The sequence below is a fragment of the Klebsiella sp. 64 genome, assembly GCF_018223915.1.
Classification (GTDB): Bacteria; Pseudomonadota; Gammaproteobacteria; order Enterobacterales; family Enterobacteriaceae; genus Klebsiella; species Klebsiella pneumoniae.
This window is the reverse complement of record NZ_JAGRQZ010000016.1, coordinates 56894-101356: the sequence shown is the minus strand read 5'-3', so window position 1 is coordinate 101356 and position 44463 is coordinate 56894. Positions and strand designations below refer to the sequence as shown.

Annotated in this window: 41 protein-coding genes (1 of these 41 running past the window's edge); 28 read left to right on the top strand and 13 right to left on the bottom strand. The window is 55.2% G+C overall.

The genetic code is table 11. The features are described 5' to 3' along the window. Positions 1 to 340: 340 nt before the first annotated feature. Complete coding sequence (locus tag KHQ23_RS12700) at positions 341 to 1042, top strand: FadR/GntR family transcriptional regulator (protein ID WP_002882540.1); 702 nt, start codon at positions 341 to 343, stop codon at positions 1040 to 1042. A 12-nt stretch (positions 1043 to 1054) separates the two neighbouring features. Continuing rightward, positions 1055 to 2452, top strand: a complete 1398-nt coding sequence (gene mdtD, locus KHQ23_RS12695; protein WP_002882539.1) for a multidrug transporter subunit MdtD — start codon at positions 1055 to 1057, stop codon at positions 2450 to 2452. Here mdtD and rbsR read toward each other — a convergent pair. From rbsR to kup, 7 genes are all read right to left on the bottom strand, one after another. Continuing rightward, positions 2449 to 3441: a ribose operon transcriptional repressor RbsR gene (gene rbsR / locus KHQ23_RS12690; RefSeq protein WP_004187944.1), complete on the bottom strand. Its 993-nt coding sequence runs from the start codon at positions 3439 to 3441 to the stop codon at positions 2449 to 2451. The genes mdtD and rbsR overlap by 4 nt on opposite strands. Positions 3442 to 3444: 3 nt before the next feature. After that, the gene (gene rbsK / locus KHQ23_RS12685; RefSeq protein WP_004173836.1) at positions 3445 to 4377 is read right to left on the bottom strand and encodes a ribokinase; all 933 of its coding nucleotides are present in this window, start codon (positions 4375 to 4377) and stop codon (positions 3445 to 3447) included. 100 nt (positions 4378 to 4477) lie between these two features. After that, the gene (gene rbsB, locus KHQ23_RS12680; RefSeq protein ID WP_002882536.1) at positions 4478 to 5368 is read right to left on the bottom strand and encodes a ribose ABC transporter substrate-binding protein RbsB; all 891 of its coding nucleotides are present in this window, start codon (positions 5366 to 5368) and stop codon (positions 4478 to 4480) included. Between the two features lie 27 nt (positions 5369 to 5395). Then, positions 5396 to 6361, bottom strand: a complete 966-nt coding sequence (gene rbsC, locus KHQ23_RS12675) for a ribose ABC transporter permease (protein WP_002882531.1) — start codon at positions 6359 to 6361, stop codon at positions 5396 to 5398. A gap of 5 nt (positions 6362 to 6366) precedes the next feature. Then, on the bottom strand, positions 6367 to 7872 hold the full coding sequence (gene rbsA, locus KHQ23_RS12670; protein ID WP_002882529.1) for a ribose ABC transporter ATP-binding protein RbsA: 1506 nt from the start codon (positions 7870 to 7872) through the stop codon (positions 6367 to 6369). 10 nt (positions 7873 to 7882) lie between these two features. Further along, complete coding sequence (rbsD, locus tag KHQ23_RS12665; protein WP_002882527.1) at positions 7883 to 8302, bottom strand: D-ribose pyranase; 420 nt, start codon at positions 8300 to 8302, stop codon at positions 7883 to 7885. Between the two features lie 185 nt (positions 8303 to 8487). After that, positions 8488 to 10356, bottom strand: coding sequence for a low affinity potassium transporter Kup (kup, locus tag KHQ23_RS12660; protein WP_002882520.1), 1869 nt, complete (start codon positions 10354 to 10356; stop codon positions 8488 to 8490). A 217-nt stretch (positions 10357 to 10573) separates the two neighbouring features. On the opposite strand from kup, the gene ravA reads away from it, so the two are divergent. Together ravA and viaA are read left to right on the top strand one after the other, a co-directional pair. Further along, a complete protein-coding gene (gene ravA / locus KHQ23_RS12655) occupies positions 10574 to 12073 on the top strand; it encodes an ATPase RavA (protein ID WP_004151555.1) in 1500 nt (499 codons plus the stop codon). Then, the gene (gene viaA / locus KHQ23_RS12650) at positions 12070 to 13518 is read left to right on the top strand and encodes an ATPase RavA stimulator ViaA (RefSeq protein WP_002882517.1); all 1449 of its coding nucleotides are present in this window, start codon (positions 12070 to 12072) and stop codon (positions 13516 to 13518) included. Before ravA ends, viaA begins: the two co-directional genes overlap by 4 nt. A gap of 3 nt (positions 13519 to 13521) precedes the next feature. Here the strand turns inward: viaA and asnA are convergent, their stop codons facing one another. Beyond that, positions 13522 to 14514 (bottom strand): aspartate--ammonia ligase, encoded by a 993-nt coding sequence (asnA, locus tag KHQ23_RS12645; RefSeq protein WP_002882514.1) that lies wholly within the window; start codon positions 14512 to 14514, stop codon positions 13522 to 13524. 151 nt (positions 14515 to 14665) lie between these two features. Here asnA and asnC point away from each other — a divergent pair, with 151 nt between their 5' ends. The 23 genes from asnC (at position 14666) to KHQ23_RS12530 (ending at position 39287) form a co-directional block, all read left to right on the top strand. Then, positions 14666 to 15124, top strand: coding sequence for a transcriptional regulator AsnC (gene asnC, locus KHQ23_RS12640; protein WP_002882510.1), 459 nt, complete (start codon positions 14666 to 14668; stop codon positions 15122 to 15124). A 99-nt stretch (positions 15125 to 15223) separates the two neighbouring features. Continuing rightward, the gene (mioC, locus tag KHQ23_RS12635) at positions 15224 to 15664 is read left to right on the top strand and encodes an FMN-binding protein MioC (RefSeq protein ID WP_004144988.1); all 441 of its coding nucleotides are present in this window, start codon (positions 15224 to 15226) and stop codon (positions 15662 to 15664) included. Between the two features lie 381 nt (positions 15665 to 16045). Then, positions 16046 to 17935 (top strand): tRNA uridine-5-carboxymethylaminomethyl(34) synthesis enzyme MnmG, encoded by a 1890-nt coding sequence (gene mnmG / locus KHQ23_RS12630; RefSeq protein WP_004144989.1) that lies wholly within the window; start codon positions 16046 to 16048, stop codon positions 17933 to 17935. A gap of 115 nt (positions 17936 to 18050) precedes the next feature. Further along, positions 18051 to 18674: a 16S rRNA (guanine(527)-N(7))-methyltransferase RsmG gene (gene rsmG / locus KHQ23_RS12625; protein ID WP_211776957.1), complete on the top strand. Its 624-nt coding sequence runs from the start codon at positions 18051 to 18053 to the stop codon at positions 18672 to 18674. Positions 18675 to 19290: 616 nt separating this feature from the next. Beyond that, the gene (gene atpI, locus KHQ23_RS12620; RefSeq protein WP_004144991.1) at positions 19291 to 19671 is read left to right on the top strand and encodes a F0F1 ATP synthase subunit I; all 381 of its coding nucleotides are present in this window, start codon (positions 19291 to 19293) and stop codon (positions 19669 to 19671) included. A 7-nt stretch (positions 19672 to 19678) separates the two neighbouring features. After that, positions 19679 to 20494 carry a F0F1 ATP synthase subunit A gene (atpB, locus tag KHQ23_RS12615; protein WP_004151552.1) on the top strand — a complete coding sequence of 272 codons (816 nt, stop codon included), beginning with the start codon at positions 19679 to 19681 and terminating at the stop codon, positions 20492 to 20494. A gap of 49 nt (positions 20495 to 20543) precedes the next feature. Next, positions 20544 to 20783, top strand: a complete 240-nt coding sequence (gene atpE / locus KHQ23_RS12610) for a F0F1 ATP synthase subunit C (protein WP_000429386.1) — start codon at positions 20544 to 20546, stop codon at positions 20781 to 20783. A 50-nt stretch (positions 20784 to 20833) separates the two neighbouring features. Further along, positions 20834 to 21304: a F0F1 ATP synthase subunit B gene (gene atpF, locus KHQ23_RS12605; protein WP_004107293.1), complete on the top strand. Its 471-nt coding sequence runs from the start codon at positions 20834 to 20836 to the stop codon at positions 21302 to 21304. 14 nt (positions 21305 to 21318) lie between these two features. Next, entirely contained in the window at positions 21319 to 21852 is a 534-nt protein-coding gene (gene atpH, locus KHQ23_RS12600; protein WP_004144994.1) for a F0F1 ATP synthase subunit delta, read from the top strand. 12 nt (positions 21853 to 21864) lie between these two features. Beyond that, positions 21865 to 23406, top strand: coding sequence for a F0F1 ATP synthase subunit alpha (atpA, locus tag KHQ23_RS12595; RefSeq protein ID WP_004144995.1), 1542 nt, complete (start codon positions 21865 to 21867; stop codon positions 23404 to 23406). 50 nt (positions 23407 to 23456) lie between these two features. Beyond that, entirely contained in the window at positions 23457 to 24320 is an 864-nt protein-coding gene (gene atpG, locus KHQ23_RS12590; RefSeq protein ID WP_004144996.1) for a F0F1 ATP synthase subunit gamma, read from the top strand. A gap of 26 nt (positions 24321 to 24346) precedes the next feature. Further along, positions 24347 to 25729 carry a F0F1 ATP synthase subunit beta gene (gene atpD / locus KHQ23_RS12585; protein ID WP_004144997.1) on the top strand — a complete coding sequence of 461 codons (1383 nt, stop codon included), beginning with the start codon at positions 24347 to 24349 and terminating at the stop codon, positions 25727 to 25729. Between the two features lie 20 nt (positions 25730 to 25749). Beyond that, the gene (locus KHQ23_RS12580; RefSeq protein ID WP_001251971.1) at positions 25750 to 26169 is read left to right on the top strand and encodes a F0F1 ATP synthase subunit epsilon; all 420 of its coding nucleotides are present in this window, start codon (positions 25750 to 25752) and stop codon (positions 26167 to 26169) included. Between the two features lie 696 nt (positions 26170 to 26865). Then, complete coding sequence (glmU, locus tag KHQ23_RS12575) at positions 26866 to 28236, top strand: bifunctional UDP-N-acetylglucosamine diphosphorylase/glucosamine-1-phosphate N-acetyltransferase GlmU (protein ID WP_004173839.1); 1371 nt, start codon at positions 26866 to 26868, stop codon at positions 28234 to 28236. A gap of 183 nt (positions 28237 to 28419) precedes the next feature. Then, the gene (glmS, locus tag KHQ23_RS12570; protein WP_032415838.1) at positions 28420 to 30249 is read left to right on the top strand and encodes a glutamine--fructose-6-phosphate transaminase (isomerizing); all 1830 of its coding nucleotides are present in this window, start codon (positions 28420 to 28422) and stop codon (positions 30247 to 30249) included. A 336-nt stretch (positions 30250 to 30585) separates the two neighbouring features. Further along, positions 30586 to 31626 carry a phosphate ABC transporter substrate-binding protein PstS gene (pstS, locus tag KHQ23_RS12565; RefSeq protein ID WP_004150308.1) on the top strand — a complete coding sequence of 347 codons (1041 nt, stop codon included), beginning with the start codon at positions 30586 to 30588 and terminating at the stop codon, positions 31624 to 31626. A 128-nt stretch (positions 31627 to 31754) separates the two neighbouring features. Continuing rightward, on the top strand, positions 31755 to 32714 hold the full coding sequence (gene pstC / locus KHQ23_RS12560) for a phosphate ABC transporter permease PstC (protein ID WP_004145004.1): 960 nt from the start codon (positions 31755 to 31757) through the stop codon (positions 32712 to 32714). Next, on the top strand, positions 32714 to 33604 hold the full coding sequence (gene pstA / locus KHQ23_RS12555; protein ID WP_004151547.1) for a phosphate ABC transporter permease PstA: 891 nt from the start codon (positions 32714 to 32716) through the stop codon (positions 33602 to 33604). The genes pstC and pstA overlap by 1 nt, the downstream gene beginning before the upstream one ends. Before the next feature lie 47 nt (positions 33605 to 33651). Then, a complete protein-coding gene (gene pstB / locus KHQ23_RS12550) occupies positions 33652 to 34425 on the top strand; it encodes a phosphate ABC transporter ATP-binding protein PstB (RefSeq protein WP_004145006.1) in 774 nt (257 codons plus the stop codon). Between the two features lie 50 nt (positions 34426 to 34475). Continuing rightward, entirely contained in the window at positions 34476 to 35201 is a 726-nt protein-coding gene (phoU, locus tag KHQ23_RS12545; protein WP_004145007.1) for a phosphate signaling complex protein PhoU, read from the top strand. Between the two features lie 477 nt (positions 35202 to 35678). Next, positions 35679 to 37313, top strand: coding sequence for a carbohydrate porin (locus KHQ23_RS12540; protein ID WP_004150305.1), 1635 nt, complete (start codon positions 35679 to 35681; stop codon positions 37311 to 37313). Between the two features lie 38 nt (positions 37314 to 37351). Further along, a complete protein-coding gene (locus KHQ23_RS12535; protein ID WP_004145104.1) occupies positions 37352 to 38518 on the top strand; it encodes an alpha/beta hydrolase-fold protein in 1167 nt (388 codons plus the stop codon). A gap of 49 nt (positions 38519 to 38567) precedes the next feature. Next, complete coding sequence (locus KHQ23_RS12530; protein ID WP_038992249.1) at positions 38568 to 39287, top strand: glucosamine-6-phosphate deaminase; 720 nt, start codon at positions 38568 to 38570, stop codon at positions 39285 to 39287. Between the two features lie 79 nt (positions 39288 to 39366). On the opposite strand, the gene yieH is transcribed toward KHQ23_RS12530, so the two are convergent. Next, complete coding sequence (gene yieH, locus KHQ23_RS12525) at positions 39367 to 40032, bottom strand: 6-phosphogluconate phosphatase (protein ID WP_004145102.1); 666 nt, start codon at positions 40030 to 40032, stop codon at positions 39367 to 39369. A 169-nt stretch (positions 40033 to 40201) separates the two neighbouring features. On the opposite strand from yieH, the gene KHQ23_RS12520 reads away from it, so the two are divergent. Then, positions 40202 to 41539 (top strand): NCS2 family permease, encoded by a 1338-nt coding sequence (locus KHQ23_RS12520; protein WP_004145100.1) that lies wholly within the window; start codon positions 40202 to 40204, stop codon positions 41537 to 41539. A 45-nt stretch (positions 41540 to 41584) separates the two neighbouring features. Here KHQ23_RS12520 and KHQ23_RS12515 read toward each other — a convergent pair whose 3' ends face one another. The 4 genes from KHQ23_RS12515 to KHQ23_RS12500 form a co-directional block, all read right to left on the bottom strand. After that, positions 41585 to 42151, bottom strand: a complete 567-nt coding sequence (locus tag KHQ23_RS12515) for an NADPH-dependent FMN reductase (protein WP_004151543.1) — start codon at positions 42149 to 42151, stop codon at positions 41585 to 41587. 36 nt (positions 42152 to 42187) lie between these two features. Next, positions 42188 to 42763 (bottom strand): 4'-phosphopantetheinyl transferase superfamily protein, encoded by a 576-nt coding sequence (locus KHQ23_RS12510; RefSeq protein ID WP_004145098.1) that lies wholly within the window; start codon positions 42761 to 42763, stop codon positions 42188 to 42190. A 309-nt stretch (positions 42764 to 43072) separates the two neighbouring features. Continuing rightward, positions 43073 to 44032: an HTH-type transcriptional regulator YidZ gene (gene yidZ, locus KHQ23_RS12505; RefSeq protein WP_004211197.1), complete on the bottom strand. Its 960-nt coding sequence runs from the start codon at positions 44030 to 44032 to the stop codon at positions 43073 to 43075. Further along, on the bottom strand, positions 44007 to 44463 hold the 3' portion of the coding sequence (locus tag KHQ23_RS12500; protein WP_211776958.1) for an MFS transporter. It continues 722 nt past the right edge of the window; 457 of the gene's 1179 nt are visible here — the last part of the coding sequence; the start codon falls outside the window, past its right edge; the stop codon is at positions 44007 to 44009. The genes yidZ and KHQ23_RS12500 overlap by 26 nt, the downstream gene beginning before the upstream one ends.

The following is a 44463-nucleotide window of genomic DNA, read 5'->3' as shown; positions in this document are numbered from 1 at the left end:
AAAGAGCAGTGCCGCTTCGTTTTCGCTGCGGCGCGGGGTGTGCATATTACGCTTTCCCGCTGCAGAGTCAAGCATTTATTTTTGCTTTTCTCTGCGAGGTTCTCACCGGAACCCCGCTGACCCGGCGGCTTGTTTGCCGTTGTTCCGTGTCAGTGGAGGCGCATTATAGGGAGTAATTCTGAGGTGACAAGGGGAAATGCAAAAAAAGTTTTCAACCGTCTCTTTTTTCAACAATGCGGCGAGGAATGTCGCAAAAAACCGCCGTTTTGCCGTTTTAACCGACGAAACGGGGCGCCTGGTGGCATACTGTTAGAGTAGAGGAAAGAAAGGAACGGCATTTATGTCTTTAAGCGCACAGCAACTGGCGGCACAAAAGAACATTTCCTGGGTACTGGCCGAAAAGCTCGCCCAAAAAATACTGACTGGCGAATATCAGCCGGAAAGCATTCTTCCCGGCGAAATGGAGTTGGGGGAGCAGTTCGGCGTAAGCCGTACCGCCGTCCGCGAAGCGGTGAAGACGCTTACTGCAAAAGGCATGCTGCTGCCCCGCCCTCGCATTGGCACCCGGGTGATGCCGCGCAGCAGCTGGAATTTCCTTGATAAGGAACTGCTCTCCTGGTGGCTAACAGAAGATAACTTCGAAGAGGTGGTAAGCCACTTTCTCGTCATGCGCAGCAGCCTGGAGCCACAGGCCTGCTTTCTCGCCGCCGCCAACGGCACCGCCGGGCAAAAAGCGCAGCTCAATACATTAATGGAAGAGATGATTGCTCTGAAACGCCATTTTCAGCGCGAACGCTGGATAGAAGTCGATATGGCCTGGCATGAACATATCTATGAAATGAGCGGTAATCCTTTCCTCAGCTCTTTCGCCTCGCTGTTTCATTCGGTCTACCACACCTACTTCACGTCGATTACGCAAAATGAAGTGGTGAAGCTCGATCTCCACCAGGCGATTGTCGATGCCATTCTTAACAGTGATGCGCCGGGGGCGTTGCTCGCCTGCCAGGCATTGTTGAACGCCCCACACCACGTAAATCAATAACAAGGATTTGGCATGAGCGGAAAAAAAGGGCGCAGCATGGCTGGCCTGCCGTGGATCGCGGCGATGGCCTTCTTTATGCAGGCGCTGGATGCCACCATTCTTAACACCGCCCTCCCGGCTATCGCCCACAGTCTTAATCGTTCTCCCTTAGCGATGCAGTCGGCCATTATCAGCTATACGCTGACGGTGGCGATGCTGATCCCGGTCAGCGGCTGGCTGGCCGATCGCTTCGGCACGCGCCGGGTCTTTATCATCGCCGTTAGCCTGTTCACCCTCGGTTCCCTCGCCTGCGCCCTCTCCAGTTCCTTAACGGAACTGGTCATTTTTCGCGTAATTCAGGGGATCGGTGGGGCGATGATGATGCCGGTGGCGAGGCTGGCCCTGCTGCGTGCCTACCCCCGCAGCGAACTGTTGCCGGTCCTGAACTTTGTCACCATGCCGGGATTGGTGGGGCCGATTCTGGGCCCGGTACTCGGCGGGGTATTTGTTACCTGGGCCAGCTGGCATTGGATTTTCCTGATAAACATTCCGATCGGCGTAATTGGCATTCTGTACGCCCGTAAATACATGCCAAATTTCACAACGCCGCGCCGACGCTTCGATATAGGCGGTTTTCTGTTATTTGGCTTAAGTCTGGTGTTATTTTCCAGCGGTATTGAACTGTTTGGGGAAAAAATCGTGGCGACATGGCAGGCGCTGGCCGTGATTGCCGTCAGTCTGTTACTGCTCGTGGCCTATGTGCGTCACGCGCGTCGCCATCCGACGCCGCTTATCTCGCTCTCTTTATTTAAGACCCATACGTTCTCGGTCGGCATTGCCGGCAACCTCGCCACGCGGTTAGGTACCGGCTGCGTACCGTTTCTGATGCCGCTGATGCTGCAGGTTGGTTTCGGCTATCCGGCCATTATCGCCGGCTGTATGATCGCCCCCACCGCTATCGGCTCGATTATTGCGAAATCCACCGTTACCCAGGTGCTGCGCTGGTTTGGCTATCGTAAGACCCTGGTGGGGATCACCGTGTTTATTGGCCTTATGATCGCCCAGTTCTCGCTGCAGTCGCCAGAGATGCCGCTGTGGATGCTTCTTCTGCCGCTGTTCGTGCTGGGGATGGCGATGTCCACGCAGTTTACCGCCATGAATACCATTACCCTGGCCGATCTGACCGATGATAATGCCAGCAGCGGCAACAGCCTGCTGGCCGTCACCCAGCAGCTTTCAATTAGTCTCGGGGTGGCCATCAGCGCTGCGGTGCTACGCTTCTATGAAGGTTTTGATAATGCAAGCACGGTACAGCAGTTTCACTACACCTTTATAACCATGGGCGTGATAACCATTATATCGGCGCTGATGTTTATGCTGTTAAGAGCGAAGGATGGCCGCAACCTGATTAGCGAGCGGCATAAGCGCTAAGCGGAACCGCGAACCACCAGCTCCGGCGTTAACTGAACGCGCTGCTGTTTTTGCTGCGGATCGGCCATGCGATGGATCAGTACGTCGATGGCCAGTTCCCCCAGCTCATCCTTTGGCTGGTGAATGGTGGTCAATGGCGGCGTCATATAACGTGCCAGCTCAATATCATCGTAGCCCACCAGCGCCATATCCTGCGGAATCTGCAGCCCGGCCTGGTATAACGCCTGATAAGCGCCAACCGCCATCGCATCGTTACCGACAAACACCGCCTGCGGACGCTGCGGCAACGCCAGCAGCTGCTGCATCGCGCTAAACCCGCCGCCAAACTCAAAATCACTGGTCACCACGTATCCTTCGGCAACCGGCAGGCCGCAGCGCGCCATCGCGGCATGATAGCCTTCAAGACGCAGGCGCGCCGGGGTTTTATCCAGCGGGCCGGCAATACAGGCAATGCGTGAATGCCCCTGGTCAATCAGATACTGGGTCGCCATATCGCCGCCGAGCAGCGAGTTATCCTGAATCAGATCGCTATCGCCATCAAAGGGGGCCCAGTCCATCATAACCGTCGGTACCGACGGATAGCGCTGCATGATTTCCGGGGAGGGCTGATGGGTCTCCGTGCACAGCAGGAGTAATCCATCAACGCGTTTTTGCATTAGCGTCTCCAGATTACGATTCATTCGCTGCTCATCACCTTCGGTATTGCAGAGCACGAGGCTATAACCCCGCTCAAAGCAGCTACGCTCCACGCCCCGCACCAGCTCCGAATAAAACGGATTGGTACTGGCGGTGATCAGCATGCCGATGGTACGGGTTTGATTGAGCTTGAGACTACGCGCCAGCGCAGAGGGGGCGTAGTTGAGGCTTTTGATCGCAGCGTCAACTTTGGCGGTAATCGCCTCGCTGACAAAACGGTCCTTATTGATGACGTGTGACACCGTCGATGTGGAAACGCCCGCGATGCGGGCCACATCTTTCATCGTAGCCAAGCATTACCCCTGTTGCGCTAAAAATTCATCGATCTCTGTGCGCCACGGCACGGACGGCTGAGCGCCTTTGCGGGTTACGGCGATCGCCGCTGCGGCATGCGCAAAGCGAATCGCCTCCGGCAGGGCGGTCCCTTCCAGCAGCGCGGTCACCAGCGCGCCGTTAAAGGTATCACCGGCCGCGATAGTATCAATGGCCTGTACGCGAAACCCTGGGATCCGGCGGCTTTCGCCTTCGGCACTGAGCCAGACGCCGCGGCTGCCGAGGGTGATCATCACCGTACCAATGCCTTTGGCATGCAGCACGTTGGCGGCTTTTGCCGCATCTTCGTCACTCTCAACGCGAATACCGGTCAGCTTTTCCGCTTCGGTTTCGTTAGGGGTAATAATATCCACCAGCGCCAGCAGTTCATCCGGTAGTTCACGCGCTGGCGCGGGGTTCAGCACCACGGTGGTGTGATGGTGATGGGCGATTTTCGCCGCCGCTATGACGCTCTCCAGCGGCGACTCCAGCTGCATCAACAACGCCTGTGCGCTGGCGATACGCTCTTTTTCCGCCTCAACCTGGGAGACGGAAAGCGCCGCATTGGCGCCGGCATGAATACCGATGACATTCTCACCTTCGGCGTTAACGAAAATTAACGCCACCCCGGTCGCTTCCCCGGCAACCGCGCGCACGGGCGCCACGTCGATTTTATCGCTCGCCAGCTGACGACGGATGCGTTCACCGATATCGTCATCGCCGGTGCAGGCGATAAACGCGATATCCGCTCCGCTGCGCCCGGCGGCCACCGCCTGGTTGGCCCCTTTTCCACCGAACGCCACCTGATAATGGTGGCCTGTGACGGTTTCGCCCGGCGTCGGGAAAGCGTCAAGGTTAAGAATGTGATCGGCATTGATACTGCCAAGGACGACAAGTTTGCCTGCAGTTTTCATCATTTCTGTTCCCGGGAAAGCGCGCCACCGGGATCCGGTGGCGCATGCCCTGCTTTTCTTTTTTTATATTGTCCCTCGGACCGTTGCCAGTCCGAATCGCATATTACTGCTTAACGACCAGCTTCAGCTCAACCGGGTAGTTAGCTTCCACTTTTTCGCCCTTCAGTACCTTATCAGCAGTCTCAACGCCTTTCGCGCCGATCTGCTCCGGCAACTGTGCGACGGTCGCCGCCAGTTTGCCACTGTTTACTGCTTTTTCGCCATCCGGAGTGCCGTCAAATCCAACCACCATCACATCGGACTTGCCTGCGGTCTGCAGCGCGCGCAGGGCGCCCAGCGCCATTTCATCATTTTGCGCGAACACTGCCTGGACGTCAGGATGTGCGGTCAGCAGGTTCTGCATCACGTTCAGGCCTTTGGTGCGGTCGAAATCGGCCGGCTGGCTGGCCAGGACGTTGAATTTGTGCGCCGCCACGGCCTGTTTAAAGCCTTCGCCACGCTCGCGCGCCGCAGAAGTTCCGGCAATGCCCTGCAGCTCAATGACTTTTGCACTTTCACCCACTTTTTTCGCGATGTAATCGCCAGCCATTTTCCCACCCTGCACGTTGTCAGAGGCGATATGGCTCACAACATCGCCTTTTGTCGCCTGACGGTCGAGAGTGATGACCGGGATTTTCGCCTGGTTCGCCATCTTCACGGCGTTGCCAACGGCATCAGAGTCGGTGGGGTTGATCAGCAGCAGCTTGGTGCCGCGCACCGTTAAATCCTGGACGTTCGCCAGCTCTTTCGCCGGGTTGTTCTGGGAATCCAGCACCACCAGGTTGTAGCCCAGCTTGTCAGCTTCTTTTTGCGCGCCGTCTTTCAGCGACACGAAGAACGGGTTGTTGAGGGTAGAGATAACCAGAGCGATGGTGTCTTTGGCCATCGCGTTCGCGCTAACGGTCGCACTTAGCGCAACAGCAGAGACCAGGGTCGCCAGTTTTTTCATATTCATAGTTAAGATGTCCTGTAGAGTTCTCAGTTACTGCTTTTTGTTATCTACCAGTACCGCCAGCAAAATCACCACCGCTTTAACGATCATCTGGTAATAGGAAGAAACGCCTAAAAGATTAAGACCATTATTCAGGAAGCCAAGGATCAGCGCACCAATCAGCGTGCCGACAATGCGTCCTTTGCCACCAGCGAGGCTGGTGCCGCCGAGCACCACCGCCGCAATGGCGTCCAGCTCATAGCCCGTCCCCGCCGTCGGCTGCGCGGAGGAGAGACGCGCCACTTCGATGATCCCGGCCAGCGAAGCCAGCATTCCGCACAAGGCGTAAACGATAATTTTAACTTTATTGACGCTAATCCCGGACAGACGCGTCGCCGCTTCATTACCGCCCAGGGCATAAATATAACGGCCCAGGCGAGTATGGTGCAGCATGTACCAGGCCGCCAGGAAGACAATCGCCATGATCCATACCGGCGTCGGGATCCCCAGCGGACGCCCGATGCCAAACCAGCCGAACAGATCGGCATTATCGCTAAAGCCGGTATTGATCGGGCTGCCGTTGGTGTACACCATGGTTACGCCGCGCAGCAGCAGCATCATCACCAGGGTGGCGATGAAGGCCTGCACGCGGCCTCTCGCTACAATCACCCCGGTGACTGCGCCGATCGCCGCACCTAATGCGAGGGCAGCCGCGACCGCCACCAGCGCATTAACCTCAATGCCAACGATCGACGCTGCCACCGCACCGGTGAGCGCCAGCAGGGAGCCGACGGACAGATCGATCCCCGAGGTCAGTATGACCAGCGTCATCCCTACCGCCATAATGGCGTTAACGGAGGTTTGCTGCAGAATATTGAACAGGTTATTGACGGTAAAAAAGTTGGGGCTCATGGTCGATACCACCGCGATCAGCACCAGCAGGGCAATCAGCGATTTTTGCTCCATCAGCCACGCTTTTGTGAAATAGCGGCGACCAGAAACAGCCTGGGTTGTCATCTTTCTTACTCCTGATTCACACGGTTAAGCTTGCCCACAGCGGCAGCCATCAATACTTCCTGGGTGGCCTGCTCGCGTGTGAATTCACCGCCGAGATGCCCTTCATGCATCACTATGATGCGATCGCTCATGCCCAACACTTCCGGCATCTCGGAGGAGACCAGAATGATGCTCAGGCCGTCGGCTTTGAACTGGTTGATGAGCTGGTAGATCTCTTTCTTCGCCCCGACGTCGACGCCGCGGGTCGGTTCATCGAGGATCAGCACCTTCGGCCGGGTCATCAGCCCGCGGGCGATGGCGACCTTTTGCTGGTTGCCGCCGGAGAGCAGGCCGATCGCCTGCTCCATGGACGGCGTTTTCACGTTAAACAGGCGGATGAAATCACTCACCGCCTGCTGTTCATCTTTATGCTTAAGACTACCGCCCGCCCGGCTGAAATAGCGCAGCGCCGTCAGGGACATGTTTTCTTTTACCGACATCCCGAGAACCAGACCATCGCGCTTACGGTCTTCGGAGATATAGACAATGCCGTTCGCCAGACCATCCTGCGGCGAACGGGTCACCACTTCGCGGCCATCGAGCGTCACGGAACCGCTGCTGCGCGGCAGCGCGCCGTACAGCACTTTCATCAGTTCGGTCCGCCCGGCGCCCATCAGCCCGGCAACGCCGAGGATCTCCCCCTGGCGCAGGGTAAAGGTCACGTTATCCACCCCCGGGCCGCAGAGGTTGTCGACCTTCAGGCGCACCGCGCCGGGCGCCTTATCGAGGTGGGGATATTGGTCTTCCAGCTTACGGCCGACCATCATCTCGATAAGTCGGTCCTCATCCAGCGACGAGACCTCGCGCTCGGCGATAAACTGCCCGTCACGAAAGACCGTCACGTCGTCGCAAATCTCGAAGATCTCTTTCATACGGTGGGAGATATAGACGATACCGCGCCCCTGCGACTTCAGTTCGCGGATGACGCGGAACAGCGATTCGGTTTCGGTATCGGTCAGCGCATCGGTCGGTTCATCCATAATGATGACTTTCGATTCGAAGCTCAGCACTTTGGCGATCTCCACCATTTGCTGATCGCCAATCGATAGATCGCCCACCAGTTTCTGGCTGGTAAAGCGGAGATTCAGCTTTGCCAACAGCTTGTCGGCTTCGGCATACATCTGCTTCCAGTCGATTTTGCCAAAACGGTTAACGAACTCGCGGCCAAGGAAGATGTTCTCGGCGATCGTCAACTGAGGGATCAGGTTCAGTTCCTGATGGATAATGCCGATCCCGGCTTCCTGGGAGGATTTTGGGCCGTTAAAGGTCGTCTCTTTGCCTAACCACAGCAAAGAGCCGGCATCACGGGTGTAGATCCCGGTCAACACCTTCATCATAGTGGACTTGCCGGCGCCATTTTCCCCTACCAGCGCCATCACCCGGCCGGCATAGACATTCAGCGCCGCGCCGGAGAGCGCCTTGACGCCAGGGAACGCTTTGTCGATCCCTTTCAGTTGCAATAAGGCTTCCATGACGGCGACCTCAGAACGTGACGCCGGCACAGAGAATGATATTCGCAAACGGGGAACACTCCCCGCTGCGAATTACCGCCTGACTGTCTGCGGTTTGTTTTTTGAACTGCTCATGGCTGGTGTAACGAATTTCAATGGTATTTCCCTGGTGCTGCTGCAGCTGCTCGAGGTGAGTGAGCAACGTCGCGTGGAGCTGCGGATTATGGGTTTTAATCTCTTCCGCGATGACAGCCGCTTCAACCTGCATTTCCGTCGTCACCACTTCCAGCACCTGCATAAATGAAGGTACGCCCTGAGTCAGCGCCATATCAATGCGCGTGCTGCTGCGGGGAACCGGTAATCCGGCATCGCAGACCACCAGCGTATCGGTGTGGCCCAGGCGGGAAATGACCGCGGAAATATCAGCGTTAAGTACGGTGCCTTTTTTCATTTTTTCTCTTTTGCTCCACTAGCGAAACGTTTCGCTAAAATAATTATTATCAATGTGTGAGCAGAAAACCATCACCAGAAGAGAGAAATGTGATCGCCATCGAAACGTTTCGCGAGGCAGCGACAGGACATAACAACCGGAGTGAGAAACAAAAAGCCCTTCGCAATGGAAGGGCTTTTTTGACATCAGATTTCGACCTGGGTACCGAGCTCGATAACCCGGTTTGGCGGGATCTCAAACTGATCCGGCGCCCGCAGGGCGTTACGCTGCAGCAGCAGATAAAGCTTGCCGCGCAGGCGCAGATACCATGGCCGTTTGCCGATAATCAGCGACTCATGCGACATAAAGAACGAGGTCTCCATCATCCGGCAGCTGAGTCCTTCCAGGCCACAGCGGTGGAACACCTCTTCAACGTTAGGCGTTTCCCGCCAGCCGTAGCTGGCCACCACCCGCCAGAAAGACGGTGACAGCTGCTCAATCTGCACCCGGCGAACGTTATGCACGTAAGGCGCATCTTCGGTACGCAGGGTCAGGAGGATCACTCGCTCATGCAGCACCTTGTTGTGCTTCAGGTTATGCAGCAGGGCAAACGGGATCACGTTCAGGGCGCGGGACATATACACCGCAGTACCCGGCACACGCACTGGCGGTGACTTCTCCAGCGAAGAGATCATCGCTTCCAGCGAGTTGCCATGCTCGTGCATCCGGCGCAGCAGGCGGAAACGCTCGCTCTTCCAGGTCGTCATCACCGTAAACATGACCATCCCCAGGGACAACGGTAGCCAGCCGCCGGAGACAATCTTATCGAGGTTCGCCGAGAACAGCGGAATATCAATGCACAGGAAGGCCACCAGCATCAGACCGACAAACAGCTTGTTCCAGTGCCAGTTTTTGCGCGCCACGGTCGCCGACAGAATGGAGGTCAGCACCATGGTGCCCGTTACGGCGATACCATACGCCGCCGCCAGGTTAGACGAATGCTCAAAGCTGACGATAACGATGACCACAGAAACGTACAGCAGCCAGTTAATGAACGGAATGTAAATCTGCCCGGACTCCATTTCCGAGGTATGGATAATGCGCATCGGCGACAGATAGCCCAGACGCACTGCCTGACGGGTCAGGGAGAAGACCCCGGAAATCACTGCCTGGGAGGCGATAACCGTCGCCAGCGTGGCGATAATCAGCATCGGGATCAGCGCCCACTCAGGCGCCAGCAGGAAGAACGGGTTTTTAATCGCTTCCGGGTGCTTCAGCAGCAGCGCGCCCTGGCCAAAATAGTTCAGCACCAACGAGGGCAGCACGACGGAGAACCAGGCAACGCGGATCGGCAGTTTGCCGAAGTGGCCCATATCGGCGTACAGCGCTTCCACCCCGGTAATCGACAGCACCACCGCGCCAAGCGCAATAAAGGAAACGGTCTTGTATTGCAGGAAGAAGTGCACAGCCCAGTAGGGGTTCAGCGCCTGCAGAACTTCCGGATTAGCGTAAATGCTTCGCGCGCCCAGCACCGCCAGCAACAGGAACCAGATCAGCATAATCGGCGCAAACAGCTTGCCGACCATGCCAGTCCCGTGCTTCTGGATCACAAACAGCAGGGTGAGCACGATAATGGAGATAGGGACAATCCAGGTATCGAGCTGCGGGGCGATAATTTCTAACCCCTCTATCGCCGACATTACCGAAATCGCCGGGGTAATCACCACTTCGCCATAGAAGAAACTGCCGCCGATAAGGCCGAGGATCACCAGCACGGAGGTCATTCTGGCCGAAGTATTACGTCCGGCCAGCGACATCAGCGTTAAGATCCCGCCTTCCCCGGCGTTATCCGCCCGCATCACGAAGGTGATGTATTTAATCGATACGGTAAAGATTAACAGCCAGAAAATCAGCGACAAAAAGCCAAAAACGGCATCGCGCTCTACGCCAAAGCCAAACTGACCTGACAGGCATTCGCGCAGGGTATACAGTGGACTGGTACCGATATCGCCGTACACCACGCCGATGGCCGCCAGCGTTAACGCCGGCAACGATTGTTTATTATCAGTGCTCATAGACTAGTCTTTTCGTTTATAAAACAAATGTGTGCCTAGTCCCTTGGCCCACAAAAAGCGCACAGTATGCACGATTATTTGTGAAATCGTACCCCTAACAGACACCATATTAACCTGGCTCAAAAAAAATAAATCGATTCTTCAGGCTATTACCGCCCCGGCTCTAACATCTATACTCGTCCCAATAACGATACATGACAAAGCACGCAACTCAATTATGGCTCAAACACATTTACTGGCTGAAAGAATTTCCCGGCTCAGCGCGGCACTCGAAAAAGGACTCTTTGAACGCAGCCACGCGATACGCCTCTGCCTGCTGGCGGCGCTCAGCGGCGAGAGCGTTTTTTTGCTTGGTCCACCGGGGATCGCCAAAAGCCTGATTGCCCGCCGCCTCAAATTCGCCTTCCAGCAGGCGCGCGCTTTTGAATATCTGATGACCCGCTTCTCTACCCCGGAAGAGGTTTTTGGGCCACTGTCCATTCAGGCGCTGAAAGATGAAGGCCGTTACGAACGTTTAACCGCCGGCTACCTGCCGGAAGCGGAAATCGTGTTTCTCGATGAAATATGGAAAGCAGGTCCGGCTATCCTCAACACCCTACTGACGGCGATTAACGAACGTCACTTCCGCAATGGCGCGCATGAAGAGAAAATCCCAATGCGCCTGCTGGTGGCCGCGTCGAACGAACTCCCGGAAGCCGACAGCAGCCTGGAAGCGCTGTATGACCGAATGCTGATCCGTCTATGGCTTGATAAAGTGCAGGATAAAGGTAATTTCCGTTCGATGCTGGTCAGCCAGCAGGATGAAAACAGCAATCCAGTGCCCAGCGCGCTGCAGGTGAGCGACGAGGAATTTACCCAATGGCAGCAGCAGATCGGCAATATTAAACTGCCGGACGCGGTGTTTGAGCTGATATTCCAGCTCCGCCAGCAGCTGGACGCCCTGCCAAATGCCCCCTACGTCTCGGATCGCCGCTGGAAAAAGGCTATTCGCCTGCTGCAGGCCAGCGCCTTCTTCAGCGGCCGCGACAGCATCGCGCCGATTGACCTAATCCTGCTGAAAGATTGTCTGTGGCACAACGTCGAAAGTATGAACCTGATGTCGCAGCAGCTGGAAACGCTCATGACCTGTCACGCCTGGCAACAGCAGGCGATGCTGACGCGGTTGGGGGCGATTGTGCAGCGACGCATTCAGATCCAACAACAGCAAAGCGACAAAACGGCGCTGAAGGTCACCCGCCTTGGCGGGATGTTTAGCCGCAAACCGCACTATGAACTGCCGGCGGAGATCCAGGGGACCACCCTGACGCTGCTGCTGCAGCAGCCGCTCAAACTTCACGATATGGAAGTGATCCACATTACTTTTGAACGCGAGGCATTAGCCAACTGGCTGGAAAAGGGCGGCGAGATCCGCGGTAAGCTCAACGGGATCGGCTTTGCCCAACTACTCAATATGGATGTCGACACCAGCCAGCATCTGGTCGTCCGCGATGTGAGCCTGCAGGGCTCACGCCTCGCGCTGCCCGGCAGCGCAGCGCAGGAGAATATGCCGGCGGAAATTCGCCAGCAGCTGGAAGCGCTGGATGATGAGTGGCACCAGCAACACAACCGCTTCAGCGAGCAGCAAAAGTGCCTGTTTATCCCGGTCGAATGGCTGGGAAGAATCGAAGCCAGCCTGCAGGACGTCGGCGCGCAGATTAAACAGGCGAAGCAGCCATGACGCTCGATATGCTGAATGTCATGCTGGCAGTCAGCGAAGAGGGAATGATCGAGGAGATGCTGCTGGCGCTGTTGGCCTCTCCTCAGCTGGCGGTGTTCTTTGAAAAATTTCCCCGCCTGAAAAACATCATCGCGGCGGATATTCCGCGCTGGCGGGAAGCCGTTCGCGCCCGCTTAAAAGAAGTTAACATCCCGCCGGATCTGGACGCCGAAGTGCAAACCTATCAGCAGGCTCAGCTGCTCTCTACCTCGCAGTTTATCGTCCAGCTCCCGCAAATTCTCGGCAAACTGCACCAGCTCCAGTCCCCTTTTGCCGCCCAGGCGCAGAAGCTGGTGGATGACAATGCCACCTTTACCCCGGCGCTGCATACGCTGTTTTTACAGCGCTGGCGCCTGAGCCTGGTGGTGCAAGCCACCAGCCTTAACCAGCAGCTGCTGGACGAGGAGCGCGACCAGTTGCTCAGTGAGGTCCAGGAACGAATGACGCTCAGCGGTCAGCTCGATCCGGTGCTGGCGGAAAATGATACCGCCGCCGGACGCCTGTGGGATATGAGCGCCGGCGAACTCAAACGAGGCGACTACCAGCTGATCGTGCGCTATGGCGATTTTCTTAACCAGCAACCGGAGCTGCTGCAGCTGGCGGAACAGCTGGGGCGTTCAAGGGAAGCGAAATCCGTGCCGAAGAAAGATGCGCCGATGGAAACCTTCCGCAGCCTGGTACGCGAGCCGGCAACGGTGCCTGAACAGGTCGACGGCCTCCAGCAGAGTGACGACATTCTACGCCTGCTGCCGCCGGAGCTGGCGACGCTTGGCATCACGGAGCTGGAGTTTGAATTTTATCGCAAGCTGGTGGAGAAACAGCTGCTCACCTACCGGCTACACGGCGATGCCTGGCGCGAGAAAATTACCGAACGCCCGGTAACGCGGCAGGATTTTGATGAGCAACCGCGCGGGCCGTTCATTGTCTGCGTCGATACGTCAGGATCGATGGGCGGTTTTAACGAACAGTGCGCTAAGGCCTTTTGTCTGGCCCTGATGCGCATCGCGCTGGCCGATAACCGTCGCTGCTTCATTATGCTGTTCTCCAGCGAAGTGGTGCATTACGAGTTGACCAGCGAGAGCGGACTGGAGCAGGCGATCCGTTTCCTGAGCCAGCGTTTTCGCGGCGGCACCGATCTGGCCAGCTGTTTTCGCGCCATTATTGAACGTTTGCAAAACCCGCAGTGGGTGGATGCGGATGCCGTGGTGATCTCCGACTTTATTGCCCAACGGTTGCCGGATGAGGTGATTGCTCAGGTGGGGGAGTTACAGCGTAAGCATCAGCACCGTTTTCACGCGGTGGCGATGTCGGTTCACGGCAAACCCGGCATCATGCGCATCTTCGATCATATCTGGCGCTTTGACACCGGGCTGCGTAGCCGCCTGCTGCGACGCTGGCGGCGCTAATCGTTACAGCAGCGCGGAAACGCTTTCGCGAACCTGCGCCGGCCATACGCCGCACTGCACCTGACCGATATGGTCAAGCTGCAGCAACAGCATCGTCAAACGAGACTGGCCAATGCCGCCGCCGATAGTCTGCGGCATCTCGCCGCGCAGCAGCGCCTGGTGCCACTCCAGTTTCAGGCGATCTTCATCGCCGGTCAGCGCCAGCTGGCGCTTTAGCGCCTCGGCGTCAACGCGGATCCCCATCGAGGAGATCTCGAACGCATCCTCCAGCACCGGGTTCCACACCAGGATATCGCCGTTCAGGCCGGCAAAACCTTCAGAAACCTCAGTACTCCAGTCATCATAATCCGGCGCACGCACGTCGTGGCGCTTGCCATCAGCTAGTTTGCCGCCGATACCAATTAAGAAGACGGCGCCCAGCTCTTTGGCAATAGCCCGCTCACGACCTTTGGCATCAAGCTCCGGATAGCGGCTCAGCAGCTCCTGGCTGTGAACAAAATGGATCTGTTCCGGCAGGAACGGCGTCAGGCCAAACTCCTGGCTGACCGCCAGCTCGGTGGCTTTGATCCCGGCGTAGATCGCCTCGACGGTTGCCTTCAGGGTGCCGACGTGACGCTCTTCATCCCCCATCACGCGCTCCCAGTCCCACTGGTCAACATAGACGGAATGGATAGGCGTCAGACGGTCTTCATCGGGGCGAAGGGCTTTCATGTGCGTGTACAGCCCTTCGCCCGCGCTGAAGTCGTGTTGTCCCAGGGTTTGACGCTTCCACTTCGCCAGCGAATGAACCACTTCGAACTGGGCGTCGGGCAGTGTTTTCACTTTTACCTGAACCGCTTTCTCGCAGCCGGACAAGTTATCCTGCGTCCCATCGCCCACGCGGCTTAAGATTGGCGCCTGGACTTCAATCAGGCCAAGCTTCTCTTCCAGCTGACGGGAAAAGTGGGATTTAACGAAACTGATCTGGCGTTGTTTTGCGATATATGCGGTTTTCATTTTTATGACTCCTGCGTCCTGTTGCCATTGATTAAGCAACAAAACAGGGCGGCAATACAATAATCAATCAATAAAAAGGCGCATCAACTTTTAATTCATTAAAATATGGCGCTAAAATAGTAAGAACCCTCAAACTTCATAAGAAAAAGATATGGAAAATTATCAGATCGACAATCTGGACCGCGGCATTCTTGATGCGCTGATGGCCAACGCCCGTACCGCCTATGCCGAACTGGCCAAACAGTTCAGCGTCAGCCCGGGCACCATTCACGTGCGCGTCGAAAAGATGAAGCAGGCGGGTATCATTACCGGCGCGCGCATTGACGTCAGCCCCAAGCAGCTGGGCTACGACGTCGGTTGCTTCATCGGCATTATTTTAAAAAGCGCCAAAGACTATCCCTCCGCCCTCGCCCGCCTGGAAAGTCTGGAGGAGGTCACCGAGGCTTACTACACCACCGGCCACTACAGCATCTTTATTAAGGTGATGTGTAAATCCATCGATGCTCTGCAGCAGGTACTTATCAACAAGATCCAAACAATCGATGAAATTCAGTCCACTGAAACTCTGATCGTGCTGCAGAACCCGATCATGCGCACCATCAAGCCCTGATCGCTTTTTTTAATCCCACATTTTTCCACAGGTAGATCCCAGCTCGCTCACAGCGTACAATACGCCACTCTGAACAGTTGAGCGGGCGATCGGCGATCTATGGCAGACATTACACTTATCAGCGGCAGCACCCTGGGCAGTGCGGAATATGTAGCAGAGCATCTGGCGGAAAAGCTGGAAGAAGCCGGCTATAGCACTGAAATCCAGCACGGTCCGCTGGTGGACGATCTGCAGGCGCAAGGGATCTGGTTAATTATCTCTTCCACCCATGGCGCCGGCGACATTCCCGACAACCTGGTTCCCTTCTATGACGCGCTGCAGGAGAAGCAGGCCGATCTTTCCGCCGTGCGCTTTGGCGCTATAGGGATCGGCAGCCGCGAATACGACACCTTTTGCGGCGCGATCGATAAATTAGAAGCGGCGCTGAAGGCCTGCGGGGCAAAACAGATCGGTGAGACGCTGAAGATCAACGTCCTTGAACACGAAATTCCGGAGGATCCAGCGGAAATCTGGCTGGGATCCTGGAAAAATTTGCTCTGAGAATTGTAAAGATCGTCCGATCTTCTGTGGATAACCATGCTTAAAAGCTTGGATCAACCGGTAGTTATCCAAAGAATAACCGTAGTATGGTTTTTGAGCTGTGCATAACCCTTCATTCTGATCCCAGCTTATACGGACCAGGATCACCGATCATTCACAGATAGTGATCCTTCTTAAGCTTTTGATCTTACTTCGCGGATCCGACTTATCCACAAAGAGAGTCGATCCTAATAAGAGATCACAATAGAACAGATCTCTATATAAAGATCTTCTTTTTAATACTCAGGATCCCGGAGTCTTTCTCGAAAGACGAAAGTTGAGTAGAATCCACGGCCCGGGCTTCAATCCATTTTCATACCGCTTTATGCGAGGCAGACCACCATGTTTTATCAGGATCCTTTTGACGTCATTATCATTGGCGGGGGTCATGCAGGCACTGAGGCCGCAATGGCCGCAGCGCGTATGGGTCAACAAACCCTGCTTTTGACACACAATATCGACACGCTGGGGCAAATGAGTTGCAACCCGGCGATTGGCGGCATTGGGAAAGGACACCTGGTAAAAGAAGTGGATGCGCTCGGCGGTTTGATGGCCAAAGCGATCGATCAGGCGGGCATTCAGTTTAGGATACTAAACGCCAGCAAAGGACCGGCAGTGCGCGCCACCCGCGCCCAGGCTGACCGCGTGCTTTATCGTCAGGCAGTACGTACCGCACTGGAGAACCAGCCGAACCTGATGATCTTCCAGCAGGCGGTTGAAGATCTGATTGTCGAAAACGATCGCGTCGTGGGCGCCGTCACCCAGATGGGCCTCAAATTCCGCGCTAAAGCGGTAGTGCTGACCGTCGGGACCTTCCTTGACGGCAAAATCCATATTGGTCTGGACAACTACAGCGGCGGCCGCGCCGGCGATCCGCCGTCTATCCCGCTGTCTCGTCGTCTGCGTGAATTGCCTCTGCGCGTAAGTCGTCTGAAAACCGGTACTCCGCCGCGTATTGACGCGCGCACCATCGATTTCAGCGTGCTGGCGCAGCAGCATGGCGATAACCCGATGCCGGTCTTCTCGTTCATGGGATCCGCGGATCAGCATCCGCGCCAGGTACCGTGCTATATCACCCACACTAACGAGAAAACCCACGATGTGATCCGCAATAACCTCGATCGCAGTCCTATGTACGCCGGAGTGATCGAAGGGATCGGACCTCGCTATTGCCCGTCGATCGAAGACAAAGTCATGCGCTTTGCCGATCGCAACCAGCATCAGATCTTCCTCGAGCCGGAAGGACTGACCTCAAACGAAATTTATCCGAACGGTATATCCACCAGCCTACCGTTTGATGTGCAAATGCAAATCGTCCGCTCGATGCAGGGGATGGAGAATGCGCGGATCGTCCGTCCAGGCTACGCTATTGAGTACGATTTCTTCGACCCGCGCGATCTGAAGCCAACGCTTGAGAGCAAATTTATTCAGGGTCTGTTCTTCGCCGGCCAAATCAACGGTACCACCGGTTATGAAGAGGCGGCGGCTCAGGGGCTGCTGGCCGGACTTAACGCCGCCCGCTTCTCTGCGGAAAAAGAGGGCTGGGCGCCGCGTCGCGATCAGGCTTACCTCGGCGTGCTGGTAGATGACCTCTGCACCCTGGGTACCAAAGAACCATACCGCATGTTTACTTCCCGCGCTGAATATCGTCTGATGCTGCGCGAAGACAACGCCGATTTGCGTTTGACCGAACAGGGGCGCGAGCTGGGTCTGGTGGATGACGAACGCTGGGCGCGCTACAACGAGAAGCTGGAAAGCATCGAACGTGAACGCCAGCGTCTGAAATCCACCTGGGTGAATCCGCAGGCAGAGAGCGCCAACGAAGTGAACGCTCACCTGACCGCGCCGTTGTCGCGTGAAGCCAGCGGCGAAGATCTGCTGCGTCGTCCGGAAATGACCTACGAACAGCTGGTTCAACTCTCGCCATTCACCCCGGGACTGGAAGATCGTCAGGCGGCTGAACAGGTAGAGATCCAGGTGAAGTATGAGGGCTATATCGCGCGCCAGCAGGATGAGATTGAGAAACAACAGCGCAATGAGAATACCTTGCTGCCAGCGACCCTCGACTACCGCCAGGTCACTGGGCTGTCTAACGAGGTGATTGCCAAACTGAACGACCATAAACCGTCGTCGATAGGGCAGGCGTCACGTATCTCCGGGATCACCCCGGCGGCGATCTCTATTTTGCTGGTTTGGCTGAAAAAGCAGGGGATGCTGCGCCGCAGCGCCTGATTGCGGCTACCTGCCGCGCTGATTTCCCAGTTGCATAATCAGCGTTCGCCTTTATCATTCATAGCCCGGTAAGCGTTAGCGCCTCCGGGCTCATTATTTTTTGAAGGTACTTACCGTGCTCAACAAACTTTCTCGTCTGCTGGATGAAGCGGGTATTTCGCTCACCGATCACCAGAAAAATCAGCTGGTGGCTTACGTCGGACTGCTCGATAAGTGGAACAAAGCCTATAACCTGACCTCCGTTCGCGATCCGAATGAGATGCTGGTGCGTCATATTCTCGACAGCATCATCGTGGCGCCTTATCTGCAGGGCTCGCGCTTTATCGATGTTGGTACGGGCCCGGGGTTGCCGGGGATCCCGTTGGCCATCGTATGTCCGGAGTCACATTTCACCCTGCTGGACAGCCTTGGCAAGCGCGTGCGCTTCCTGCGTCAGGTGCAGCACGAGCTGAAGCTGGATAACGTCACCCCGGTGCAGAGCCGCGTGGAAGCCTTCCCGGCCGAGCCGCCGTTTGATGGCGTGATAAGCCGCGCTTTCGCATCGCTTAATGATATGGTGAGCTGGTGCCATCATCTGCTGGCAGCGAATGGTCACTTCTATGCGCTCAAAGGGTTAGCGCAAAAAGAAGAAATGGAAAGTCTGCCGGAAGGGTATGACATTGTCGAGGTGATTGAGCTGCATGTTCCTCGGTTGGAAGGGGATCGGCACCTGGTGGTGATTAAGCCAAAATCGAGTTAATTTTTATCAAAAAATGTGGAAAAAATGTGGCCCGCGCATGTTACAAAAATAAAGGACGTCCCCCGATATTAACGGGCTGCATTTAACCTTGTTTTTACTAAGGCTTTTCTTGCAGTTAACTTAGTGTAAGTGATTCACTGACAAAATAGTCAACTTTGAAAATATCAGGGTGCTAAAAATCGACAATGATGAACAGCATAGTGATGTTAAATTTTTATTATAAATGTCAATAAAAGGTTTTTATTGTATGTGAGGTTGTTTTAGATAATGTCCTCACTTTTTATCTTGAATATCAAAAGCATGAAAAATAGTGTTTTATGTCCTTGATTCATTAAAGGGCGCTTGAAATGTTTATTATGTGATCTGATGCACGCTTTAATTGCCGTGTTTCCTCGTTATTTGCAGTTTTGTATGACCGCTCACAGAACGCTGAAATGCACGGAAAGTTGTCCGTTGGAAAATAATTAAACATTTATTCACTATTTTGCTACTTATTGTTTGAAATCACGGGGCGTCACCGTATAATTTGTCCGCTTTTTGATGCTTGACTCTTCGTCTTAAAGGACGTTTTATACGACACGCGACATACCTCAAAGGGAGCAGGAGTAAAAACGTGATGTCAGTGTCGCTCTTGAGTCGAAACGTTGCTCGCAAGCTTCTGTTTATTCAGTTACTGGCAGTAATGGCAAGTGGACTGCTGTTCAGCCTCAAAGACCCCTTCTGGGGCATTTCCGCTGTATGCGGCGGTTTGGCAGTGGTCTTGCCAAATCTGATGTTTATAATTTTTGCCTGGCGTCATCAGGCGCATACACCAGCAAAAGGCCGTGTGGCCTGGACCTTCGCCTTCGGTGAAGCCTTCAAGGTGTTGCTGACCTTCGCCCTTCTGGCGGTGGCGCTGGCCGTTTTAAAAGTGGTATTTTTGCCACTGATCGTGACGTGGGTTTTGGTGCTGGTGGTACAAGTTCTGGCGCCAGCTGTAATTAACAACAAAGGGTAAAGGCATCATGGCTTCAGAAAATATGACGCCGCAGGATTACATAGGACACCATCTGAACAACCTTCAGTTGGACCTGCGTACATTCTCGCTGGTGGATCCGCACAACCACACAGCCACCTTCTGGACGCTCAACATTGACTCCATGTTCTTCTCGGTGGTTCTCGGTCTGCTGTTCCTTGCCATGTTCCGTAGCGTTGCTAAGAAAGCGACCAGCGGCGTACCAGGGAAATTCCAAACCTTCATCGAAATGATCATCGGCTTCGTCCATGGCAGCGTCAAAGACATGTACCATGGCAAGAGCAAGGTTATCGCGCCGCTGGCGCTGACCGTGTTCGTCTGGGTCTTCCTGATGAACCTGATGGACCTGCTGCCAATCGACCTGCTTCCTTATATCGGCGAACACATTTTCGGCCTGCCAGCACTGCGCGTGGTTCCGTCTGCCGACGTGAACATCACCCTGTCGATGGCGCTTGGCGTGTTCATCCTGATTATTTTCTACAGCATCAAAATGAAAGGCGTTGGTGGGTTCGTTAAAGAACTGACCATGCAGCCGTTCAATCACTGGGCGTTCATTCCTGTCAACTTAATCCTTGAAGGGGTAAGCCTGCTGTCCAAACCGGTCTCTCTCGGTCTGCGACTGTTCGGCAACATGTATGCCGGTGAGCTGATTTTCATTCTGATTGCTGGTCTGTTGCCGTGGTGGTCACAGTGGGTTCTGAATGTGCCTTGGGCCATTTTCCACATCCTGATTATTACGCTGCAAGCCTTCATCTTCATGGTTCTGACGATTGTCTATCTGTCGATGGCATCTGAAGAGCATTGATTTTTTACCAACACTACTACGTTTTAACTGAAACAAACTGGAGACTGTCATGGAAAACCTGAATATGGATCTGCTGTACATGGCTGCCGCTGTGATGATGGGTCTGGCGGCAATCGGTGCTGCGATCGGTATCGGCATCCTCGGAGGTAAATTCCTGGAAGGCGCAGCGCGTCAGCCGGATCTGATCCCTCTGCTGCGTACTCAGTTCTTTATCGTTATGGGTCTGGTGGATGCTATCCCGATGATCGCTGTAGGTCTGGGTCTGTACGTGATGTTCGCCGTCGCGTAGTAAGTTGTTAGAAACCTAAGCCACAGAGTTAATTAAAGAGGTATTGTGCTGTGAACATGAACGCAACAATCCTCGGCCAGGCCATCGCGTTTGTTATCTTCGTATGGTTCTGCATGAAATACGTATGGCCGCCTTTAATGGCTGCCATCGAAAAACGCCAGAAAGAGATTTCTGACGGTTTAGCTTCTGCAGAACGCGCTAAGAAAGATTTGGACCTTGCACAGGCCAACGCGACCGACCAGCTGAAAAAAGCGAAAGCGGAAGCCCAGGTAATCATTGAGCAGGCGAACAAGCGCCGCTCTCAGATTCTGGACGAAGCTAAAGCTGAAGCAGAACAGGAACGCACCAAAATCGTTGCACAAGCGCAGGCTGAAATTGATGCTGAGCGTAAACGTGCACGCGAGGAGCTGCGTAAGCAGGTCGCTATCCTGGCTGTTGCTGGCGCCGAGAAGATCATCGAACGTTCCGTGGATGAAGCTGCTAACAGCGACATCGTGGATAAACTTGTCGCTGAACTGTAAGGAGGGAGGGGCTGATGTCTGAATTTGTAACGGTAGCTCGCCCCTACGCCAAAGCAGCTTTTGACTTTGCCGTCGAACACAACAGTGTTGAACGCTGGCAGGATATGCTGGCGTTTGCCGCCGAAGTGACCAAAAACGACCAAATGGCAGAGCTTCTCTCCGGTGCTTTGGCGCCGGAAACGCTCTCAGAAGCGTTTATCGCTATCTGCGGCGAGCAACTCGACGAAAATGGCCAGAACCTGATTAAGGTGATGGCGGAAAATAATCGTCTGAAGGTGCTCCCGGACGTTCTTGAGCAATTCATTCACCTGCGCGCGGCCAGTGAGGCCATCGCAGAGGTAGAAGTAATATCTGCCAACCAACTGAGTGATGAACAGCTTGCCAGGATCGTCAGCGCGATGGAAAAACGTCTGTCACGCAAAGTTAAGCTGAATTGCAAAATCGATAAGTCTGTTATGGCAGGTATTATCATCCGTGCGGGTGATATGGTCATTGATGGCAGCGTACGCGGCCGTCTTGAGCGCCTTGCAGACGTCTTGCAGTCTTAAGGGGACTGGAGCATGCAACTGAATTCCACCGAAATCAGCGAACTGATCAAGCAGCGCATTGCTCAGTTCAATGTTGTGAGCGAAGCTCATAACGAAGGTACTATTGTTTCTGTAAGTGACGGTGTTATCCGCATCCACGGCCTTGCCGAATGTATGCAGGGCGAGATGATCTCCCTGCCGGGTAACCGTTACGCTATCGCACTGAACCTGGAGCGCGACTCCGTAGGTGCGGTGGTAATGGGTCCGTACGCTGACCTCGCCGAAGGCATGAAGGTGAAATGTACTGGCCGTATCCTGGAAGTTCCGGTAGGCCGTGGCCTGCTGGGCCGCGTGGTTAACACCCTGGGCGCGCCAATTGATGGTAAAGGTCCGCTGGAAAACGACGGTTTCTCCGCCGTTGAAGCGATCGCGCCGGGCGTAATCGAACGTCAGTCCGTCGATCAGCCGGTACAGACCGGTTACAAATCCGTTGACGCCATGATCCCAATCGGTCGTGGTCAGCGTGAACTGATCATCGGCGACCGTCAGACCGGTAAAACTGCGCTGGCTATCGATGCCATCATCAACCAGCGTGATTCCGGCATCAAGTGCGTCTATGTCGCTATCGGTCAGAAAGCGTCCACCATCTCTAACGTGGTGCGTAAACTGGAAGAGCACGGCGCGCTGGCTAACACCATCGTAGTGGTAGCGACTGCATCTGAATCTGCTGCACTGCAATACCTGGCGCCATACGCTGGTTGCGCAATGGGCGAATACTTCCGCGACCGCGGTGAAGATGCGCTGATCGTTTACGATGATCTGTCTAAACAGGCTGTTGCTTATCGCCAGATCTCCCTGCTGCTCCGTCGTCCGCCTGGACGTGAAGCGTTCCCGGGCGACGTATTCTACCTCCACTCTCGTCTGCTGGAGCGTGCTGCGCGTGTTAACGCCGAATACGTTGAAGCCTTCACCAAAGGTGAAGTGAAAGGGAAAACAGGTTCTCTGACCGCGCTGCCGATTATCGAAACGCAGGCGGGTGACGTTTCCGCATTCGTTCCGACCAACGTAATCTCTATTACCGATGGTCAGATCTTCCTGGAAACCAACCTGTTTAACGCCGGTATTCGTCCTGCGGTTAACCCGGGTATCTCCGTATCCCGTGTTGGTGGTGCAGCGCAGACCAAGATCATGAAGAAACTGTCCGGTGGTATCCGTACCGCGCTGGCGCAGTATCGTGAACTGGCGGCGTTCTCCCAGTTTGCATCCGACCTTGACGATGCAACCCGCAAACAGCTGGACCACGGTCAGAAAGTGACCGAGCTGCTGAAACAGAAACAGTATGCGCCGATGTCCGTCGCGCAGCAGTCTCTGGTTCTGTTCGCAGCAGAACGTGGTTACCTGGCTGATGTAGAACTGGCGAAAATCGGTAGCTTCGAAGCCGCTCTGCTGGCTTACGTCGACCGTGATCACGCTCCGCTGATGCAAGAGATTAACCAGTCCGGTGGCTATAACGACGAAATCGAAGGCAAGCTGAAAGGCATCCTCGATTCCTTCAAAGCAACCCAGTCCTGGTAACGTCTGGCGGTCTGTCTTAGGGCAGGCCGCAAGGCATTGAGGAGAAGCTCATGGCCGGCGCAAAAGAGATACGTAGTAAGATCGCAAGCGTCCAGAACACGCAAAAGATCACTAAAGCGATGGAGATGGTCGCCGCTTCCAAAATGCGTAAATCGCAGGAGCGCATGGCGGCCAGCCGTCCTTACGCAGATACTATGCGCAAAGTGATTGGTCACCTTGCGAACGGTAATCTGGAATATAAGCACCCTTACCTGGAAGAACGCGACGTTAAGCGCGTGGGCTACCTGGTGGTGTCGACCGACCGTGGTCTGTGCGGCGGCTTGAACATTAACCTGTTCAAGAAACTGCTGGCGGAAATGAAAGCATGGTCCGATAAAGGCGTTCAGTGCGACCTCGCAATGATCGGCTCTAAGGGCGTTTCTTTCTTTAACTCCGTGGGCGGCAACGTGGTTGCACAGGTGACCGGTATGGGGGATAACCCATCCCTGTCCGAACTGATCGGCCCGGTAAAAGTGATGTTGCAGGCCTATGATGAAGGCCGTCTGGACAAGCTGTACGTTGTCAGCAACAAATTTATTAACACCATGTCTCAGGTTCCGACGATCACTCAGCTGCTGCCGTTACCGGCATCAGAAGATGCTGATCTGAAACGTAAATCCTGGGATTACCTGTATGAGCCCGATCCGAAAGCGCTGCTGGATACCCTCCTGCGCCGCTACGTCGAATCTCAGGTTTATCAGGGCGTGGTTGAAAACCTGGCCAGCGAGCAGGCCGCCCGTATGGTGGCGATGAAAGCCGCGACCGATAATGGCGGCAGCCTGATTAAAGAGCTGCAGTTGGTATACAACAAAGCTCGTCAGGCCAGCATTACTCAGGAACTCACCGAGATCGTCTCGGGGGCCGCCGCGGTTTAACCAGGTTATTTCGTAGAGGATTTAAGATGGCTACTGGAAAGATTGTCCAGGTAATCGGCGCCGTGGTCGACGTCGAGTTCCCTCAGGATGCCGTACCACGCGTGTACGAAGCCCTTGAGGTACAGAATGGTAATGAAGTTCTGGTGCTGGAAGTTCAGCAGCAGCTGGGCGGCGGTATCGTACGTACCATCGCCATGGGTTCTTCTGATGGTCTGCGCCGCGGTCTGGATGTAAAAGACCTCGAGCACCCGATCGAAGTCCCGGTAGGTAAAGCAACGCTGGGTCGTATCATGAACGTACTGGGTCAACCGGTTGACATGAAAGGCGACATCGGCGAAGAAGAGCGTTGGGCTATCCACCGCGCGGCACCGTCCTATGAAGAGCTGTCCAGCTCTCAGGAACTGCTGGAAACCGGCATCAAAGTTATCGACCTGATGTGTCCGTTCGCGAAGGGCGGTAAAGTTGGTCTGTTCGGCGGTGCGGGTGTAGGTAAAACTGTAAACATGATGGAGCTGATCCGTAACATCGCGATCGAGCACTCCGGTTACTCTGTGTTTGCGGGCGTAGGTGAGCGTACTCGTGAGGGTAACGACTTCTACCACGAAATGACCGACTCCAACGTTATCGATAAAGTATCCCTGGTGTACGGCCAGATGAACGAGCCGCCGGGAAACCGTCTGCGCGTTGCGCTGACCGGCCTGACCATGGCTGAGAAATTCCGTGACGAAGGTCGTGACGTACTGCTGTTCGTCGATAACATCTATCGTTACACCCTGGCCGGTACTGAAGTATCCGCACTGCTGGGTCGTATGCCTTCAGCGGTAGGTTATCAGCCGACCCTGGCGGAAGAGATGGGCGTTCTGCAGGAACGTATCACCTCCACCAAAACCGGTTCTATCACCTCCGTACAGGCGGTATACGTACCGGCGGATGACTTAACTGACCCATCCCCAGCCACTACCTTTGCTCACTTAGATGCAACCGTAGTACTGAGCCGTCAGATCGCATCCCTGGGTATCTACCCGGCCGTTGACCCGCTGGATTCCACCAGCCGTCAGCTGGATCCGCTGGTTGTTGGTCAGGAACACTACGACACCGCGCGTGGCGTTCAGTCCATCCTGCAGCGTTATCAGGAACTGAAAGACATTATCGCCATCCTCGGTATGGACGAACTGTCTGAAGAAGACAAACTGGTGGTAGCTCGCGCGCGTAAGATCCAGCGCTTCCTGTCCCAGCCGTTCTTCGTGGCAGAAGTCTTTACCGGTTCTCCGGGCAAATACGTGGCGCTGAAAGACACCATCCGTGGCTTTAAAGGCATCATGGAAGGCGAATACGATCACCTGCCAGAGCAGGCGTTCTACATGGTCGGTTCCATCGACGAAGCCGTGGAAAAAGCCAAAAAACTTTAACGCCTTAATCGGAGGGTGATATGGCAATGACTTACCACCTGGACGTCGTCAGCGCAGAGCAACAAATGTTCTCTGGTCTGGTCGAAAAAATCCAGGTAACGGGTAGCGAAGGTGAACTGGGTATTTACCCGGGCCACGCGCCGCTGCTCACCGCCATTAAGCCTGGTATGATTCGCATCGTTAAACAGCACGGTCATGAAGAGTTTATCTATCTGTCCGGCGGCATTCTTGAAGTGCAGCCTGGCAGCGTGACCGTCCTGGCGGATACCGCAATTCGCGGTCAGGACCTCGACGAAGCGCGAGCGCTGGAAGCGAAACGCAAAGCGGAAGAGCACATTAAGAGCTCTCACGGCGATGTGGATTACGCTCAGGCGTCTGCGGAACTGGCCAAAGCGATCGCTAAACTGCGCGTTATCGAGTTGACCAAAAAAGCGATGTAACACCGGCTTGAACGTAAAAAGCCAGTCTGGGTTCCAGGCTGGCTTTTTTTATTGCCCGCTGCTGACGAGCGGATGAAGTGAAAACAGTATTCACCCTTAATTGTTATTGATTAGTTAAATGATGAGGCGTAAACTCTTTTTATGTGATGTATATCACAAAAAAGAGCGTTATAAACTGCACCTGCGTCAGGAAATCATCATGAAACTGTTCCATAAAATCATCGCTAAATTTAGCGTCCTGAGCTTCTAAGCTCCGCGCTATCTCGCCCGCTGACACGACGTATCGCCCATCAAAACGACAACACTGGCGATGTGAAACCGGGAAAAGAAGGTCACCTGATAGGTGGCCTTTCGTTTTTTATGGATAGCATCCATCACTTTACCGCCCTCCCCCGCCAGCGACTGGCGAATATTTATCCTGGTTCTTCCCGCTGTGGGTGCTGATAAACGCCTGCCGCTACGGCTTTATTCAGGTGGCGAAAAAACAGCAAAAGCAGTGAGATAGTTAATGATTCTCCACCCCGCCCTCCTTTTTCAGCGTTAAACTGATTTGCAGTGGTTAAAAATAGCGTCATAAAATGGGGTAAAACAGTGAGCCTGGACGTTTTCTCCACGTCTCGTTTTATGATGAAAAATATGTAGAAATTTCAACGTGAAAGGCTTTTACTTTTCGTTCTAACTACCGTCAGGATGAGTATGTCAAATAGTGCGATGAGCGTGGTTATCCTTGCTGCAGGCAAAGGGACCCGCATGTATTCCGATCTTCCTAAGGTGCTTCATACCCTGGCCGGGAAGCCAATGGTGCAGCATGTCATTGATGCCGCTAACGATTTAGGCGCATGTGCGGTACACCTGGTATACGGCCACGGCGGCGATCTGCTGCGTCAGACTCTGCATGAAGACAACCTGAACTGGGTGCTGCAGGCCGAGCAGCTCGGAACCGGGCACGCTATGCAGCAGGCGGCGCCATTCTTCAATGATGATGAAGACATCCTGATGCTCTATGGCGACGTGCCGCTGATCTCCGTTGAGACGCTACAGCGCCTGCGCGCCGCGAAACCACAGGGTGGGATTGGTCTGTTAACGGTGAAGCTGGATGACCCAACCGGCTATGGCCGCATTACCCGTGAAAATGGCCAGGTGACGGGCATCGTTGAGCACAAAGATGCCAGCGAGGCCCAGCGCCAGATCCAGGAAATCAACACCGGGATCCTGATCGCCGGCGGAGCGGATCTAAAGCGCTGGCTGGCGAAACTCACCAATAACAACGCTCAGGGCGAATACTACATCACCGATATCATCGCCATGGCGCACCAGGAAGGACACCAGATCGTCGCAGTGCATCCGCAGCGCCTGAGCGAAGTCGAAGGCGTCAACAACCGCCTGCAGCTTGCGCGCCTGGAGCGCGTCTACCAGGCGGAGCAGGCGGAAAAGCTGCTGCTGGCGGGCGTGATGCTGCGCGATCCGGCGCGTTTCGATCTGCGCGGTACGCTGCAGCACGGGCGCGATGTAGAGATCGATACTAACGTTATTCTGGAAGGCAACGTGGTGCTGGGCGATCGAGTGAAAATCGGCGCCGGCTGCGTGATCAAAAACAGCACCATCGGCGATGACTGCGAAATTAGCCCCTACAGCGTGGTGGAAGATGCCCAGCTGCAGGCGGCCTGCACCATCGGTCCATTTGCCCGTCTGCGCCCGGGCGCCGAACTGCTGGAAGGCGCCCACGTTGGTAACTTCGTGGAAATGAAAAAAGCGCGTCTCGGGAAAGGCTCCAAGGCGGGTCATCTGACCTATCTGGGCGATGCGGAGATTGGCGATAACGTCAATATCGGCGCGGGCACCATCACCTGCAACTACGATGGTGCGAACAAGCATAAAACGATTATTGGCGATGATGTCTTTGTCGGCTCGGATACCCAGCTGGTGGCGCCAGTCACGGTAGGCAATGGCGTTACTATCGCCGCCGGCACCACCGTTACGCGCAATATCGCCGATAATGAGCTGGTGTTGAGCCGCGTACCGCAGGTCCACAAACAGGGCTGGCAGCGTCCGGTGAAGAAGAAATAATTTGGATTATCGCCGGGGAAATTTTCCCGGCGAACCAGGATGAGAGGGTCAACATAGATCCCCGTCCGCAGGCAGTACCATAACAATAACCCCACTCTCTACAAGGCTCGGGGCGCCCGGAAAACGGGCAAATACAGGTCAGCGACAACGCATGGCATATCGCCATTATCAGGAAATTTAACTATGTGTGGAATTGTTGGCGCAGTCGCGCAGCGTGATATTGCTGAAATCCTTCTCGAAGGTTTACGTCGTCTGGAATACCGTGGCTATGACTCTGCCGGTCTGGCAGTGGTCGACAGCGAAGGTCATATGACCCGCGTGCGTCGCCTGGGTAAAGTTCAGATGCTGGCTCAGGCGGTAGAAGAGCAACCGTTACACGGTGGTACCGGGATCGCCCATACACGTTGGGCGACGCACGGCGAACCGTCTGAGAGCAATGCGCATCCGCATGTTTCTGAACACATTGTGGTGGTCCATAATGGGATCATCGAAAACCATGAGCCGCTGCGCGCCCTGCTGCAGTCTCGCGGCTATGTCTTCGTCACAGAGACCGATACCGAAGTTATTGCCCATCTGGTGCACTGGGAGCTGGAGCAAGGCGGTACCTTGCGTGAAGCCGTCCTGCGCGCTATCCCGCAGTTGCGCGGCGCTTACGGTACGGTGATCATGGATACCCGTGACCCGGGAACTCTGCTGGCGGCCCGCTCCGGTAGCCCGCTGGTAATTGGCCTGGGGATGGGTGAAAACTTTATCGCTTCCGACCAGCTGGCATTGCTGCCAGTTACCCGCCGCTTCATCTTCCTCGAAGAAGGCGATATCGCGGAAGTGACTCGCCGTTCGGTGGTGATTTTTGATAAGTCCGCTGCGCAAGTGAAGCGCCAGGAGATCGAATCCAATCTGCAGTATGACGCTGGCGATAAAGGTATCTACCGCCACTATATGCAGAAAGAGATTTTCGAGCAGCCGAACGCGATTAAGAACACCCTGACCGGGCGCATCAGCCATGGCGAAGTGGATCTCAGCGAACTGGGGCCCAACGCCAATGAAATGCTGGCTCAGGTTGAACATATTCAGATAGTGGCCTGCGGGACTTCCTATAACTCCGGGATGGTCTCCCGCTACTGGTTCGAAGCGTTAGCCGGCGTCCCGTGCGATGTGGAAATCGCCTCCGAATTCCGCTATCGCAAGTCCGCGGTGCGTCGCAATAGCCTGATGATCACCCTCTCCCAGTCCGGTGAAACCGCCGATACCCTGGCGGCGCTGCGTCTGTCGAAAGAGCTGGGCTATCTCGGCTCGCTGGCCATCTGCAACGTGCGGGGCTCGTCGCTGGTGCGCGAGTCCGATCTGGCGCTGATGACCAAAGCCGGAACGGAAATCGGCGTGGCCTCGACCAAAGCCTTTACCACTCAGCTAACCGTGCTGTTGATGCTGGTGGCGAAACTGGCGCGACTGAAAGGTCAGGATGCGTCTATCGAGCATGATATCGTGCACGGCCTTCAGGCTCTGCCGAACCGTATCGAGCAGATGCTCTCCCAGGACAAGCGTATTGAGCAGCTGGCAGAGCGCTTCTCTGATAAGCACCATGCGCTGTTCCTTGGCCGTGGCGATCAGTATCCGATCGCTATGGAAGGGGCGCTGAAGCTGAAAGAGATCTCCTACATTCACGCGGAAGCCTATGCGGCGGGCGAGCTTAAGCACGGCCCACTGGCGCTGATTGATGCGGAAATGCCGGTGATCGTGGTGGCGCCGAACAACGAACTGCTGGAAAAACTGAAATCCAACATCGAAGAGGTTCGTGCCCGCGGCGGTGAACTATACGTCTTCGCCGACGGTGAAGCCGGCTTCAACGGTAGCGATAACATGCACATCATTGAGATGCCGCATGTGGAAGAGACCATCGCCCCTATCTTCTATACGGTTCCGCTGCAGCTGTTGGCTTATCACGTCGCGCTGATCAAAGGCACTGACGTTGACCAGCCGCGTAACCTGGCGAAATCGGTAACGGTTGAGTAAAGCATCCTATCCTGCAAAGGGCTGCCGACGGCGGCCCTTTTTATTTGCACCTGCTGTTTTCCATCGATTACGTGCGCAATATTTTGGCTGGCGGTAGATGACAAACGATCGTTTTACGGTCCGATTTCGCCGTCATAAAAAGAAAATTATTTTGACATTGCACGGTCATGATTAAAGATAACCATCTGAGTTATAAGCGTATTATTTGGCGTAAAATCCACTCTCCCGGCATGTCATAAAACTGTCATAATTCGTACATTTTACTGTCACCTCTTTGACCTATTTTGCTCACCATAGCCTCGAAACAATGATTTACGAATCCCAGCAGGAGACATTATGAACGTTATGCGTACCACCGTCGCAACAGTTGTCGCCGCGACCTTATCGATGAGCGCTTTCTCTGCCTTCGCAGCAGCAAGCCTGACTGGCGCAGGCGCAACTTTCCCTGCGCCGGTGTATGCCAAATGGGCTGATACCTATCAGAAAGAAACCGGCAATAAAGTGAACTACCAGGGTATTGGTTCCTCTGGTGGCGTTAAGCAGATTATTGCCAACACCGTTGATTTCGGTGCTTCTGATGCTCCGCTGGCTGATGACAAACTGACTCAGGAAGGTCTGTTCCAGTTCCCCACCGTGATTGGCGGCGTGGTACTGGCGGTTAACCTGCCTGGCGTGAAATCTGGCGAGCTGGTGCTGGATGGCAAAACCCTCGGTGATATCTACCTGGGTAAAATTAAAAAATGGGATGACGAAGCGATCGCTAAGCTCAACCCGGGCCTGAAGCTGCCGTCGCAGAACATCGCCGTGGTCCGCCGCGCCGATGGTTCTGGTACCTCCTTCGTTTTCACCAGCTACCTGTCCAAAGTGAATGAAGAGTGGAAATCGAAAATCGGCGCCGGCTCTACCGTAAACTGGCCAACCGGTCTGGGCGGTAAAGGCAACGATGGTATCGCCGCCTTTGTTCAGCGTCTGCCGGGCTCGATTGGTTACGTCGAATACGCTTACGCTAAGCAAAACAACCTGGCCTACACCAAACTGGTCTCTGCCGACGGCAAGCCGGTTAGCCCGACTGAAGACAACTTCGCTAACGCCGCAAAAGGCGTTGACTGGAGCAAGTCTTTCGCTCAGGACCTGACCAACCAGAAAGGCGAGAATGCATGGCCGATCACCTCAACCACCTTCATCCTGGTGCATAAGGCGACGAACAAGCCGGAACAGACCGCTGAAGTGCTGAAGTTCTTCGACTGGGCGTATAAAAACGGCGGGAAAGAAGCGAATGCGCTGGATTACGCGACGCTGCCGGAAAGCGTGGTAGAGCAGGTTCGCGCGGCATGGAAAACCAACGTCAAAGACAGCAGCGGTAAAGCGCTGTACTAACAGTAGATTTTTGACGAAGATGGCGGGGGCGTTCAGGCGCTGCCCGCCCTACGGTTCAGACTGTAGGCCCGGGAGCCAACGCCACCGGGCATTTATTCGAACAAGTTTTAATACGTAAAGAGTAATCTATGGCTGCAACCAAGCCTGCATTTACCCCTCCGGGGAAAAAGGGTGACATGATTTTCAGTGCGCTGGTAAAACTGGCTGCGCTGATTGTGCTATTGATGCTGGGCGGCATCATCGTTTCCCTGATCATCTCTTCCTGGCCGAGCATTCAAAAGTTTGGCTTTGCCTTTTTGTGGACCAAAGAGTGGGATGCGCCTAACGAGATCTTCGGCGCGCTGGTCCCGATTTACGGAACCCTGGTCACCTCTTTTATCGCGCTGCTGATCGCCGTTCCGGTGAGCTTCGGCATCGCGCTGTTTCTGACAGAATTGTCCCCCGCCTGGCTCAAGCGTCCGCTGGGCATTGCGATTGAGCTGCTGGCGGCAATCCCGAGCATCGTGTACGGCATGTGGGGCCTGTTTATTTTCGCCCCGCTGTTTGCGACTTACTTCCAGGAGCCGGTCGGCAACGTTCTGTCGACCATCCCGTTCGTCGGCGCGCTGTTTGCCGGCCCGGCGTTTGGTATCGGTATTCTCGCCGCTGGCGTCATTCTGGCCATCATGATCATCCCTTACATCGCCGCGGTCATGCGCGATGTTTTCGAACAGACCCCGGTGATGATGAAAGAGTCGGCCTATGGCATCGGCTGCACCACCTGGGAGGTGATCTGGCGCATTGTCTTACCGTTCACCAAGAATGGGGTGATCGGCGGGGTGATGCTCGGTCTGGGCCGCGCGCTGGGTGAAACCATGGCGGTCACCTTTATCATCGGCAACACCTACCAGCTCGACAGCATCTCGTTGTATATGCCGGGGAACAGTATTACCTCCGCGCTGGCTAATGAGTTCGCCGAAGCGGAAACCGGCCTGCACGTGGCGGCGCTGATGGAGCTGGGCCTGATCCTGTTCGTTATCACCTTTATCGTTCTGGCCGCGTCGAAGTTTATGATTATGCGCCTCGCGAAGAATGAGGGGGCACGCTAATGGCGACCATTGAATTGCAAACTACCGCCGAACTGGCGGAGTCCCGTCGCAAGATGCAGGCCAAACGCCGCATGAAGAACCGTATCGCTCTGGCGCTGTCGATGGCGACCATGGCGTTTGGTTTGTTCTGGCTTATCTGGATCCTGATGGCGACGATAACCCGCGGTTTCGACGGCATGAGTCTGGCGCTGTTCACCGAAATGACGCCGCCGCCGAATACGGCGGGCGGTGGACTGGCTAACGCCCTCGCCGGCAGCGGCCTGCTGATCCTGTGGGCAACCGTATTTGGTACGCCGCTGGGTATCCTCGCCGGAATTTATCTGGCGGAGTATGGCCGCAAGTCGGTGCTGGCGGAAATCATCCGCTTTATCAACGACATTCTGCTTTCCGCGCCGTCTATCGTGGTGGGTCTGTTCGTCTACACCATCGTGGTGGCGCAGATGCAACACTTCTCGGGCTGGGCGGGCGTTATCGCGCTGGCGCTGCTGCAGGTGCCTATCGTTATTCGTACCACCGAAAACATGCTGAAGCTGGTGCCGGATAGCCTGCGTGAAGCGGCCTATGCGCTGGGGACGCCGAAGTGGAAGATGATCTCGGCGATCACCCTGAAAGCCTCCGTCTCAGGGATTATGACCGGGATCCTGCTGGCTATCGCCCGTATCGCCGGGGAAACGGCGCCGCTGCTGTTCACCGCGCTGTCCAACCAGTTCTGGAGCACCGACATGATGCAGCCGATTGCTAACCTGCCGGTGACCATTTTCAAATTTGCCATGAGTCCGTTTGCGGAGTGGCAGCAACTGGCATGGGCCGGGGTGTTGATTATCACCCTGTGCGTCTTGCTGCTGAACATCCTGGCGCGCGTTATCTTCGCCAAGAAGAAACACGGTTAATTTTTTGCGGCGCAGCAACTGCTGCGCTGAATGAGGAAGAGATTGAGATGAGTATGGTGAATACAGCTCCGGGTAAGATTTCAGTTCGTAACCTGAACTTCTACTACGGCAAATTCCATGCCCTGAAGAACATCAACCTGGATATCACCAAAAACCAGGTGACGGCGTTTATCGGTCCGTCAGGCTGTGGTAAATCCACCCTGCTGCGCACGTTCAACAAGATGTTTGAACTGTATCCGGAGCAGCGCGCGGAAGGTGAGATCCTGCTGGATGGCGACAACATTCTGACTAACACCCAGGATATCGCCCTGCTGCGCGCTAAGGTTGGCATGGTGTTCCAGAAACCAACGCCGTTCCCGATGTCCATATACGACAATATCGCCTTCGGCGTGCGCCTGTTTGAAAAGCTGTCCCGTGCCGATATGGACGAGCGCGTGCAGTGGGCGCTGACCAAAGCCGCATTATGGAACGAAACCAAAGATAAACTGCACCAGAGCGGGTATTCTCTCTCCGGTGGTCAGCAGCAGCGTCTGTGCATTGCCCGCGGTATCGCGATCCGCCCGGAAGTGCTGCTGCTTGATGAGCCGTGCTCCGCGCTGGACCCGATCTCCACCGGGCGTATCGAAGAGCTGATCACCGAGCTGAAACAGGACTACACCGTCGTTATCGTGACTCACAACATGCAGCAGGCTGCGCGTTGCTCCGACCATACGGCATTTATGTATCTTGGCGAGCTGATTGAGTTCAGCAACACGGATGACCTGTTCACTAAGCCCGCGAAGAAACAAACTGAAGATTATATTACTGGCCGCTACGGTTGATTTGCCCTTGTGCTTTCAGGCTCTCACCAGTTGGGCAATCAGGAGACACCATGGACAACCTAAATCTTAACAAACATATTTCCGGCCAGTTCAACGCTGAACTGGAGTATATCCGCACCCAGGTGATGACCATGGGTGGGCTGGTGGAACAGCAGCTCTCTGATGCCATCACCGCCATGCATAACCAGGACAGCGATCTGGCGAAACGCGTCATCGACGGCGACAAGCAGGTCAACATGATGGAAGTGGCTATCGATGAAGCGTGCGTGCGCATCATCGCCAAGCGCCAGCCTACCGCCAGCGACCTGCGCCTGGTGATGGCGATCATCAAGACTATCGCTGAGCTGGAACGCATTGGCGACGTGGCGGATAAAATCTGCCGCACCGCGCTGGAGAAGTTTTCCCAGCAGCACCAGCCGCTGCTGGTGAGCCTCGAATCGCTGGGCCGCCACACGGTGCAGATGCTGCATGACGTACTGGATGCGTTTGCGCGTATGGATCTCGACGAAGCGGTACGTATCTATCGCGAAGATAAGAAAGTCGACCAGGAGTATGAAGGCATCGTGCGTCAGCTGATGACCTACATGATGGAAGACTCGCGCACTATCCCCAGCGTCCTGACCGCGCTGTTCTGCGCGCGCTCCATCGAGCGTATCGGCGACCGCTGCCAGAATATCTGCGAATATATTTTCTACTTCGTCAAAGGTCAGGATTTCCGTCACGTTGGCGGCGATGAGCTGGATAAACTGCTCGCTGGCAAAGATCCGAAAGAGTAATAATCATTCTGTCTAATTCTGGTAAATGGATTTATCAGAATTAGATATGTTTTACCCCGCGGCAGCGAGATTGCTGAGATTATCGTCACAATTAACAATCTGCCCGTTTGAGTTATTCATTTTATCGCGTAACAATCAGCTGCCACTCACTGAGTTTTAACGCTCAGGATGGTTTAAACGGATTGTGACTGCGACAGCAGGCAAAACCTGATATTGCTCCTGGGGGCGATATCAGGTTTTTTGTTTTATGCGGGCCAATAATGGCTGAATGAGGGTTGCTACCGCGATGCGCGGGCAAAACCTGAAGAGGATTATCTGCCAAGGCAGATGGTCTTCTTCAGGTTTTTTTGTTTTTGTCTAACCGCAAAAATAACAGCCGTCGCGACGTCAAACGGTATGGATACGGCTATTAGCACCGGCACGGAATAGGGTTGTTGTCGTGTTTTATTTACGCCAATGATTATATAAGGGAATATTATGATGAGAAAAAACAGGATCGCTTCGGCGATAGTCTTGCTGGCGCCACTTTGTTATTCAACTAATCTGCTAGCGAGCCAGTTGACGGTGGAACAACGGCTTGAGCTGCTGGAAAAAGCGCTCAAAGACACGCAAAAAGAGCTCAAAAAATACCAGGACCAGGAAAGAAAAAGAGACCAGATTTGGGCCTCATGGTCTCCTCCTGCGGAAGGTCAGAAGCGCAAGACCGGGGGGGCGACCGCCGGGCCGAAAACGGCGGTTAAACCGGATGCGGTGCTGGTTAAAAATCAACAACCTGTCACCGATGGCGCGCCAGCCTACAGCGCGATGACGCTGAAAGACTTTAGCAAGTTCGTGAAAGATGAAATTGGCTTTAGCTATAACGGCTACTTCCGTTCCGGCTGGGGGACCGCCTCGCACGGCTCGCCAAAATCATGGGCGATCGGTTCGCTTGGCCGCCTGGGCAATGAATATTCCGGCTGGTTCGATCTGCAGCTGAAGCAGCGGGTGTTTCAGGAAGGCGATAAACGCGTCGACGCCATCGTGATGCTCGACGGGAACGTCGGCCAGCAGTATTCCACTGGCTGGTTTGGTGACAATGCCGGCGGCGAAAACTACATTCAATTCTCGGATATGTATGTTAACACCAAAGGGTTCCTGCCGTTTGCGCCGGAAGCCGATTTCTGGGTCGGCAAACACGGGGCGCCAAAAATTGAAATCCAGATGCTGGACTGGAAAACGCAGAGAACCGATGCGGCGGCCGGCGTAGGGCTGGAAAACTGGCAGGTGGGCGCCGGGAAATTCGATATCGCGTTGATTCGCGAAGATGTCGATGATTATGACCGTTCTTTAAGCAATAAGCAGCAAATTAACACCAACACCCTGGACGTTCGCTACAAAGAGATTCCGCTGTGGGATAAAGCCAGCCTGATGGTTAGCGGACGCTATGTCGCCGCCAACCAAAGTTCCTCTGAGAAATATAAAGAGGGCAATGAAGGTTATTATCCGTGGAAAGATACCTGGATGGCTGGTACCTCGTTAACGCAGAAATTTGCTAACGGCGGCTTTAACGAATTCTCTTTCTTACTGGCCAATAATTCTATTGCCAGCAGCTTCTCACGCTATGCCGGATCCAGCCCCTATACCACCTTTAATGGCCGCTATTATGGCGATCATACCAATGGCACCGCCGTGCGCTTAACCTCGCAGGGGGAAACCTATTTACGCGATGACGTTATTATGGCGAATGCCATCGTCTACTCTTTTGGTAACGACGTCTATAGCTACGAAACCGGAGCCCACTCCGATTTTGAATCTATCCGTACGGTTCTGCGACCGGCTTATATCTGGGATAAATATAACCAGACCGGCGTCGAGCTGGGGTACTTCAAACAGCAAAACAAAGATGTTACCGGCAAGAAATATAACGAGTCCGGCTACAAGACCACGCTGTTCCATACCTTCAAAGTCAATACCAGTATGCTGACCTCGCGCCCGGAAATTCGTTTCTATGCCACCTATATTAAAGCGAAGGATATTGACCTGGATAAGGCCGCGAATAATACCACCAGCATTTTTGAAGACGGGAAGAACGATCAGTTTGCCGTGGGGGCGCAGGCGGAAATCTGGTGGTGAGACGATAACTGAACGGACACAACGAAAGAGGAACAACGATGAAACGACATGCAATTTATTTCGCCCTGGCGCTGGCGGGCGCGGCGTTTACCCTCCAGGCGGCGCCATTACCCGCGATGCCGGACCCAAGCCTGCCGGTGAGCCACTTTATCACCCAGGTTAACGCGGATAAGAGTATCACTTACCGCTTGTTTGCCCCTGATGCCCGGCGGGTCTCGATAGTGACTGGCGCCACGCCGGACTCCTTTGTCTCGCACGACATGACCAAAGCAGCGGACGGAGTCTGGACATGGAAAAGCGAGCCGATGAAGCCCAATCTCTATGAATACTATTTCGATGTGGATGGCTTCCGCTCGGTAGATACCGGCAGCCGCTATCAGAAGCCGCAGCGCCAGGTGAACACCAGTTTGATTCTGGTGCCGGGCAGTATTCTTGACGATCGGGAGGTTGCGCATGGCGATCTGCGCACCCTCACCTATCACTCGAAGGCTCTGAACGCCGAACGTCGTCTCTATGTCTGGACGCCGCCGGGCTATAGCGGAACCGGCGATCCGCTGCCGGTGCTCTATTTCTATCATGGCTTTGGCGACAGCGGCCTGTCGGCCATCGATCAGGGGCGGATCCCGCAAATCATGGATAACCTGCTGGCGGAGGGCAAGATTAAGCCGATGCTGGTGGTGGTCCCGGATACCGAAACCGATATCCCGGAAGCGGTCGCGGAAAACTTCCCGCCGCAGGAGCGGCGCAAAACCTTCTATCCACTTAATGCGCAGGCGGCGGATAAAGAGCTCATGCAGGATATTATTCCGCTGATCGATGCCCGATTTAACGTGCGTAAAGATGCCGACGGTCGGGCGCTGGCGGGCCTCTCGCAGGGCGGTTATCAGGCGCTGGTTTCCGGAATGAATCATCTGGAGAGCTTTGGCTGGCTCGCCACCTTTAGCGGCGTTACGACTACCACGGTGCCGAATGCCGGCGTGGAAGCGCAGCTGAAGCAGCCTGACGCGATCAATAAGCAGCTGCGTAACTTTACCGTGGTCGTCGGGGAAAAAGATTCTGTGACCGGTAAAGACATTGCTGGTCTGAAAAGCGAGCTGGAAAAACAGCAGATTAAATTTGATTACCACCAGTATCCCGGCCTGAACCATGAAATGGACGTCTGGCGCCCGGCCTACGCCGAGTTTGTGCAAAAACTGTTTAAATAACCTTTAGGGGGCCTTCAGCCCCCGTTTTGTGCTTGTGAAGGACGACAAGATGAAAATGATTGTGACCGAAGATTATGAAGAGATGAGCCTGGTCGCCAGCCATCATGTTCTGGGCTATATCACGGTGCCGCGGCGGGTGAATCTGGCGGTGACGGCGGGGAGCACGCCAAAGCGGATGTATGAGCATTTGACCGCCGCCGTGACAGGCAAAGCATTCTATGATCGGGTGCACTATTACAACTTCGATGAGATCCCTTTTCGCGGCCAGTCGCGAGAAGGCGTCACGATATCTAATTTGCGCCAGCTGTTTTTTACCCCGGCGCAGATCAAAGAAGAGAACATTCACAAGCTGACGCTGGACAACGCCGCTCAGCACGATCGCCAGCTGGAAGAGGCTGGCGGTCTGGATCTGATGGTGCTGGGGCTGGGGGCCGACGGCCATTTTTGCGGCAACCTGCCGAATACCACCCGCTTTCATGATCAGACGGTCGAAGTGCCGATTCATGGGGAAATGATTGCTCTTATCGCTAACAGCGAGATGGGCGGGGATATCTCGGCAGTACCAAACAGCTATGTCACCATGGGGCCGAGAAGCGTGATGGCGGCGAAAAATTTATTGCTAATTGTCAGCGGTGCGGCAAAAGCGCACGCGTTAAAGCAAGTGGTGGAAGGTCCGGTCAGCGTGCAGGTGCCGGCTTCAGTGCTCAAATTGCACCCTTCACTGGTGATTATTGCCGATAAAGCGGCGGCGGCGGAATTGCAGCAATAAAAAGCCGCTAGTTCTATTCCCCGCTTACGCAGATGCATAGCGGGGGGGCATCGATGCCAACGTGCCGCTCACCAGGCCCTTAACGCGTGATATCCCAGCCGCGCGCCTGCCACAATGCCGGCAGCTCTGCCAGATCGGTAAAGGTCGTCACTTTGGGATGATCGATCGGCTGGTTGTGCGGATCGGCGCAGAAATAAAACACTTCCATGCCGGCGGCAATCCCCGACTGAGCGCCGGCGCTGGAGTCATCCACCAGAATACAGTTTTCGGCTTTTACCTGCATGGCCTCTGCCGCATGAAACATCAGCGCCGGGTCGGGCTTCCAGCGCTGAATATCGTAGCCGCTGTACAAGCGGTCAGTGAAATGGCGCAGCAGGCCGGTGCGTCCGAGCGAGTGCTGCATCTTACTGACTGGGCCATTGGAAACCACGCACATCGGGACGCTTACCGCATCCAGCAGCGCCTGGGCTCCGGGAATCACCTCCAGCTCGCTATCGAACAGGCGAGCGACCTCCGCCCGGTAAATCGGCTCCAGGGTGGCCTTTTGCAGATTAACGCCATACTCAGCGTTGATGGTGTCGATAATTTCGTACAGCTTCACACCTTTGAAGCGCTTAAAAATCTCGGCGAGGTCCAGCGTAATGCCGAATTCCTGAAACATGTGAACGTAGGCGCGGGAGCAAATCACCTCGCTGTCGACCAGCGTGCCGTCACAGTCAAAAAATACTGCTTCTGGTTGAGTCATAGCCTTTCCATATTAACAAGTTTAACGTTTTCGTAATGCTCAATGCCGCGACGCAATCGTTGCCGTATAAGCAAAATAAATGAAAAAAATTACCATACAACCGCGCCTGGTGCCGTAATTTGGTATAGGATAGCCTCGAATTTTCCCTCCTTACGTTCGGAAACCGATAATGAGTCAACAACAAACCAGCCAGTCTTCTGGCCAGGGTCTGCTGGAGCGCGTATTTAAGCTGCGCGAGCACGGCACCACGGTGCGCACCGAAGCCATCGCCGGTTTCACCACGTTCCTGACGATGGTGTATATCGTTTTTGTTAACCCACAAATTCTTGGCGTAGCGGGCATGGATACCAGCGCCGTGTTTGTGACCACCTGTCTGATTGCCGCTTTCGGCAGTATCCTGATGGGTCTGTTCGCGAACCTGCCGGTCGCCCTGGCGCCGGCGATGGGCCTGAACGCCTTTTTCGCCTTTGTGGTGGTGCAGGCGATGGGGCTGCCGTGGCAGGTGGGCATGGGCGCCATCTTCTGGGGCGCCGTGGGCCTGCTGCTGCTGACCATCTTCCGCGTACGTTACTGGATGATCGCCAATATTCCGCTTAGCCTGCGTGTAGGTATCACCAGCGGTATCGGCCTGTTTATCGGCATGATGGGCCTGAAAAACGCCGGGGTGATTGTCGCCAATCCGGAAACGCTGGTCAGCATTGGTCATTTGACTTCCCACAGCGTACTGCTGGGCGTGCTGGGCTTCTTTATCATCGCGATTCTGGCGTCGCGCAACATTCACGCCGCGGTACTGGTCTCTATCGTTGTGACCACCCTGCTGGGCTGGATGCTGGGCGACGTGCATTACACCGGGATCGTCTCGGCGCCGCCGAGCGTGGCTTCGGTGATTGGTCAGGTCGATCTGGCGGGTTCCCTGAACCTGGGCCTGGCCGGCGTGATCTTCTCCTTTATGCTGGTCAACCTGTTTGACTCCTCCGGGACGCTGATTGGCGTGACGGATAAAGCGGGTCTCGCGGATGCCAACGGTAAATTCCCGCGCATGAAGCAAGCGCTGTTTGTCGATAGCGTCTCGTCGGTGGCGGGCTCCTTCATCGGTACCTCGTCGGTGACGGCCTATATCGAATCTTCTTCCGGCGTTTCCGTGGGCGGGCGTACCGGCCTGACCGCCGTTGTCGTTGGTATCCTGTTCCTGCTGGTTATTTTCCTCTCTCCGCTGGCGGGGATGGTTCCTGGCTATGCCGCCGCGGGCGCGCTGATATACGTCGGCGTGCTGATGACCTCCAGCCTCGCGCGCGTGAAGTGGAGCGACCTGACCGAGGCGGTGCCTGCGTTCATCACCGCAGTGATGATGCCGTTTAGCTTCTCGATCACCGAAGGTATCGCCCTGGGCTTTATCTCTTACTGCGTGATGAAGATCGGTACCGGCCGGCTGCGCGAGCTCAGCCCGTGTGTGATTATCGTTTCGCTGCTGTTCGTGCTGAAAATTGTCTTTATCGATGCACATTAATCCGCACGCATGATGAAAAAGCCCGGCATCGCTGCCGGGCTTTTTTTATGCTTTAACCCGCCGAATATAGTCGCCGAAAGCGGTCAGTTGGCCGCGCAGATGGTCGAGGGTGCTTTGATCGACCACTTCACCCGCCTGCGGATCCACTTTGTTCTGGATGACGCCGCCCATAAATTCCGGTTTATTCATTACCATCGCATCAAGGAAGACCAGAATCTGCCGCAGATGATACTGGCAGCGCGCACCGCCGATGGCGCCCATTGAGCTGGTCTGAATCAGTACCGGTTTGCCGGACAGCGGCTGCTCGGGCAGGCGTGACAGCCAGTCGATGGCGTTTTTCAGGCCGCCAGGCACGGAATAGTTATATTCTGGAGTGACTATCACTACCCCATCCGCCTCGCGGATCTGTTGCGCAATCTCCTGCACGCGCTGCGGAAAACCTTCTTCCTCCTGCATATCAGCATCGTACAGCGGGATATCACCGATCGACGGCAGCGCGGAGATATCCATGCCCGCTGGCGCGATGCCGGGCAGGGTGCGCGCGACCATTCCATTAAACGACCCTTTACGCAGGCTGCCGAGTAACGTAACCACTTTCAAGGTATCTGACATGATTGCTCCTTTGGATCATGATGCCGGCAAGACCGGTCAATTGAGGGATAAGGTTTTTTCCATGGGTAAGCTGGTAAAGCGCATCAGGCGGGCTGACGGTTCGCGTGCGCGCTGCTGCGCATCCGCCAGGCTGCGCCAGTCACCTCCCTTAGCATCATATTCCCAGACCTTCAGCGAGCCGATGTTCGGGGTTGCGGCAATGGACCATACCAGCAGCGATTCGGCGTCACATACCGCTTCGATTGGCTGACTGCCGGCGGTGCGCAGGCGGCCAGAGCCGGGCAGCAGCTGCAGCTGCGTTGATGCTTCGCCGGTCAGCTTTAGCACGCTGCGGCGCAGCGCTACCAGCTGGCTGCGCGCTTCGTCCGGATCATGCTGTATGTTAATCCACAGATTCTCATTGTTGCTGAAATTGTGCCGGTCGGCGTCGTGGCTGCGGACAGTGCGCTGCAGTTCCATGTCGAGGCCACAATCCCCCTCGGTGGTGAGGGCAACACCAACGATATTGCCAGTATAAGCGATCGAAAAGCGGGGGAGTTGGCGATCGCTAAAAACCGGTCGGCCATTCGCTTCGTTGATGATTTCAGGCAGCTCGCTGATGCCGTAAAGCATAAACAGCAGCTCGGCAAGCAGCGAGCGCGACGCGCAAAAGCGAGCCTGGCGATATGTCGGGAGAAGACGTGCGGATTGATGACAGGCCGCTGACAAACGTGTCGATAGCGGCTCCCCGGTACTGAGTATCCCTCTTGCAAAATGCGTTGCCATACGTCGCTCCGTGAGTAATGGTCTGGATAAAACTGCGGGCGCTATTATCGCCTGGTATTAACAGGTTTTAATGCCGAAATCCCCCATTGAAAAGGGAATTTGTTTGAATTTTACAAATTCTTGCGCAAATAAGGTGCTATGGGCACGAAACAAGGCTTAAAGCGTACCGGAATAGAGCGCTTTCAGCGTATCTCTAAGCCAGACAAGCTTCGGGTTGTAGCTGTTGCGCTTATGCCATAGCAGGGTGAAGGGAACGCGCAGCTTTTCCAGATGCTGCGCCTCCAGGGGGAGCGGCCGGGAGACGAGCGGCAGCTGGTGCTGCTGATTATAGTGCTGACAGTAGCGCGGCGCGGTGGCCAGCATGGTGTGCTGCGGCTGAGCGGCCATAAAAAGTGATTGCTCAAACCCCGGCACGGTCAGCGCCACGTTACGCTTATACCCCAGCTCCTGCAGCACGTCGTCCAGGGCCCAGGTATCGCGTTGTTCCCAGCAGATAGTGATATGCGGATAGCGTAAGAATGCCGCCAGATCCCACTCTTCCCTGAGCGCCGGATGATCGGCGCGCAGCCAGACCTGCGGTAGGTCGGTGAACAGTACATCAAAATCGATATACCACGGCAGCAGGCTCAGCAGCTCACGCGACTGCGGATGGCTTTCGCGTCCGCAGAAGCCGATATCCACCTCACCGCGGATGATGGCGTCCAGGGAGTCGTAGTCCCAGTTGCGCAAACGAATCAATGCCTGCGGATAGCGCTGATAGATGCGCTGAGAGAGGGTGTTAAACAGGATCATCAGCAGCGGCGCTTCCGCCGCCAGTTCGAATTTGAGGCCGCTGGGCATGGTATGGTGCGGTTTATCGAGGATTTGGTTGCCCATCTGCATCCAGTCCGCCAGATCCTGCTCCATGCTGCTGACCAGCGGCGTGGGCGCCAGGCCCAGCGGGGTTTTCACAAACAGCGGATCGTCAAACCAGGCGCGCAGTTTGGCCAGCGACTTGCTCACCGCTGACGGCGAAACGTTCATCCGCTTCGCCGTACGGGTAACGCTGAGCTCCTGGGTCAGGAGCTGCAGGCAGAGGAGTAAATTAAGATCAAGACTCGACAGCGGCTTCTTCATCGTATTGCGCAACCCGCGGCGGGGTGACGACCAGTAACAAAACAAGCCTCACTATGCTACAGGCAATGAGTATCCCGATCAGCATATTCATTGCGCTGAGTCCGATGATGGCGGCGAGCCAAATCCACAGCGATGAACCGCACACCTGCGCGATGCCGAGGACCGAGCTGGCGACGCCCGCGCGCAGCGTGAACGGCCCCAGCGCCTGGCTCATCGCGACGCCGAACCCAACGGAGAAGCCGGCGCAAATCATGCCCAGCCCGATCAGGGTGACGGCCTGGCGAGTGGCGAGGCTCAGCGTCACGCCTGCCGCCAGAAACAGCACCTGTGAGGTCAGCATTAAGGTGCGGGGATTAAACAGCGACAGGGCGAACGGCGTTGAGAAGGAGACCGCCATGCTGATCATCGCCATCAGAGCCATCGCCATTGAG

Excerpts from the sequence above, each read along its gene's own strand:
- yidZ (WP_004211197.1), bottom strand. The coding sequence starts at position 44,032 with ATGAAGAAGCCGCTGTCGAGTCTTGATCTTAATTTACTCCTCTGCCTG.
- atpI (WP_004144991.1), top strand. The coding sequence starts at position 19,291 with ATGTCAGTGTCGCTCTTGAGTCGAAACGTTGCTCGCAAGCTTCTGTTT.
- atpH (WP_004144994.1), top strand. The coding sequence starts at position 21,319 with ATGTCTGAATTTGTAACGGTAGCTCGCCCCTACGCCAAAGCAGCTTTT.
- KHQ23_RS12530 (WP_038992249.1), top strand. The coding sequence starts at position 38,568 with ATGAAAATGATTGTGACCGAAGATTATGAAGAGATGAGCCTGGTCGCC.
- glmU (WP_004173839.1), top strand. The coding sequence starts at position 26,866 with ATGTCAAATAGTGCGATGAGCGTGGTTATCCTTGCTGCAGGCAAAGGG.
- atpB (WP_004151552.1), top strand. The coding sequence starts at position 19,679 with ATGGCTTCAGAAAATATGACGCCGCAGGATTACATAGGACACCATCTG.
- KHQ23_RS12540 (WP_004150305.1), top strand. The coding sequence starts at position 35,679 with ATGATGAGAAAAAACAGGATCGCTTCGGCGATAGTCTTGCTGGCGCCA.
- KHQ23_RS12535 (WP_004145104.1), top strand. The coding sequence starts at position 37,352 with ATGAAACGACATGCAATTTATTTCGCCCTGGCGCTGGCGGGCGCGGCG.
- kup (WP_002882520.1), bottom strand. The coding sequence starts at position 10,356 with ATGAGCACTGATAATAAACAATCGTTGCCGGCGTTAACGCTGGCGGCC.
- rbsK (WP_004173836.1), bottom strand. The coding sequence starts at position 4,377 with ATGATGAAAACTGCAGGCAAACTTGTCGTCCTTGGCAGTATCAATGCC.
- pstA (WP_004151547.1), top strand. The coding sequence starts at position 32,714 with ATGGCGACCATTGAATTGCAAACTACCGCCGAACTGGCGGAGTCCCGT.
- yieH (WP_004145102.1), bottom strand. The coding sequence starts at position 40,032 with ATGACTCAACCAGAAGCAGTATTTTTTGACTGTGACGGCACGCTGGTC.
- atpG (WP_004144996.1), top strand. The coding sequence starts at position 23,457 with ATGGCCGGCGCAAAAGAGATACGTAGTAAGATCGCAAGCGTCCAGAAC.
- mioC (WP_004144988.1), top strand. The coding sequence starts at position 15,224 with ATGGCAGACATTACACTTATCAGCGGCAGCACCCTGGGCAGTGCGGAA.
- KHQ23_RS12510 (WP_004145098.1), bottom strand. The coding sequence starts at position 42,763 with ATGCTTTACGGCATCAGCGAGCTGCCTGAAATCATCAACGAAGCGAAT.
- viaA (WP_002882517.1), top strand. The coding sequence starts at position 12,070 with ATGACGCTCGATATGCTGAATGTCATGCTGGCAGTCAGCGAAGAGGGA.
- ravA (WP_004151555.1), top strand. The coding sequence starts at position 10,574 with ATGGCTCAAACACATTTACTGGCTGAAAGAATTTCCCGGCTCAGCGCG.
- atpD (WP_004144997.1), top strand. The coding sequence starts at position 24,347 with ATGGCTACTGGAAAGATTGTCCAGGTAATCGGCGCCGTGGTCGACGTC.
- pstS (WP_004150308.1), top strand. The coding sequence starts at position 30,586 with ATGAACGTTATGCGTACCACCGTCGCAACAGTTGTCGCCGCGACCTTA.
- pstB (WP_004145006.1), top strand. The coding sequence starts at position 33,652 with ATGAGTATGGTGAATACAGCTCCGGGTAAGATTTCAGTTCGTAACCTG.
- atpE (WP_000429386.1), top strand. The coding sequence starts at position 20,544 with ATGGAAAACCTGAATATGGATCTGCTGTACATGGCTGCCGCTGTGATG.
- rbsB (WP_002882536.1), bottom strand. The coding sequence starts at position 5,368 with ATGAATATGAAAAAACTGGCGACCCTGGTCTCTGCTGTTGCGCTAAGT.
- rbsA (WP_002882529.1), bottom strand. The coding sequence starts at position 7,872 with ATGGAAGCCTTATTGCAACTGAAAGGGATCGACAAAGCGTTCCCTGGC.
- mnmG (WP_004144989.1), top strand. The coding sequence starts at position 16,046 with ATGTTTTATCAGGATCCTTTTGACGTCATTATCATTGGCGGGGGTCAT.
- mdtD (WP_002882539.1), top strand. The coding sequence starts at position 1,055 with ATGAGCGGAAAAAAAGGGCGCAGCATGGCTGGCCTGCCGTGGATCGCG.
- glmS (WP_032415838.1), top strand. The coding sequence starts at position 28,420 with ATGTGTGGAATTGTTGGCGCAGTCGCGCAGCGTGATATTGCTGAAATC.
- asnC (WP_002882510.1), top strand. The coding sequence starts at position 14,666 with ATGGAAAATTATCAGATCGACAATCTGGACCGCGGCATTCTTGATGCG.
- KHQ23_RS12520 (WP_004145100.1), top strand. The coding sequence starts at position 40,202 with ATGAGTCAACAACAAACCAGCCAGTCTTCTGGCCAGGGTCTGCTGGAG.
- rbsD (WP_002882527.1), bottom strand. The coding sequence starts at position 8,302 with ATGAAAAAAGGCACCGTACTTAACGCTGATATTTCCGCGGTCATTTCC.
- KHQ23_RS12515 (WP_004151543.1), bottom strand. The coding sequence starts at position 42,151 with ATGTCAGATACCTTGAAAGTGGTTACGTTACTCGGCAGCCTGCGTAAA.
- atpA (WP_004144995.1), top strand. The coding sequence starts at position 21,865 with ATGCAACTGAATTCCACCGAAATCAGCGAACTGATCAAGCAGCGCATT.
- phoU (WP_004145007.1), top strand. The coding sequence starts at position 34,476 with ATGGACAACCTAAATCTTAACAAACATATTTCCGGCCAGTTCAACGCT.
- KHQ23_RS12700 (WP_002882540.1), top strand. The coding sequence starts at position 341 with ATGTCTTTAAGCGCACAGCAACTGGCGGCACAAAAGAACATTTCCTGG.
- asnA (WP_002882514.1), bottom strand. The coding sequence starts at position 14,514 with ATGAAAACCGCATATATCGCAAAACAACGCCAGATCAGTTTCGTTAAA.
- rbsC (WP_002882531.1), bottom strand. The coding sequence starts at position 6,361 with ATGACAACCCAGGCTGTTTCTGGTCGCCGCTATTTCACAAAAGCGTGG.
- pstC (WP_004145004.1), top strand. The coding sequence starts at position 31,755 with ATGGCTGCAACCAAGCCTGCATTTACCCCTCCGGGGAAAAAGGGTGAC.
- KHQ23_RS12580 (WP_001251971.1), top strand. The coding sequence starts at position 25,750 with ATGGCAATGACTTACCACCTGGACGTCGTCAGCGCAGAGCAACAAATG.